The organism is Pseudomonas sputi, from assembly GCF_021603585.1.
Classification (GTDB): Bacteria; Pseudomonadota; Gammaproteobacteria; order Pseudomonadales; family Pseudomonadaceae; genus Aquipseudomonas; species Aquipseudomonas sputi.
Map to the genome: position 1 here is coordinate 169,451 of NZ_BQHI01000008.1, position 55,343 is coordinate 224,793.

The following is a 55,343-nucleotide window of genomic DNA, read 5'->3' on the forward strand; positions in this document are numbered from 1 at the left end:
GGTGATTGCGTTCGATGACGAGGCCCACGCGGTGCAACTGGCCAACGACAGCGTCTACGGTCTGGCGGCGTCGCTGTGGACCGATGATCTGCACCGCGCGCATCGGGTGGCGCGGCAATTGCGAGCCGGTACCGTGTCGGTCAACAGCGTCGATGCGCTGGACGTGACCGTGCCGTTTGGCGGCGGCAGGCAATCCGGTTTCGGCCGCGATCTGTCGCTGCACTCGTTCGACAAATACACCCAGTTGAAAACCACCTGGTTTCAACTGCGCTCATGACAGCCGCTCACAACAAGAAAGGAGATCCGGCGATGACCACCTCACGTGAAACCCGCGACTACCAGGCCGCCGATGCAGCGCACCACATTCATGCGTTCGTCGACCAGAAGGCCCTCAATGACGAAGGCCCACGGGTGATGGTGCGCGGTGAACGCCTGCACCTGTGGGACAACGACGGTCGGCGCTACCTCGACGGCATGTCCGGGCTGTGGTGCACCAATCTCGGTTACGGGCGCAAGGATCTGAACGCCGCCGCGAGCCGGCAACTGGAGCAGTTGCCGTACTACAACATGTTTTTCCACACCACCCACCCGCAGGTGATCGAGCTCTCCGAGCTGTTGTTCAGCCTGCTGCCGGGGCACTACAGCCACGCGATCTACACCAACTCCGGCTCCGAGGCCAACGAGGTGCTGATCCGTACCGTGCGCCGTTACTGGCAGGTGCTGGGCAAGCCCGAGAAGAAAATCATGATCGGCCGCTGGAACGGCTATCACGGTTCGACCCTGGCGGCGACGGCCCTCGGCGGCATGAAGTTCATGCACGAAATGGGCGGCATGATTCCCGACATCGCACACATCGACGAGCCATACTTCTTCGCCCACGAAGGCAACCTGACGCCGGCGGAATTCGGCCTGCGGGCGGCGCAGCAACTGGAAGCGAAGATCCTCGAACTGGGCGCGGACAAGGTCGCCGGGTTCATCGCTGAACCGTTCCAGGGCGCGGGCGGAATGATCTTCCCGCCGGAAAGCTACTGGCCGGAAATTCAGCGCATCTGCCGCAAGTACGATGTTCTGTTGTGTGCCGATGAAGTGATCGGCGGCTTCGGTCGCACCGGCGAATGGTTCGCCCACGAATACTTCGGTTTCGAGCCGGACACCCTGTCCATCGCCAAGGGTTTGACCTCCGGTTACATCCCGATGGGCGGGCTGATCCTGTCGAAGAAAATGGCCGACGTGCTGGTGGAGCAGGGCGGTGTGTTCGCCCATGGCCTGACCTATTCGGGGCACCCGGTGGCAGCGGCGGTGGCGATTGCCAACCTCAAGGCCCTGCGCGATGAAGGCGTGGTGACGCGGGTCAAGGATGACATCGGCCCGTACCTGCAACAGTGCCTGCGCGAGGTGTTCGGCAATCACCCGTTGGTGGGCGATATCCAGGGCACCGGCATGGTCGCGGCGTTGCAACTGGCCGAAGACAAAGTCACGCGCAAGCGCTTTGCCAATGAGAACGACATTGCCTGGCGCTGCCGCACGATCGGTTTTGAAGAGGGGGTGATCATTCGCTCGACACTGGGGCGGATGATCATGGCGCCGGCGTTGATTGCCCGTCGTGAAGAGATTGACGAGCTGGTGGGCAAGACCCTGAAAGCGCTGGATCGTACGGCGCAGGAATACAGCCGGCTCTAATTCCCCCGATCGCTCGTTCCGTGTCCTGATCGTTCCCACGCTCTGCGTGGGAATGCCTCAAGGGACGCTCCGCGTTCCAGCTCTCGAATGGGACGCAGAGCGTCCCGGGCTGCATTCCCACGCAGAGCGTGGGAACGATCTCCGCCAGACTTTTTCCAATCTGCACCCACCTCGGGCACCCCCGCCCGACGCGCCCTTTCGCGGTGCGCACTACCCAGTTTTTTCATCGTTCGCGTCTAACTATTTCCTCGTTTTCCTGAGGCCAGGCCTGGGTCAACATCGATTTCGCCAGCCAAGGCATTGCCCGCCAGAGTCCAGCAGAGACCGCAGCGTGCATCCGCGCCGACGAAGCTGGCCGTACTGCCCATGACAACTAAATCAACAGCGTTGGGAGTGCTCCATGAACAAGTCCTTGTTTACCCGTCTTGCAGGTCCTCTGGCGATTTCCGCCCTTTGCATCACCGCCGCCCAGGCCGGCACCTTGTCGATTGGCCACACCACGTGGGTCGGTTACGGCACGCTGTATCTGGCCCGGGATCTGGGCTACTTCAAGGAAAACGGCCTGACCGTCGAATTGCCGGTGGTCGAAGAGGCGTCGATGTACATGGCCGCCCAGGCGTCCGGGCAATTGTCCGGCTCGGCCTCGACCATCGACGAAGTGCTCAAGTACCGCCCGCAGTTCTGCTTCAAGGCGGTGGCCGTGCTGGATGACAGCCATGGCGGCGACGGCGTGCTGGTGGGTAAAAACGTGAAGAGCCTGCAAGAACTCAAGGGCCAGGCCGTGGCCGTCAACGAAGGGTCGACCTCGCAATTCTGGCTGTCGTACCTGCTGAAAAAGAACGGCATGAGCATGAGCGACATCACCGTGCAGAACATGACCGCCGACGATGCCGCCACCGCGTTCATTGCCGGTCGCGTGCCGGCCGCCGTGACCTGGGAGCCGCATCTGTCGATGGTGCGCGACAAGCAACAAGGCAAGGTGCTGATCGACAGCAGCAGTACGCCCGGCGTGATCGTCGATGTGGTGGCGCTCAACTGCACGGTGATCGAGAAGCAGCCGGAAGACGTCAAGGCGCTGGTCGCCGGTCTCTACAAAGCCGTGCAGTACACCAAGGACCATCCACAGCAAGCCTACGAAATCATGGCCAAGGGCGTCGGCGGTTACCTGTCCGATCCGAAGGAACTGGCCGCCGCCGCGCAAGGTGTGCGCTTCTACGATCAAGCCATGAGCGAAAAACTCCTTGGCTCGCCGGGCAAGCCAGGTGACAGCGCACCGCTGATCAAACTGGCCAACGAAACCGCCAGTGAATTGCAGGGCAAACCCTACAACGTCAGCAACGACGATCTGGTGGATAACCGCTTCGTCAGCCCGCTCTAGGAGACTGCTCATGTTCAAGCGCAATTCATGGCTGAGCCGCTGCATCACGCCGAAGACCGGGTTGCCGGTGCCGGTGGTGTGGAGCGCCAGCGCTCTGGCCTGGGTGTTGCTGGTCGGCCTGTGGGCCGGGCTGTCCTATGGCGGCGTCGTGCCGGGGATGTTTCTGCCAACGCCCGGCGCGGTAGTTGAGGCCGCCGTGCGCCTGAGCCGCGACGGCACACTCGGCCAGCATGTCTGGGCCAGCGTCGAAGTGGTGATGGTCGGTTTCATTGTGTCGTCACTGGTGGCGGTGCCGCTGGGCTTGCTGATGGGCAGCTTTCGCATCGTCCAGGCGTTCCTCGAGCCGCTGGTCAATTTCATCCGCTACCTGCCGGTGACCTCGTTCGTGCCGCTGTTCATCCTCTGGATTGGTATCGGTCTGGAGCAACGTGTCTCGGTGATCATTTTCGGGGTGTTTTTCCAGCAACTGGTGATGATCGCGGACGTGTCCAAAGGCATTTCCAAGGACTTGATCAATGCCTCCTACACCCTCGGCTCCAACCGGCGTGACGCGGTGCTGCATGTGATCGCCCCGGCGTCGTTGCCCGGCGTGCTCGACACCTTGCGGGTGACCATGGGCTGGGCCTGGACCTATCTGGTGGTGGCCGAACTGGTCGCCGCCTCGAGTGGCCTCGGCTACTTGAGCCTCAAGGCCATGCGCGGCTTTCAGGTCGACGTGATTTTTCTCGCCATCGCGATCATCGGCCTGCTCGGCCTGGTCACCGATCAACTGTTCCGCTTCTTGCGTTCGAGGATTGCCGCATGGGCTCAGTAACCGCAGCCAACCGTCGTTTCATCGAGCCGGTCGCCGCACCGGCACACGCTGCGCCAAGGTTGCAGGTGGACAAGGTCAGCCTGCGCTACAGCAAACCCGGCGGCGCTACATTCACCGCGCTGGAAGAAGTGTCGTTCGAGGTGCCGGATCAGCAGTTCGCGGTGCTGGTCGGGCCGTCGGGCTGCGGCAAGTCGAGCCTGTTGTACCTGACCGCCGGCCTGGCCGAGCCGACCTCCGGCGAGATCTACGTCGGCGGCCAGCAAGTGCAGGGCCCCGGCGCGGATCGCGGGATGGTGTTCCAGAGCTACACGCTGTTTCCGTGGCTGACCGTGCGGCAGAACGTTGAATTTGGCCTCAAGCGCCGGGGCATGCCGGCGGCGCGGCGCAAGGAGATCGTCGATCACTATGTGCACGAAGTCGGGTTGTCCGGGTTCGCCGACAACTACGCCAAGCAGTTGTCCGGCGGCATGATGCAGCGGGTGGCGATTGCCCGGGCCTTGGCGAACGACCCGCAGATCCTGCTGATGGACGAACCCTTCGGCGCCCTCGACAGCCAGACCCGCCTGCAAATGCAGCAGCTGTTACTGCGGGTGTGGGGCCACAGCAAAAAAACCGTGCTGTTCGTCACCCACGATATTGACGAGGCGATCCTGCTCGGCGACCGGGTGTATGTGATGGGCGCCAGGCCTGGGCGGATCAAGCAGATTCTCGATGTGCCGATCGAGCGCCCACGCACCCTGGACATGGTGATGGAGCGCTCGTTCATAGAGATGAAGCGGCAGATCTTCGGGCTGTTGCACGATGATCTCGAAGAGGCTCACTGAGGTCAGTTAGGTGGCAGGAGGAACTTGGCAATCACCGGCAAATGATCGGAAATGCGCAACGTATCGTCCTGCCGCACCGTGGCCTCGACCCGTTTGATCTTCGGGCTGTAGAACAGGTAATCGACCGTGCGGTCCGGGCCGTTGAGGCCGGGGTCGTTGGGGTAATGGGTCAGCCATTTGGCGCGGTCGATGCCGCTGGCTTCGTTGTTGGTCGGGATCATCGGGTATCTGTCCCACAGCACATGCAGCGCACTGTCGGCGGAGTACGGCGTGCGTTGCTCAGTAGGCAGGCGTCGGTACTGGCCGAGCGGCAACAGGTTGAAGTCGCCGCCGATCAGCCACGGCGTGCCGTGGCTTTCGTGTTTGTCGAGAACCTTGGCCACCGCTGTCACCTGGGCCTGCAAGGTCTCGTCCGGTTGTACGGCGCGATCCAGATGGGTGTTGAACACCACCAGTTGCCCGCCATCGCTGAGCGGCAGGGTGGTGGCGAGCAAGGCGTTTTTCGGCTGGAACTGACGGCTGATGATATTCGCCGGCTGCACCGGCAATTGCAGGCGTTCGGCGTGTTCGATGCGGTAGCGGCTGAGGGTGGCGAGTTGCCGGCCGACGCTGCCGAAGATGTGCGGATCCGGGACGAAGTCGGCCTTCCAGTCGAAGGCGTGGGCGCTGCACGGGTAGAGGTCGGTCAGGCGTTCCTGCAACAGCTTGAGCTGATTCTGATAGTCGCTGGCCTTGGCGCCGTCATCCAGCTCCTGCAACAGCACCACGTCGGGCTGCTCGTCGCGGATCACCCGCGCCACTTCATCAAGGCTGAACGCCATGTCTTCCGCGGTCGGGGCTTCGTCGTCGCCTTGCGCCAGATCATTCCAGAACACGTAGCGCTTGCCGGCCAGGTATTGCACGTTCCAGGTCATGACTTTCAGGGCCTGGCCGGGGACCAGCGTCGGCGGTTGCCCGGTGCAACTGACCGGCAGGGTTTCCCGGGCGTCGGGGCGCCAGGTCAGGCTGTAGATCAGCGTGCCGATCAGGGCGAGGGCGAGCAGTACGGGCAACAGGATGTAGCGCAGTAGACGGGTCATGGCTCGGCTTATAGCGATACGAAGTGGGCCCCGAGCATACCCGAGACCCATTGATCAGCCCAAGCCCGGGGCAGTCAGACTATTCCGTCACGTTTGTCGGGCAATTCGCTGATTAGCATGAACAGGCGGAACAGCACCACGCTGGTGAACAGTTGCAGGAAGCTGTGGCCACTGTCGATCAAGACCGCGATCAACGGATTCTGCGGCTCGGGATAGACCTGCAGGGTCATGCCCTTGAGCAGCCACAACGGCGCCATCACACACAGGATGCACACCAGAATCCGCAGGAAATGCCCACGGCTCAGGCGCAGGCTTTCTTTCATGGCCTGCAACGGACCATAGCCGCGCAGCACCAGCAGGTATTCGCCGAAGGCCAGGGTGACCATCAGCCACAGCCCTGGCAGGAAATACAGCGACAGCCCGAGCAGGATCAGCAACGTGTTCAGGGCAGTCAGCACCGCGAAGCGTGGCCACAGGCGAGCGGCCATCGCCAGCAGATCGAGGGGGCGCGGTTCGTCGCCACGGGTGCGGGCATCGAGAAACAGAATCAGCGCGGCGGTGTACAGCGGATACACGAGCAGGCCGACGATCACGCTGATGGCCGAGTAACCGTCCGGGTCGCTGGCATGGTCGACCACCTGTTGCAGCACGGCTTCGAAAATCACCAGCGGCAGGCACAACTGGACGATCCGGCCCAGATTGCGTTTGAAGAAATACAGGGAGTCGCGCAGCACATCGAAGGCATTCATCAGTCGGTATCGCAGGTCAAAAACAGTGGCCCACTTTAACCGATGATCCGTTTCGCTGCGCAAACGTAAACGTTCGGTAAAGGTCATTGAAACATTCTGTTGCTGCCTCCATTACAGAGGTGCGCCTCATCCAACGTGGAGGAGGGCAACGTTATCTTCGGCAATCTATGAGGTCGCCATGAACAGCGAAGAACAAACCCTGATCGATGGACTGTTTTCCCGGCTGCAACAGGCCGAATCGGAAGCAGCCCCGCGCGACGCCCAGGCCGAGGCGCGGATCAAGGAACACCTGACGCGCCAGCCGGCCGCAGGTTATTTCATGACCCAGGCGATTCTGGTGCAGGAGGGTGCCCTCAAGAGCCTCGACGAACAGAACAAGCAATTGACTCAGCAGGTCAAGCAATTGCAGGCCGAACTGCAATCGGCCAAGGCGCAGAGCGCGCCGCCGGCCTCCAGCGGTGGTGGCTTCCTGTCGAGCATTTTCGGTGGCAGCAGCCCGCGCCCGGCGCAGACCCAGAGTGCCCCGGCGTCCACCGGCGGCTGGCGTGAGCCGGCACCGCAGCAGAATTTTGGTGCACCCGCGCCGCAACAGAACTTCGGCGCGCCACCACCGGGTTATGGCCAGCAGCAAGCGGCCCCGGCAGCCGGCAGCAGCTTCCTCGGCGGCGCTTTGAAAACAGCGGCCGGCGTGGCCGGTGGCGTGATGCTGGCGCAAGGCATCAGCAGCCTGTTCCATCACAACCAGCAGCCGCAGGAAATCGTCGAAGTCATCAAGGAAGAGCCGGCCCAGGTCAATGACCAGAGCAACAACGGTTGGGGCGATGACCAGCGCATGGCCAACAACGACTCCTACGGTAATGATCAGGGCGGCTTTGCCGACACCGACTACAACGATGACAACTCATCGTTCTTCGATGACGACGATTCCTTCGTCTGATTCACCATTCGTCCGGGGCGCCTGATCGCCCCGGGCCGATTATTCGCGGAACCTTCCTTCGGACTGGCATACTGAGCGCCTTTTTCGGGCCTGGTGCCCGATCCGGCTCATGCGCGTCAGCGCTCACAGGAACTCCGGTGAAAAAAATCGCAGTGTTCGCCGATGTGCAGAACCTCTACTACACCGTGCGTCAGGCCTATGGTTGCCACTTCAACTACGCGGCGCTGTGGGCGGATGTCAGCCAGCACGGGCAGATCGTCGAGGCCTACGCCTATGCGATCGACCGGGGCGACAGCAAACAGCAGCAGTTCCAGCAGATCCTGCGCAACCTCGGTTTCACCGTGAAACTCAAACCCTACATCCAGCGCAGCGACGGCTCGGCCAAGGGCGACTGGGACGTGGGCATCACCCTCGACATCATGGACGCCGCCGACCACGTCGACGAAATCGTCCTGGCCTCCGGTGATGGCGATTTCGACATGCTGCTCGAACGCATCATCAGCAAACACGGCGTACAAGCGGTGGCCTACGGCGTTCCCGGCCTGACCGCCAACTCGCTGATCCGTGCCGCCAGCCGTTATGTGCCGATCGAAGGCGCACTGCTGTTGAAAAATTGAGCCCAGCTCAAGAATTGATTTGGACGGAGTACCACCCGGTTTGGAACGCATTGCAGTCATCGACTTTGAAACCACCGGCATCTCGCCGAGCAGCAGCTGCCGGGCCACGGAAATCGCCGTGGTCATGCTGGAAAACGGCCGCATCGTCGAGCGTTACCAGAGCCTGATGAACGCCGGCGTCCGCGTCCCGGCCTTCATCGAACAACTCACCGGCATCAGCAACGCCATGCTGCGCACCGCGCCTTCGGCTGAACAGGTGATGAACGAAGTCAACGAATTCGTCGGCTGCACGCCGCTGCTGGCGCACAACGCCGCGTTCGACCAGAAGTTCTGGGACTTCGAACTGGGGCGGATCAAACGCACCCGTTTGCAGAACTTCGCCTGCTCGCTGCTGCTGGCCCGCCGCTTGATGCCGGCAGCGCCGAACCACAAGCTCGGCACGCTCACTACGTTTGCCCAATTGCCGCATACCGGCCAGGCCCACCGGGCGATGGCGGATGCGGAGATGGCGGCGAACCTGATGGCGCATTTGGCAGATGAGTTGCGGCACAAGCACGGCGTGCGCGAGCTGTCGCACGACTTGCTGTGCAAATTGCAGAAAGTCCCGGCTGCCAAGGTTGGCGAACACCTGCAGCGCTATCGCTGACTGATCGTTCCCACGCTCCGCAGCCTGAGACCGCTCCTGCTTTGACGACTATCAAGTAAGAGCTGTCGCGAAAGGTTGCGAGGTTTCTGCGTCAGGCCAGACTGGCAAATTGTTGACTATCGACTTTGCTCACCGGCATGAACCCCGTTGTTTTCTTGAAGTTCATGGTGTGTACAAAGTTCTTCATCGAGTCTGAAGGGTCGATGCTCTGCATGTTGAGTTTGAACAGCGTGTCGCGAGAAATAGCGACACTGAGGATAGGTTGATCCTCCAGATGGCCAGTTGCGGAGTTGAGAAGTGAGTCAACGGCAGTCACGATGACCATGCGCTCTGGAAGGATACTGAGCAACTCCTGACCTACTCGCAGAACGCAGCTACACACATAGTCCTGCAGCAGTTCGTTGAACTTACTGATCGGCATCTTTTTAACGGATAGTTTCCCACTCTGTAGCAGTGACTTGATCTCTTGGGGAATCACTTTCTCACCGTGAACCGAAAGCATGCATTCAAAGATGCCGGTTTCTCCAACCGAGAAAGTGATGGAGGTGCCGAGGTGTGAGATATCCGTGAAAGGGTTCACTTGCATGACGGCATCAATCTTGGATTGGCCGTTACCGGCGAGCACTCCCGTCGCAAGATCGTAATCGTCCTGCCATTCGCGATGCTGCGCTTCCCACTCTTTCAATTCTTCAGCCAGTTTCTGCTTGTCTTTGGCTACTGCTACGGGAATAGCTTCCTCAAGCTTTCTGCGCTTTCTGGCTTCCAGTTTCAATATGCGAACAATGAAGCCCGGTTTGTAACTGGAGTGTTTTTCTCTGGCCTGGATTTCGTGAGTGTTGAGTTCTACGGGTTTGATCGGTGCCGGTTGGTTTACGAACTCATTCCAGTTGATCTGTTCACCACAGTCTTTGTGCACTGAAAGCAACAATTCAATGTGGTTTTCGTAGACTTCAACTTCATACGCAGCCTGCTCGCGAGCTTCCATTTTTGCGAACTCTTTCTGACGTACTTCCAGTTCGCGTTGGCGTCGCTTCGAATTTCGTTCAGCTCTTCGCGCTGACGCCTGCATCGAGCGTAGGGTTCCCTTCCAAGTCATCGCTGAGTTCCTCTCTTTTATATTGAATTCTTGTTTTTGCGAGCGCCAATGATCGACCGTTTACAAGACATTATCGGTCGCATCTGGTGGTGTCCATAGGCCACAGAAATCTTGTGTGTGTAGGCTGTTTAGCGGTGTGTAGCGTTTGTCGAAGTCTCCTACCGAAGGTTAGGGATAATCTGTCTTGAGCTCCAACAAGCCCACCGATAACCTCTATTCGTCGCTGCCAATTCAGCGACCGGGACTGCAAGCCCGCTGATAGTTTGTTAGGAGACCACTGGCAAACCTATAATCGCGTCGCTTCAATTAGCGACCATCGATTTATGGTAGCTGTGTGCGGGAGACCTTCGGGTCTGCCGAGGTCTCCTACTCGGTCTTGCAGACCCGTGCACAGCTGCCACCCATCATCTGCAAGTGATGCTGGCAGCTCCGATATTCAAAAGGAGATTTGTCATGGTCAAGGTTGTCCCCACGCACGCTGAAGGTTTCGGTTCAGCATCCACCTGTGAAACGCCAATTCACCCCCAGTCGTTCATCCGTCATCACATTCAATTGAGGGCCACTCTGCAGCATTCGGAAGCCTGGTTCTGCGCCCGAGACATTGGTCGTCTCATGGGGCTGGAAATCAACGCGCGACAAGTGCTCAAGCTGGATGAGGACCAGCGGCAGATGATGTATCTGTCCGGAAATGACGGTGCTCAAGAGACGTTGATGCTGAGTGAGTCCGGGGTTTACGCAATGCTGGTTTATCACTACTGCCCGGAAAACCGTCACCTGCGCCGTTGGCTGACGCATCAGGTAGTGCCAATGCTTCATCAGGAATCGAAGTCAGCTTCTGGCCCTCATGTACGTTTGATGAGTTTTGCGGGCGAAACGTTGAAGCTCCTGCACTGGCGAAACGAGCCGTGGGTGCGCATGCGGGATATGCCGTATCTGGTGACACAGGATGGGCGCGGCTACTGTTGAGGGCTTTCCACTGATTCAGCGATCAGAGATTGATTGCTGATCTGGTCAGTTGTCTGCGGGAGCCAGCCAACTCGCTCCCGCAGCAGATTTGGACTTATCTGTATTTACTTGCCGTTGCCCTCGATATGCCCCAACGGCACCCGCTTCTCTATCGCACTCGACAACACGATCGACGTCTTGCTGAAGCCGAATTTCGCCACCCGGTTGATCAGTTCTTCCAGCTCGGTCATCGAGCCCACGGCGGCCTGCATGATCACGCAGGGGTCGCCGGTGACGCGGTGGCATTCGGTCAATTGGGGAATTCTGATCAGTTCGTCGTACACCTTCGGGTTGCCGTGCTGGTTCAGGCGCAGTTCGATGACGCACTGGATCGGGAGGCCGAGCTTGGCCATGTCGACTTTGGCCGAGTAGCCGGTGATGACGCCGCTGGCCTCGAGTTTGGCCACGCGCTCGGCGACGGCGGGGGCTGAGAGGTTCACTTTGCGGGCGAGGTCGGCGTAGGACGCGCGACCGTTTTCGAGCAGGGCGCTGAGCAGCATGCGGTCGTATTTGTCCAAGGTCTAACTCCTGAAAATGCCAGACTTTCGAAATCGTGGTTTTGGCCGTCGATCTCCGTGTTTTCAAAAGTGTACCGGCGCTATAAACAAGTTTTGTAACTTATTTTTAGCGGTTGGCCTTTCTAGAATAACCCATCCCCTGAGTCTGACTTTCGAGCTGCCCATGTCCGCCTTGCGCCGTTTTTCCTTGCCCTTGATCGCCGCGTTTTTTGCGTTGTACGTGATTTGGGGATCGACCTATCTGGTGATCCGCATCGGCGTCGAATACTGGCCGCCGCTGATGCTCGGCGGCGTGCGCTTTGTGATTGCCGGCACGCTGATGTACGCCTTCCTGCGCTGGCGCGGGGCACCGGCGCCGACTTGGGCGCAGTGGAAAGCGGCGGGGATCATCGGGATTCTGCTGCTCAGTTTCGGCAACGGCGCGGTGACGCTGGCCGAGCACAGCGGCGTGGCGTCGGGGGTTGCCGCGCTGGCGGTGGCGACGGTGCCGCTGTTCACTTTGCTTTGCGGTTATTTCTGGGGCGCCCGCAACACCCGCCTGGAGTGGGCCGGGGTGGTGATGGGGATTATCGGCATCGCGATGCTCAACATGGGCTCCAACCTGCAATCGAGTCCGCTGGGCGCGGCGTTGCTGATTTTCGCGGCGGCGAGCTGGGCGTTCGGTTCGGTGTGGAGCAAGCACTTGCCGCTGCCCCAGGGTGCAATGGCCAGTGCCGTGGAAATGCTGGTGGGCGGCGTGGTGCTGTTGATCGGCAGCGCGGCCAGCGGTGAGCACCTGCAGGCCATGCCGCCGCTGGAAGGCTGGCTGGCGCTGGCGTACCTGATCTTCTTCGGCTCGATCATCGCCTTCAACGCTTACATGTATCTGTTGAAAAACGTTCGCCCGGCGGCGGCCACCAGCTATGCCTACGTCAACCCGGCGGTGGCGGTGTTGCTGGGGATCGTGTTTGTCGGCGAGACCATCGGCATCGAAGAGGCACTGGCGATGCTGGTGATCATCGGCGCGGTGGTGCTGATCAGTCTGCCACAGTGGCGGCGTCCGGCGCGGTCGCCGGTGGTCAGCGAGCCGGCTGCCGCAGCGAAGGTCATAGCGACGGAGCAGCGTGGGAATTAGGGTAAACTGCGCGCCATCGCACACTTGTTTTGCACAACCGCTCTGATTTTTCCTACGGTACTCCCATGACTTTCGCCACCCTTGGCCTGATCGAACCCTTGCTGCGCTCCCTCGAGAAGCTCGGCTACCAGACCCCGACGCCGGTGCAGGCGCAAGCCATTCCGGCCGTGCTGGCCGGTCGCGACCTGATGGCCGCGGCCCAGACCGGCACCGGCAAGACCGCCGGTTTTGCCTTGCCGCTGTTGCAACTGCTGGCGATGGAAGGGCCGAAAGTCACCGCCAACTCGGTGCGCGCGCTGATTCTGGTGCCGACCCGCGAGCTGGCCGAGCAAGTCCACGAAGCCGTGCGCCAGTACGCTGAAAACCTGCCATTGCGTACTTACGCGGTGTACGGCGGCGTCAGCATCAACCCGCAGATGATGAAGCTGCGCGGCGGCGTCGATCTGTTGGTGGCGACCCCGGGCCGTTTGCTCGACCTGTTCCGCCAGAACGCGCTGAAGTTCAACCAGTTGCAAACCCTGGTGCTGGACGAAGCCGACCGCATGCTTGACCTGGGCTTTTCCGAAGAGCTGGCGAGCATCTATCGGGCGCTGCCGAAGAAACGCCAGACACTGCTGTTCTCCGCGACCTTCTCCGATGACATCCGCCTGCTGGCCGGGCAGATGCTCAACGATCCGCAGAGCATCGAAGTCAGCCCGCGCAACGTGGCCGCCAACACCGTCAAGCAGTGGGTGGTGACGGTGGACAAGAAGCGCAAGCCGGAACTGTTCGTGCACCTGATGCGCAAGAACAAGTGGAAGCAGGTGCTGGTGTTCGCCAAGACCCGTAATGGTGTGGACGCGCTGGTCGAGAAGCTCCAGGGCCTGGGCGTGAACGCGGACGGCATCCACGGCGACAAGCCGCAGGCGACCCGGCAGCGGGCGCTGGACCGTTTCAAGCTTAGCGAAGTGCAGATTCTGGTGGCCACCGACGTCGCGGCCCGAGGTCTGGATATCGAAGACCTGCCGCTGGTGGTCAACTTTGATCTGCCGATCGTTGCCGAGGATTACATTCACCGTATCGGCCGCACTGGCCGTGCGGGTTCGACCGGTGAGGCGATTTCGCTGGTGTGCGCCGATGAAGTGAACATGTTGTCGGCGATTGAAATGCTGACTCGCAGCACATTGAAGCGTGAGATTGAGCCGGATTTCGTGCCGGAGCACCGCGTGCCGGACACCGATGCCAGCGGCCAGGTGATCAAGAAGCCGAAGAAACCGAAGAAGCCGAAAGCTTCCGGTGGCGGCGGTGGCAAGCGCAATCTGGGCAAGTGGGTGGACAGCGGCGAGACCCAGGCGCCGGAGCCTTCGATCAAGCCTGTACGCAAGGTGCCAGTGTTCAATACCGGGCCGCGTAAGCGTAAGCCTTAAGCGTCAGACAGGGTCGTTCCCGCGCAAGGCGGGAACGATCAGTTACGCTGTTTCAACCAATCCAGCATTCCAGCTCCGGCCGCCCGGCCACTGGCAAAACACGCCGTCAGCAGATACCCGCCAGTCGGCGCTTCCCAATCCAGCATTTCCCCCGCACAGAACACCCCCGGCAATGCCTTGAGCATCAAGCGCTCATCCATCGCCTCGAACGTCACGCCACCGGCACTGCTGATCGCTTCATCCAGCGGTCGGGTTTTCACCAGCGTCAGCGGCAAGGCCTTGATCGCCCGGGCCAGCAGCGCCGGATCGGCGAAGGTTGCGGCATCAGTGAGCTCTCGCAGCAACGCCGCTTTCACCCCGTCAATCCCGACCTGACTGTGCAGATGCTTGGCCATCGAGCGCGACCCCCGCGGTTTGCTCAATGCTGACTGCAATTTATCCACAGGTCGGCCGGGCAGCAGGTCGATGTGAATCGTCGCTGCACCGTGGACATTGATCGCCTCACGGATCGGTGCCGACAACGCGTAGATCAAGCTGCCCTCGATACCGGTCGCGGTGATCACGCATTCACCCAAGCGCGGAATGTCGTCATTCAAACCGATGGCGACATTTTTCAACGGCGCGCCGGCGAACTTGCTGACCATCACTTCGCTCCAGGCCTGCACCTCGAAGCCGCAATTACTCGGCTGCAACGGCGCCAGTCCTACCCCGCGTTGCTCCAGTGGCAGCATCCACGCGCCGTCGGAACCGAGTCGCGACCAGCTGCCGCCGCCGAGGGCGAGCAGGGTGGCGTCGGGGTTGAGGGTTTTCTCGCCTTCCGGGCTGTCGATGCGCAACGCGCCGCTTTCATCCCAGCCGAGCCAGCGGTGGCGGGTGTGGATAACCACGCCGCTGTCGCGCAGGCGCTTGAGCCAGGCGCGCAGCAGCGGTGCGGCTTTCATGTCGGTGGGGAACACCCGGCCGGAGCTGCCGACGAAGGTTTCGATGCCGAGTTCGTGAATCCAGCGGCACAGGGCCTCGGCGTCGAACGCGCGCAGCAGCGGGGCGATGTTCGGGGCGCGTTCGGCGTAGCGCGAGAGGAAGGCCGGGTAGGCTTCGGAATGGGTGATGTTCATGCCGCCGACCCCGGCCAGCAGGAACTTGCGGCCCACCGAGGGCATGCCGTCGTACAGGTCGACGCGGACTCCGCCCTGGCTCAGCGCTTCGGCGGCCATCAGGCCGGCGGGGCCACCGCCGATGATGGCGACGTGAGCGGGAAGGGCGGCGGAAGTCTGGGTCATGGCAGCGGCAATAGCGTGGCGGAATAAGCCGCGCATTCTAGCAGCAGCGGCCATCGTCAGGCCTGATCAAAAAACAACCAGCGCGCTGCAGGCCATGTTCAGTGTGGGCTGCAGTCCCTTTCGCTCAGGTTATCCACAGGCCGTTCCACAGCCATTGTGGGTAACGCAGCACAACTCAATGACAACCGGATGACTGCCAGACGCGCTGCGCACTGTGGTGCAGGATGCCGTGGCGGCGGGCGAGGGCCTGGCGATCCTTGCTGTAACCGCCGCCGATCACGCCGACTATCGGGATGTCGCGGCCCAGGCAGTGGCGCATCACGCTTTCGTCGCGGGCGGCAACGCCTTCGTCGGTCAGTTGCAGATAACCAAGGGCGTCGTCCTTGTGTACGTCGACACCGGCGTCGTACAGCACCAGATCCGGCTGATACAGCGGCAGCAGATAGTTGAGCGCGTCGTCGACGACCTTCAGATAATCGGTGTCGCCCATGCCGTTGGGCAGCGGAATGTCCCAGTCGCTTTCAGCCTTGCGCGCAGGAAAGTTCTTTTCGCAGTGCAGGGAAACGGTGATCGCTTCCGGGGTGTTGTGCAGAATCCGCGCAGTGCCGTCGCCCTGGTGCACGTCGCAATCGAAGATCAGCACCCGGTTCACCCGTCCGCTTTGCAGCAGGTAGTGGCTGATGATCGCCAGGTCATTGAAGATGCAGAACCCGGCGGGGTAATCGTAGTGGGCGTGATGAGTGCCGCCGGCCAGGTGACAGGCCAGGCCATGTTCCAGCGCTTTTTCCGCCGCCAGAATCGAACCGCCGACCGCCCGCACCGTGCGTCGCGCCAGGGCTTCGTTCCACGGCAGGCCGAGGCGCCGCTGGTCTTCGCGGGACAACTCACCGCTCATGTAGCGTTCGATATAACTGCGGTCATGGGCCAGGGCGAGGATGTCGGCAGGGCACAGCTCAGGGCGCAGCAGGTCTTCGTCGCGGGTCAGGCCGCTGTCCACCAGGTGATCGCGCAGCAGGCGGAACTTGTCCATGGGGAAGCGGTGATCCGCCGGAAATTCCGGGCTGTAGTCTTCGTGGTAGATCAGCGGCAACGGCATGGTGGACTATTCATAAGGGCTGCAGGAAAGAGTGCAAAGCCTAACAGCGATGTAGACTGACGGCATCAAGCGGAGGGGCGGGATGGAACCGATACTGGAGCTGCAAAGCGCAAGGCTGCTGATGCGCCAATGGCAGGACGAGGATTTGCCGGCGTTCGCGGCGATGTGCGCCGATCCGCAGGTGATGCGCTACTTTCCCGCGTCCTTGAGCCGGCTGGAAAGCGCCGCGCTGATCGGCCGGGTGCGCGGGCATTTTGCCGAGCACGGTTATGGCCTGTGGGCGCTGGAGCGCAAGGACACTGGCGAGTTCATCGGTTTTACCGGGCTCGGCGTGGTCGGTTTCGATGCGCCGTTCACCCCGGCGGTGGAAATCGGCTGGCGGCTGGCCAAGGAACACTGGGGCCTCGGTTATGCCAGCGAAGCGGCGTGGACCGCGCTGCGCTGCGGTTTTGACCGTTTGGCCCTGAAGGAGATCGTGTCCTTCACCGCGCAGAGCAATCTGCCGTCGGAAAAAGTCATGCAGGCGATCGGCATGCATCACGATCCGTCCGACGATTTCGATCACCCGAAACTGGCGGTCGACCATCCGTTGCGTCGACATGTGTTGTACCGCATCACCCGGGAGCAATGGCTGCAGACCTTGCATGGCTAAGCCGACACGGACGTTTACAATGGCGCGATCAGTGGCTCGCGCCAGAATCTGAATTGGCCGCCGCAGCCAAGACTGCGCGGCATAGCGTTGTGTGAGGAGAGTCTGAATGAGCCAAGTGTTGGAAGATCTGGTGGATCTGCTGACCCTCGAACCGATCGAGGAAAACCTGTTCCGTGGTCGCAGTCAGGATCTGGGCTTTCGCCAGTTGTTCGGCGGCCAGGTGCTCGGCCAGTCGCTGTCGGCGGCCAGTCAGACCGTTGAAGAGGCGCGCCATGTGCATTCGATGCACGGTTATTTTCTGCGTCCGGGCGATGCCAAGTTGCCGGTGGTCTACTCGGTTGATCGCGTGCGGGATGGCGGCAGTTTCAGCACCCGCCGCGTGACGGCGATCCAGAAGGGCCACCCGATTTTCACCTGCAGCGCTTCGTTCCAGTACGACGAAGCAGGCTTCGAGCACCAGAGCCAGATGCCCCAGGTGGTCGGCCCGGAAAACCTGCCGTCGGAGCTGGAACTGACCCAGCAACGCGCGCACCTGATCCCGGAGCACATGCGCGAAAAGCTGCTGTGCCCGAAGCCGATCGAAGTGCGCCCGGTCACTGAAAAAGACCCGTACAACCCGCAACCGGCGGACCCGATCAAGTACGTGTGGTTCCGCGCCGACGGCGCGTTGGCCGACATCCCGGCGCTGCACAAATACCTGCTGGCCTACGCTTCGGACTTCGGCCTGCTGACCACCTCGATGCTGCCGCATGGCAAATCGGTCTGGCAGAAAGACATGCAGGTCGCGAGCCTCGACCACGCGCTGTGGTTCCATAACGATCTGCGTGCCGATGACTGGTTGCTCTACGCCATGGACAGTCCGTGGGCCGGCAATTCCCGCGGCTTCTCCCGTGGCAGCGTGTTCAACCGCGCCGGGCAACTGGTGGCGTCGGTGACTCAGGAAGGCCTGATCCGCCATCGCAAGGACTGGGCATGAGTCTGGCGGACGTGCGGCACTGGGTGTTCGACATGGACGGCACCCTGACCGTCGCCGTGCACGACTTCGCCGCGATCCGCGTGGCGCTGGCGATCCCGCCGGAAGACGACATCCTCACCCACCTTGCGGGATTGCCCGCCGATGAAGCGGCGGTGAAACATGCGTGGCTGCTGGAGCATGAGCGGGATCTGGCGCTCGGCTCGACCCCGGCAGTCGGCGCCGTGGAGCTGGTGCGCGACCTGCACGCGCGGGGTTATCGCCTTGGCATCCTGACCCGCAATGCGCGGGAGCTGGCCCATGTCACACTGGAAGCCATCGGCCTTGCTGACTGCTTTGCGGTGGAGGATGTGCTGGGCCGCGATGAAGCACCGCCGAAGCCGCATCCGGGTGGTTTGCTGAAACTGGCCGAGGCCTGGCAAGTGCCGGCGAGCGAGATGGTGATGGTCGGTGATTACCGGTTTGATCTAGATTGCGGCCGGGCGGCGGGCACCCACACGGTGTTGGTGAACCTGCCAGATAATCCGTGGCCTGGGCTGACCGACTGGCATGCGAAGGATTGTGTGGAGTTGCGGCGAATGCTGTTCGCCTGAAAAAAACGGGGGCTTGGGCCCCCGTTTTTTATTGCTCGAATATCGCTTTCTGGCCTTCCGGCGAGGTCAGCATGCCGTCGCCGTCATGCCCGACGCCGGGCACTTCGATCAGGCGCTGATTCACCCCTTCAGGGTGGCGGCGCAGCAAGTAACCGAAAAACAGCTTGCCGCGCTCCAGTCGATAAGCTCCCTGGGCTTTGGCGGCGCAACTCTTGTCCAGTGCCGGGTGCTGCGGGTCGGTGTCCTGCTGGCCCAACAGATAGATCACCTCGCGTTTGACGTAACGGCCTTCAAGCTGCGCGGGCGTTTGCCCACCCGAGTAGATCGGCGGATCCATCAGACCGTACTTCCAGCGGTTGAAACCGGGGCACTTCGCATGATCGAACGCCACCGGGCGTTGCTCATTGAAATAGGCGTACGACGATGGGTTGGCCACCACGTAACGCAAGCGAATGCCTTCGCTCTTCAGCGCCGGCTGATCCTGGGCCAGCAACGCATAACGCTGCACCACCTGGGCGCCGCCGGAGTGGCCGAAGATCACGATCTGCCTTACGTCCGGAAACTGTTTGCGATCGCTCAACCGCCCGACGATTTCGTCCAGTGCGGCGTAGGAACTCAGCGGGTTCGGCCCTGTGGATAACCCGCCGCCCATCCAGTCGTTGCCTTGCCAGCGCAGCACGCTGGCGGGTAACGAGTAGAGCGCCACATCGCTTTCGTTGAGAAACTGCGGCGCGATCACCAGGGTGTTGGCGGTTTGCCCGGCCAGTTCCGCCGCGACTTCACCGCTTTTGCGATAGGTCTCGGCGTTGCGCAGACGGCCATGAATGACGATCAGCACGCGCTCGATTTTCGCCGGCGCCGGGCCGATGCCCACCGCCATTTCGCCGGCCTGTAATTGCAGACGCCCGGGACTGATTGCGTCGACGCCAGCCGCTTGGGCGGTACCGCCGATGAACAGTAAAGCCAACAGCCATTTATGCATTTACAGGTTTTTCGCCGCAAAGGTATCGCACTGGCCGACCTGGCCCTGGGCGAATCCGGTTTTGAACCAGCGCACCCTTTGCGCCGACGTACCGTGAGTAAACGAGTCCGGCACCACGCGGCCCTGACCCTGTTGTTGCAAGCGATCATCACCGATGGCGTTCGCCGCGTTCAAGGCTTCTTCGATGTCGCCCGGTTCCAGCCAGTTCAGGCGCTTCTGGGCGTTGTAGGCCCAGACGCCGGCCAGGCAGTCGGCTTGCAGTTCCTGACGCACCAGCAGACCGCCGTCGCCTTCCATCTGCCGGCCTTGCTGACGGGCTGTCTGAATTTTCGCCGAGACGCCGAGAAGCGTCTGCACATGGTGTCCGACTTCGTGAGCGATCACGTAGGCTTGGGCGAAGTCGCCGGCGGCCTTGAAACGCTGAGCCATTTCCTGGAAGAACGCCATGTCCAGATAGACTTTCTGGTCTGCCGGGCAATAGAACGGGCCGGAAGCCGAGGTCGCCAGACCGCAGGCGGAATTGACCCGATTGCTGAACAGCACCAGGGTCGGGTCCTTATATTGGCGGCCCGCCTGTTGAAAGATCGCGCCCCAGGTGTCTTCGGTGTCGCCGAGGATCGAGCGCACGAATTCGGCCTGTTCATCGTTGGCCGGCGGCGCCTGACGGGTTTGCGAAGTGGGGGCCGACGGTTCGGTCATCTGCCCGGTGAGCTGGCCGAGGATCTGCAGCGGGTCCTGCCCGGTGATCCAGCCGATGCCAACGATCAGCAGGATCGCCCCCAGGCTCAGCCCCTTGCCACCGCCGAAGCGCATGCCGCCGCCACCCATATCATCGCCACGGGCATCGACGACGTTGTCACTGCGTCGGCCTTTTTTCCATAGCATGTGGGAATCCTCTGTTTGATCGTGGTGATGAGTGTTGCTGGTGTGTGAGTGTGGCGCCAGTCCGGTCGTCCGTCCATTCGCACACACGCACCAAGGCCCGGCCTCGGGGTGACGAGGTCGGGCCTGTTATTGACGAGCACGGGCGCCGGGAATTCAATCCGCCGACGGATTTCTTTCACCGGTTCAGGTATCAGCGGTCGGAGGCATCCCACACCGGCGCGAAGTCCGGGCTCACCTGACGTTCGCGCTTGGACAACGCGGCGACCAGCGCCCGCTCGTCGTCATTCAGTTCGACGTTCAGTGATGCCAGGCGGCGGTGACGGCGGCCGACAAGCCGGCGGCGCCGGAGTCGACCACCAGAACGTCGCAGTCGATATCGGGAAGGGCAGGCATCAGCAAAGGCTCTAGCAATCATTTATTTTTAGAATCGGGTTCCAGAAAATAACCAGCGCGAGCAAAGCAGATCAACCGACTGAAGCGCAAAGTGGGCGGTTATCGGACGTCAGGTTCCAGATTTCGCATTCCTCGGGATGTCTTCTAGAATCGGCGAAATTTCACCGAGAGCGCACCATGGCCGGCAGTCAAATCGAACGGGTTTTCAGCGTGCTGGAAAGCCTCACCAGTGATCCGCGCGGGCTGCCGCTGCAGACCCTGGCCGAGCAACTGGACATTCCGAAGAGCGCGACGCATCGCCTGCTCGCCGAGCTGATCCGCCTGGGTTATGTGCGGCAGAACCCGGAGACGTCGCGTTATCAACTGTCGACCAAACTGGTTGCGATGGGCTTTCAATACCTGTCGAGCAGCGGTGCCGACATCGTGCAGCCGGTGCTCGATCGCCTGGCCCAGGAAACCGGTGAACTGGTGCGTCTGGGGGTGATCGACGGCGAGCGCCAGACCTGGATCGCCAAGGCCCAGGGCGCGCGCACCGGCCTGCGTTACGATCCGGACATGGGCCGCGACGCGCCGCTGTTCTACACCGCGTCGGGCCATGCGTGGCTGGCGTGCATGAGCGACGCCGAGGCGTTGTCGCTGGTCGAACGCCAGGGCGCGGAGGTGCCGGCGGATATCGGGCCCAACGCGCCGCGCTCCAATATTGAACTGCTCGAACGCCTGCGGGTGGCGCGGGAGCAGGGCTATGCCTGTGTGGAAGAAAGCTCGGCGGTGGGCACTTCGGCGATTGCCGCCGTGGTCAAACACCCCGCCGATGGCCGGGTGATTGGTGTGCTGAGCATCGCCGGGCCAAGCGCACGGATGCCGGCGGCGCGCTTGCATGAACTGGCGCCGTTGCTGCTGACGTTTACCGAGGAGTTGTCGGCGGCGAGTCTGGCGTCGGAGTTGTTCGTTTAAGCAAAGCTGTGCGCTGTTCGCCCACTTTTCAATCGGGCGGGTGTGAGAATCTGGAACCGAGTTCTAAATTATCGTCAGAGGACTTTTCCACACCAATCACTAGAGGATCGCACCTTGAACCCGCTCCTTCGAATCGGCATTGGTTGCGTCACTTCTTCCGAACGGGTCGTGGCGCGGCCATGAGCGAACGAATCCTGTCCCTGGCCAGCCTGACGGTACTGGAGCTGTCGCCGCCCGAGGAATATCACGTTCCACTGGTAGCCGGTGACGGGTTGCGGCGTCAGACACTGGCGCGTTTACGTGACACCGGTATCGGTGTACTCGACGTGGAAATCCTGCGCTTGAAACCGCAGACGGTGGTCGCGGATTTCGAGCCACTGCTCAGCGTCGGCGCGCAGTTCGGTGCCAGCGAATTGCTGGTCGCCGGTAACGATCCCGACGAACAGCGGCTCACCGATAATTTTGCGGCACTGTGCGATCTGGCCGGGCCGAGTCCGACGGACATGGCCGAGATCTTGCGTCAGGCCCGCAACGAACGACGGTTTCCCGGCGAGGGCGATTGTGACCTGATCGGCTTGTTGCGCAGTCTTGCGGCTGACCTTCCCCTGAGTCTGGAAATTCCCACGGTCAAATGGCTGGAGCAGGGCGTGAGCGGATTGCAGCGGACGCATATGGCGATCGACCGGACACGGGAATTGTTGGCCCGGCTTTAAGTCTGCTTCAAGGGGCGATGGCGCACGCGTGCTCGTCACCGTTTATTTTTCATTCAGAGAGAGCCCATGACCGTCAGCACTCCGCTTTCCGGCGTCAACCAACCCTTCAAGGGGATCTTGTTGATTGTCGTGGCAACCTTCCTGTTCTCCAGTCACGACGCGCTGTCGAAATACCTTTCGGGTTTTTATCCGATCGTCATGGTGGTGTGGGCACGGTATCTGGTGCACACGCTGCTGATGGCCGGGATTTTCCTGCCGCAGTCCGGGCTGCGCGTGCTGCGCACCAAACGCCCGTTATGGCAATTGGCGCGGGCGTTGTGCCTGTTGGGCACCAGTCTGTTTTTCACCACGGCGTTGCTGTACATCCCGCTGGCCGAAGCCACGGCGGTCAACTTTCTTGCGCCGGTGCTGGTTACAGCGCTGTCGGTGCCGCTGCTCAAGGAACGGGTGACGCGCGGCCAGTGGATCGCGGTGGTGTGCGGGTTTATCGGGGTGCTGATCATCGTTCATCCGGGCGGAGACCTGTTCACCCCGGCGATTCTCTTGCCGTTCTGCTCTGCGCTGTTTTTCTGCTTCTATCAATTGCTCACCCGCAAGCTGGCGGAAGTCGACAGCCCGACCACCAGCAACTTTTTCGCCGGGTTGTGCAACACGCTGGTGATGAGTGCGCTGGTGCCGTTCTTCTGGCAGGTGCCGAGCCTGGGGCATGCGTTGTTGATGCTGGCGCTGGGCAGTTGCGGAATGACCGCGCACTTGTTTCTGACCCAGGCGTTCCGCCATGCCGCGCCGGCGTTGCTGGCGCCGTTCGGTTATTGCCAGATCGTGTTTGCAGGGTTGTTGGGCTGGCTGCTGTTTGCTCACACACCGACCCTGATGACGGTGATCGGGATCGCGGTGATCTGTTGCAGCGGATTGGCGGCAGCGTGGCAGCAGAGCCGGCGCTGAAAGCAAAACCGGCCTGAAATCAGGCCGGTCGGTACAGGAAAGCTACTCGGTATTGAAAGGCTACTCGGTAACGGTAGGAATCTTGCGCGGTGCCATGAAGTACATCCAGGTCAGGGCAATGAAGTACATCGCCGGAATCAGGGTGAACAGCACGGTGTAGTTGTTGTGGGTGACGGTCAGGATGTGGCCGACGATCTGGGTCATGAACATCCCGCCGATCGCCGCGCACATGCCGCCGAAACCGAACACCGTGCTCATCATGTGCTTGGGTGTGTAGTCCATCACCAGGCTCCAGATGTTGGCGGTCCAGGCCTGATGCGCGCCGATGGCCAGGGAGATGGCGGCGACGGCGACCCACAGGTTGGCGGAACCGGCGGCCATGACCACGCCGATGATGCAGCAGGCAAACAGGAACATCGACAGCAGCCGCGCCTTGATCGAGTTCATGCCGCGTCCGATCAGGAACGAAGACAGAATCCCGCCGCCCACGCTGCCGAAGTCGGCAGTGACGTAGATGATGATCAGTGGAATGCCCATCTGGGTGACGTTGATGCCCAGGTTGTATTGCTGATTGAGAAACGGCGGCAGCCAGTACAGGTAGAACCAGAACACCGGCGCGGTCAGCGAATAGGCGAGGGCGAAGGCCCAGGTACCGCGCATCCGCAGGATTTTCGAGAACGGCACGCGGGCCTGTTCCGGTTCGACTTCTTTCTGGATGTATTCCAGCTCCGACTGTTTCACGCTCGGGTGATCTTCCGGATTGAAATACTTCAGGCCCCAGAACAACAGCCAGATCCCGCCCAGTGCCGCCATGCACAGGAACGCGGCCTGCCAGCCCCACACGTGAAGGACCAGCGGCAGCAGCATCGGGGTGAACATCGCACCGACGTTGGTGCCGGCGTTGAAGATACCCGTGGCGACGGCGCGTTCACCGGCCGGGAACCACAGGCGCGTGGTCTTCACGCAGGCCGGGTAGTTGGCCGCTTCGGTCAGGCCGAGGATGAACCGGCAGACCATAAAGCCCACCGCCGAGGTCGCCAGTCCGTGGGCGCCGGTGGCCAGGCTCCAGAGCAGCACCGCGCAGAAGAACACGCGCTTGACGCCGACCCGGTCGATCAGCCGTCCTTGCAGCACGAAGCCGATCGCGTAGCCGACCTGAAACCAGAAGTTGATATTGGCGTAGTCCATCGCCGTCCAGCTCATTTCCTTGGCGAGGATCGGCTGCATGACGCCGAGGGCGGCGCGGTCGATGTAATTGAGGGTGGTGGCGAAAAACACCAGCGCCAGCATACCCCAACGGGTCTTGCCGACGGCCATGGCGCCGCGGATCTTGTCGCCGATGCCACCCGTGGCAGTGCTCATGGCCGGAGCCATGCGGGAAGTCTGTGAAGGAATCATGTGTTCCACCCGTTTTTGGATTTGTTATTTGGTGTGCTGTTGTTGTGCACGCTGCGACCGGTGGTTCAGTTCCGGACTCAAGGTGAGACGGATGTTGGGCAGTGGACGAAAAATCGTCAATTCGCCAAACCGGCATTGTGTTCGATAATCGCACGCAAAACTAACCGGGTAGTACAGTTTAAATTGCTCAATGAAAAACCGGGACCAATAATTCGCTCACCCTATAAAAAGCGGCGCAATTTTCGTAGCCGACGTCTCCACCGGGAGTTGAAACATGCAGCGATCCATTGCCACCGTCTCCTTGAGCGGAACCCTGCCGGAAAAACTCGAAGCCATTGCTGCCGCCGGGTTCGACGGGGTGGAGATTTTCGAGAACGATCTTCTGTATTACGACGGCAGCCCCCGGGAAATCCGGCAGATGTGCGCCGACCTCGGGATTGCCATCACCCTGTTCCAGCCGTTCCGCGATTTCGAAGGCTGCCGCCGCGATCGCCTGGAGCGCAATCTGGAGCGGGCCGAGCGCAAGTTCGACCTGATGCAGGAACTGGGCACCGACCTGGTGCTGGTCTGCAGCAATGCCTCACCCGACAGTCTCGGCGACCAGCAGATCCTCGTTGACGACCTGCGTCTGCTGGCCGAACGCGCTGGCGCTCGCGGCTTGCGCATCGGTTATGAGGCGCTGGCCTGGGGCCGTCATGTGAACACTTATCAACAGGTCTGGGACATCGTGCGTCAGGCCGATCACCCGGCCCTCGGCGTGTTGCTCGACAGCTTCCACACCTTGTCGCTCAAGGGCGATCCACGGGCGATTGCCGAGATTCCCGGCGACAAGATTTTCTTCGTGCAGATGGCTGATGCACCGATCCTGGCGATGGACGTGCTGGAGTGGAGCCGGCATTTCCGCTGCTTCCCGGGGCAGGGCGAATTCGATCTGCCGGGTTTTCTCGCGCCGATCATCCAGAGCGGCTACACCGGGCCGCTGTCGCTGGAAATCTTCAACGACGGCTTCCGCGCCGCGCCGCCCAGGGCCAATGCCGCCGACGGTCTGCGTTCGCTCCTTTATCTGGAGGAGAAAACCCGCCAGCGTCTGGAGCAGGAAAACCGTCCTGTGGATAACCGCAAAATCCTCTTCGAAACACCGAAGGCCAGCGAATACAACGGCATCGAGTTTCTTGAGTTCGCCGTGGATGAAAGCCTGGGCGCCAAGCTGTCGAACTGGCTGGAACGGTTGGGTTTCGTCAAGGCCGGCCAGCATCGTTCCAAGAGCGTCAGCCTGTTGCGCCAGGGTGATATCAACCTGATCCTCAACTCTGAACCCTATTCGTTCGGCCACAGCTTTTTCGAGGCTCACGGCCCGTCGCTGTGCGCCACCGCCGTGCGGGTCAAGGACAGCACCAGCGCGCTGGCTCGCGCTGTCGCCTATAAAGGTCAGCCCTATCGCGGGCTGGTCGGCCCCAACGAGCTGGAGCTGGCGGCGGTGCGTGCGCCGGACGGCAGTCTGATTTATCTGGTGGATCAGGAGGCGGATGTCTACGGCACCGATTTCAATCTGCTGCCGGACGCGGTAGCCCGCGGCGGCCTCAAACGCATCGATCACATGGCCATGGCGCTGCCGGCGGACAGCCTCGACAGTTGGGTGCTGTTCTACAAGAGCCTGCTGGATTTCGAGGCCGACGATGAGGTGGTGTTGCCCGATCCCTACGGTCTGGTGAAGAGCCGCGCGCTGCGCAGTCGTGACAGTTCGATCCGTCTGCCGCTGAACATTTCCGAGAACCGCAACACCGCGATCTCACACGCACTGTCGAGTTATCGCGGCTCCGGGGTGCATCACATCGCCTTCGATTGCGACGATATCTTTGCTGAAGTCAGCCGGGCGAAAGAGGCAGGCGTGCCGCTGCTGGATATTCCGCTCAACTATTACGACGATCTGGCGGCGCGCTTCGATTTCGATGACGAATTTCTCAGCGAGTTGGCGTACTACAACGTGTTGTATGACCGTGATGCGCAGGGCGGCGAGTTGTTCCACGTCTACACCGAGCCGTTCGAAGGGCGCTTCTTCTTCGAGATCATCCAGCGCAAGAACGGTTACGCCGGCTATGGCGCGGCCAACGTCGCGGTACGGCTGGCGGCGATGGCCAAATCACGCAGTGGCGCCGTTCGCCAGGCGAAGTTGTAGGAAATTCGTAAACGCGGGATCAAACACCGGTCGCGCGGCTTCCTTCACTGGGGCGCGCGGCCCATAATCGCCAGCCTGTGCAGTGATGGCCGTGAGCCCGCAATGACAATGACTTCAGAACTTTCCGCAGCCCCCGTTCTACCCGCGGCAGAGCCGCGCAAGAGTCGCAAGAACAATCCGGAAAAGACCCGCGAGAACATTCTGCAGGAGGCGATCGTCGAGTTCGTCCAGCAGGGCCTGTCCGGCGCTCGCGTCGATGCGATCGCCGAGCGTATCCACACCTCCAAGCGCATGATCTATTACTACTTCGGCAGCAAGGAGCAGTTGTACGTCGAGGTGCTGGAGAAGCTCTACGGCGATATCCGCAACACCGAGAACCGCCTGCACCTGGCCGAGTTGCCGCCGGTAGAGGCGATCCGCCGTCTGGTGGAGTTCACCTTTGACCACCATGACCGCAACGTCGATTTCGTGCGCATCGTCTGCATCGAAAACATCCACAATGCCGAGTACGTGAAGCGTTCCGATGCGATCAAGGCGATGAACAACACGATCCTTGATTCGCTGGGCGAGATCCTGGCGCGCGGTGCCGCTGAAGGCCTGTTCCGGGCCGGGCTCGATGCGCTGGATGTGCATCTGTTGATCAGTTCGTTCTGCTTCTATCGCGTGTCGAACCGCCACACCTTTGGTGAGATCTTTCAGATCGACCTGCCGGACGAAAGCATCAAGCAGCGTCATCGCGAGATGATTTGCGAGTCGGTGCTGCGTTACTTGCAGGCCTGACCGAAGTCGAGGGGGCCTGGCCCCCTCAGGGTTTTATCCATTCATGCTTTGAAAATGCGCGAGCATCCGCTGCGCATCCGGCACCTTGCCGCTGAACAGCTCAAACGCCTTTACTGCCTGAAACACCGCCATGTTGCCGCCATCCAGGGTTCGGCAACCCAGGGCGCGGGCGTTGCGCAGCAGTTCGGTTTCCAGCGGGAAATACACGATCTCCGCCACCCACAACTCGGGCCGCAGCAATGCCGCCGGCACGGGCATGCCGGGCAATTTGGCCATGCCCATCGGTGTGGTATTTACCAGGCCATCGGCCTGACTCAGCATGCTCGCCAGATCATGCCCGGCAACCGCCCGGCCCGCGCCGAAATGCTGGTTGAGGTTATTGGCCAGGCTTTCGGCACGCTCCACGTCCACATCAAAAATGCTCAGTTGCTGCACGCCTTCACTCAACAAGGCGTGGGCCACTGCCGCACCGGCGCCGCCAGCGCCCATCTGGACGACGCGCTCGCGGGCGACGTCTGGCAGGCCGCGACGAAAACCTTCGGCAAAACCCAGGCAATCGGTGTTGTGGCCGACGCGTTTGCCGTCTTTCAGCACTACCGTGTTCACGGCGCCGATGCCTCGGGCTTCCGGAGACAATTCATCGAGCAGCGGGATGATTGCCTGCTTGCACGGGAAGGTGATGTTCAGGCCGGTGTAGTTCATTCGTTCGGCGGCCAGCAGCAGGTCGGGCAGAGCGTTGCTGTCCAGGTGCAGTTGATCGAGATCGATCAGTCGGTAGAGATAACGCAGGCCCTGTTCGTCGCCTTCATGTTCATGCAGCGCCGGGGTGCGGGAGGCCTGGATGCCGGCGCCGATCAGCCCGGCGAGTATCACGTTGTTGCGGTTCATGCGGTCACCCCCTTCAGCCGCTGGCTGAAATGTTCCAGGGCCAGGCGATAACCGTGACTGCCGAAGCCGCACATCACGGCGGTGGCGATGGCCGAGACGAACGAGTGATGACGAAACGCCTCGCGGGCGTGGACGTTGGACAGGTGCACTTCGATCACCGGCAATTCGCTGGCGACCAGGGCGTCGCGGATGGCGACCGACGTGTGAGTCCAGGCGGCCGGGTTGATCACGATGCCCGCGCAGCGCTGGCGGGCGCCGTGAATCCAGTCGAGCAGTTCGCCTTCGTGGTTGGTCTGGCGAAACTCCACGGCCAGGCCGAACTCTTCAGCGGCGCGCCCGCACAGGGCTGAGATGTCGGACAGGGTTTCGTGACCGTAAGTTGCCGGTTCACGGGTGCCGAGCAGGTTCAGGTTCGGGCCGTTGAGCACCAGAACGATAGGGGGCATGGGGGCAAACTCCACTTATTGTTTTTGGCTTGGGCCGAGGGTTTCGACCTGTGGAGTTAAATTGTACTAGATGGTTACTTTAATCAATTGCTCTGCATCGACAGTCCGGTTTTGTGTGCGGTGATCGCACAATGGTGAAATCACTGCGGCAGCTGCTCGACCAGAAAATCGATGAAAGCCCTGACGCGCAGCGGCATGTGGCGATTTTGCGGGTACAGCAAGGTGAACGGCCGCGAGCGTCCGCCGTAGGGTTTGAGCACTTCCACCAGCGAGCCGTCGGCCAGTTCCTTTTCGACAATGAAGCGATAGGTCTGGAACAACCCGGCGCCGTGTCTGGCCAGGGTCACGCCACCGAGCACGTCATCGGAGCAGCAGAAATTGCCCTCGGCGAGGATTTCCCGTGGCGCGTCTTCCTCATAGAACAGCCAAGTGATCCGCCGCCCGCTGCTGGGCAACTCGTACTGAATGCATTCGTGCTGTTCGAGGTCTTCGAGGGTCTGCGGGGTGCCGGCGCGTTTGAGGTAGTCGGGGCTGGCGACCATCACCAGCGCTGCGTCTTCCAGATGCCGGGCGATCAGGCCGGAATCGGGAATCGCCCGCACGCGGATCGCCATGTCGTAGCCTTCGCCGACGAAGTCGATGTTGCGGTTGCTGATGTGCATGTCGACCTTCACTTGCGGGAATCGCGCGCGAAATGCCGGCAATAGCGGCAGGATCCGGTGATGGGCGTAGGTCGTAGGAATACTGATACGCAGTGTGCCGGACGGTTCCTGCTGCTGCCCCATGACTTCCCGTTGCGCCTCGACCAGTTGCGCCAGTGCCTGACGGCATTCTTCGTAATAGCGCCGGCCGCTGTCGGTCAATTTCACGCTGCGCGTGGTGCGGGCGAACAGTCGCACGCCAAGGCGTTCCTCCATACGTGATACCGAGCGGCTTACCGCTGCCGGCGTCACCGAAGCCGCTTGCGCCGCACCGGTGAAACTGCCGCACTCGGCGGCCAGGCAAAACAACTCGATGCTGCCCAGCTGAAGATCGTCGAAGTGTCGCTGCATGATTGGTTACACCGGGGAATGAGTCTTCGTATGTAGCAAATGCGCGGCTGCTGCGAAAGAACTGCTTACCATTTTGCGCGGGGCTTTGCCGAATCCCGCACTAGGCTCGAAAACGTAATGGCCATTGAGGGCAACGATGCCGATGGTCGGAATTGTCAGGGAATGGCAGTTTTCGAAACTCTTTAACCTAACGGATGGGTTAGCATGAAAGTGTGCAGTTACAAGGGATTGTCGGTGGTGATCATGCTGCGAGACGAACATTGTCCGCCCCATGCGCACGTGGATTCAGGTGCTTGGAGTGCCCGCTTCAAATTCAGCTTCTGGCACAACGGCGTGGAGTTGTGGGATGTGGTACCCCTGTCGCGCCGGCCACCGATTGCCGTGCTTGAGGGGCTGCGCCAGTCGCTTCGTCAAACCGATCATCTGCGGCGGGCTCGCCGAATCTGGTGGACTCGCTTGCAGACGGCGTGTCTCGATAATCAATGGTGGGACGGGGATTCGAACGAAGTGGCCGTCATGCACGAAGTCACCGGTGCGACCTTCAGAATCGGATCGGCGTATTACGAACCGGAAGAAAACAAAACCCTGCTGGCCCTGGTCGGTGCTCAGGAAGGTGTGGAGATCGAACTATGAAAACAGTAAAGGCCGGTTTGCAGGCTGATCGACCGGTGACGGAAGAGCGTCTCGATGAAGCTGTCGATCGCGGGGGGCTGCGGCGACGCAGCAGCCTGCAAGCCGTGTCGGTGGCCTTTGAGAAACCGTGCCTGGCGATTCGCTTCGAGGACGACAGTGGCGTGCTTTTGCCAGTGAACCTTTACCGCGAGTTCGATGATTTCGAGCCGCAAGACTTCAGCGGATTGAATGTGGGCTTCGCCGGCACCGCGTTGTGCCACGACGGCAAGGACCTGCAGGTTTCCATCGCCGGCATGATCTCGGCCAGTCAGCCATTGATGGCCATGGCCGCTTCGGTGATCGCCTCGCGCAATGGTCGTCAGAGCAGCACCGCGAAGGCCGAAGCTGCACGAGCCAACGGCCGGAAGGGCGGGCGTCCACGTAAAGTCGATCCCGTGCCATGAGCAGGTACAAAAAAGCCGTCCCTCAGGACGGCTTTCTCGTGTCTGGCACCTGCGATCAGCGGCGGGTCAGCAACACGCCGGATTCCATGTGGTGGGTCCACGGGAACTGGTCGAACAGCGCACAGCGGGTGATGCGGTGCGTGTCGTGCAGTTGGGCGATGTTGGCCGCCAGTGTCTCGGGGTTGCAGGAGATGTACAGGATGTTGTCGAAGCGACGGGTCAGTTCGCAGGTGTCGGGGTCCATGCCGGCCCGTGGCGGGTCGACGAACACGCTGCCGAACTCGTAGCTTTTCAGGTCGATACCGTGCAGGCGACGGAACGGGCGAACTTCGTTCAGGGCTTCGGTCAGCTCTTCGGCGGACAGGCGCACGAGGGTGACGTTATCCACAGCGTTTTCGGCCAGGTTGCTCAAGGCGGCGTTGACTGAGGTCTTGCTGATTTCCGTGGCCAGCACTTTGCGTACTCGAGTCGCCAGCGGCAGGGTGAAGTTGCCGTTGCCGCAGTACAGCTCCAGCAGATCGTCACTGCGATCGCCCAGTGCTTCGTAGGCCCAGTTGAGCATTTTCTGGTTGACGGTGCCGTTGGGCTGGGTGAACGCGCCTTCCGGCTGGCGATAGCTGAACGTGCGGCCGCCGACGTCGAGCTTCTCGACCACGTAATCAAGGCCGAGCACTTCGCGCTTGCCCTTGGAGCGACCGATGATACTGACGCCCAGATCCGTTGCCAGTCTGGTCGCCGCCGCATGCCAGTGCTCGTCCAGCGGACGGTGATAGCACAGGGTGATTATCGCGTCGCCGGCCAGGGTGGTCAGAAACTCCACCTGGAACAGCTTGTGGCTCAGCGCCGCGCTGGCCTGCCACGCCGCCTTCAATTGCGGCATGAGCTGGTTGATGCGCAGGCTGGCGATCGGAAATTCTTCGATCAGGATCGGCGTGCGTTTGTCGTCCTGGGAAAACATCGCGTAATGCCGCTCACCGGCCTCGCGCCACAGCCGGAATTCGGCGCGCAGGCGGAAGTTCTGCAACGGCGAGTCGAACACCATTGGCTCCGGTGCATCGAACGGGGCCAGCAGGTCACGCAAGCGCGTGACCTTGTCTTCGAGTTGTGCGGCGTAGGCCTGGGAATCAAAAGTCATGCGTTGAACCAACCCAGCTTGATCACGAACAGAATCGACAGGATCACCAGCGCCGGGTTCAGCTCACGGGCGCGGCCGGACAGCAGTTTGATCGCAGTCCAGGCGATGAAGCCGAAGGCGATGCCGTTGGCGATGGAATAGGTGAAAGGCATCGCCAGGGCGGTGACCACGACCGGCGCGGCGACGGTGATGTCTTCCCAGTCTATTTCCGCCAGGCCCGAAGTCATCAGCACGGCGACGAACAGCAGCGCAGGTGCGGTGGCGAAGGCCGGTACGCTGGAGGCCAGCGGCGAGAAGAACAGCGCCAGCAGGAACAGGATCGCGACGACGATGGCGGTCAGGCCGGTGCGGCCGCCGGCACTCACGCCTGCAGCGGATTCGATGTAGCTGGTGGTGGTCGAGGTGCCCAGCAGCGAGCCGGCCATGGCCGCCGTACTGTCGGCAATCAGCGCACGGCCCATTTTCGGCATGTGGCCGTCCTTGCCCATCAGGCCCGCGCGCTTGGCGACGCCGATCAGGGTGCCGGAGTTGTCGAACAGGTCGACGAACAGGAAGGCGAAGATCACGCTGACCAGGCCGATGTCCAGGGCGCCCTTGATGTCCAGTTGCAGGAAGGTCGGGGCCAGCGAAGGTGGCATCGAGGTCACGCCGCCGAACGGGGTGAAGCCCATGACGATCGAGACGATGGTCACCGCGAGAATGCCGATCAGCACCGCGCCGCGCACTTTCAGGGCTTCAAGGGCAACGATCAGGGCGAAACCGAGGGTGGCGAGGATCGGAGCCGGTTGTTTCAGGTCACCGAGGCCGACCATGGTCGCCGGGTTGCTGACCACAATGCCGGCGTTGTGCAGGGCGATCAGTGCCAGGAACAGGCCGATACCGGCGGCAATCGCCGAGCGCAAAGGCAGCGGGATGCTGTTGATGATCCATTCACGGATGCGGAAGATCGACAGCAGGAAGAAGCACACCGCCGAGATGAACACCGCGCCCAGCGCCACTTGCCAGGTGTGGCCCATGTGCAGCACGACGGTGTAGGTGAAGAAGGCGTTCAGACCCATGCCTGGGGCAAGGGCGATCGGGTAGTTGGCGATCAGGCCCATGACCGTGGAACCGATGGCGGCTGCCAGGCACGTGGCGACGAACACCGCGCCTTTGTCCATGCCGGTCTCGCCGAGGATGCTCGGGTTGACGAACAGAATGTAGGCCATGGCCAGGAAGGTCGTGACGCCCGCGAGAATCTCGGTCCGCACGTTGGTGTTGTGTGCCTTGAGTTGAAACAGCCTTTCCAGCATGTCTGCTCCCCGTGGCGCGCGTGGCGCCGTGAATGTATCGACCTCAACAGCAAAGCACAGACCGTCGCAAGCGCCTGGAAAATTGTGGTGGGCCGGAAAAAGCCGCGCATCATACCAGCAGCGTGAGGAAGATGGCGGATGTTGGTGTCGATCGTCGGCGAAGTTTTGCACCACGGCCAAGTACGCCATACTGCGCGCTGTTTTTTCGGGGATGAATCGCATGAACAAGGGTTGGATGAAGACCGCCGGACTGATGGCCTTGTGGCTGGTGGGGGCTCCGGCGGCACTCGCGGCGTCGGCACCGCCATTGAGCGAGGTGAAAGTCATCAAGGTTCAGTCGTCGTCCTGCGGGCTCGAAGACATTACCGATGGCCAGGTGCAGACCCGCTGTGATCACAGTGCGCCGGGCATCAAGGTGTACGTGCTGGAAATCGGCTACGGCCAGAGCCAGCCTCAGGCGTCGCTCGACGGCTTTGAAGTGAACGGTACCCGGAGCCCGGTCTGTGCCTTCGATAACGGCAACCTGACCGAATGCACGCCTGGCAACAAAACCGTCGGCTCGCTGTACACCTTCGATCTGGCGGCCCGTCAGGAAGGTACCTTTACCTTCAGCAATACGTCGATCAACGCCCCGCGCAACACGATGTCCACCCAGCTTTACATCAAGTAACGGCGGTCGCCGAACGGGGCCGGGCAAAGCTGACTACGCTTTAAGGATCACCCAGCGGATGGCGCCCATGACCTTTAGAGCCCTGATTACCCTCGCCGAGGGCATCGATGATCTGCAATGCGTGACCCTGATCGACGTGCTGCGCCGGGCCGGCGTCGAAGTGGTGGCGGCCAGCATCGAAGGCCGACGCATGCTGACCTGCGCCCGAGGTACGCGGCTGACCGCCGACGGTATGCTCATTGATGTGCTGGCCCAGACCTTCGACCTGATCGTTCTGCCCGGTGGCGCTGTCGGCGCGCAACACTTGGCCGCGCACCAGCCCTTGCAGCAATTGCTCAAGAACCAGGCCAGCGCCGGACGCCTGTTCGCCGCCATCGCCGAAACCCCGGCCATCGCCCTGCAAAGCTTCGGCGTCCTGCGCCAGCGCCGCATGACTTGTTTGCCCGCCACCAGCCATAACCTCTTCGGTTGCACGTTTGTCGATCAACCGGTGGTAGTCGACGGCAACTGCATCACCGCCCAGGGCTCCGGCGCCGCGCTGGCATTTGCCCTGACACTGGTCGAGCAACTGGCGGGCAAAGCTGTCAGAGCGAAGGTGGCGGGGGAGTTGCTGGCCTGAGAGCGTTTCAGGCCTTCACCTCTTCTACCGGCACATGCATCCGGTCGCGGTTGGCCAGGGTCGGGAACAGTTTGATCCAGGTTCCGGTCACCACCAGCGTGCCTATGCCGCCCATCACCACCGCCGGCACGGTGCCAAACCAGTGAGCGGTGAGACCGGATTCGAACTCGCCCAGCTGGTTCGAGGCGCCGATGAACAAGCCGTTCACCGCGCTGACCCGGCCGCGCATTTCGTCGGGGGTTTCCAGTTGCACGAAGGAGGCGCGGATCACCATGCTGATCATGTCCGCCGCGCCCAGCACCACCAGCACCGCCAACGAAAACCAGAACGAGGTCGACAGGCCGAAGGCAATGGTGGCCACACCGAACACACCGACGGCAGTGAACATCACCCGACCGACATTTCGCTCAACGGCAAACCGCGCCAGGAACAGCGACATCATCAACGCGCCGACCGCCGGTGCCGAGCGCAGCAACCCGAGGCCCCACGGCCCGGTCAGCAGGATGTCCTTTGCGAACACCGGCAACAGCGCCGTGGCGCCACCCAGCAGCACGGCGAACAGATCCAGTGAAATCGCCCCGAGAATGTCCGGACGGCTGCGAATGAAGCGGATCCCCGCCAGCAACGAGTCCAGCGTCGCCTTGCCTTTGTTCAGCGGGGTTTGTCGGGCAGGCAGGTTGAGCATCAACGTACAGGCGATGACATACAGAATGACCGTCGGGCCATAGACCCACACGCTGCCGAAGGCATAGAGCAGACCGCCGAGCGCCGGGGCGACGATGGTGGCCGATTGCTGCGCCGATTGCGCAGCGGCAACCGCCCGTGGAAACAGCGCGCTGGGTACGATGCTCGGCAGCAGCGCCTGGGTGGTCGGCATTTCGAAGGAGCGCGCGGCACCCAGCAGGAACGCCAGGATAAAGATCATTTCCCGGGTGACATGGTCAGTGGCGCTGCCGATGGCCAGTGCCAGGGCGATCAGGGCTTGCAACGACTGGCAGACCGCCGCGACTCTGCGCCGGTCGTAGCGATCGGCAACGTGGCCGGTGTGCAGCATGAACAGTACGCGTGGAGCGAATTCCACCAGCCCGACCAGACCCAGGTCGAGCACATTGCCGGTCAGTTGATAGAGGTTCCAGCCGATCGCCACGGTGAGCATCTGAAAACCGCTGGCGGTGAAGATCCGGGCAAACCAGAACGCAACAAAGGGACGGTGGTGACGTAACAGCAAGGGCTCTTGGCTGGGCATCTGCGGGTCGGTCTTGATCGAGGGGAACCGCGAGATTATCACCAGTCTGTAACAGGAAGTTGCTATGACAGAAAATTTAGTTAGCCAGACATCGATTTTTCCGAGTCCCGACACCGAACGCGGCCAAGGATGTATTTCACGGCGTTGCCAGGACTGTGAGGCAACTTGTCACGCGGCAAAAGACCACGCAGTTCTCCGTCGGAAATGGGACTACTCTTTCAACGTTGATTGATCCAGATCAAGACCCATCGCGGAACTGATCCGGGACCCGTCGGCAGACTCCCTGCGTCGCGATGCCTGTAAAAAGAAGAACGAATCCGAGTTCGCCGCACTCCATACCCGTGGGGGCAGTGGTTCAAGGCCGCCAGTCCTGGAACCGTTATCTGATAGAGGAAAGCTTATGTTCGGTTTAGAGGCCCTGGATCTCGCCCGAATTCAGTTCGCGTTCACCATCTCGTTCCATATCCTGTTCCCGGCGATCACCATCGGTCTTGCGAGTTATCTCGCGGTGCTGGAAGGCCTGTGGCTGAAAACCGGCAATGACACCTACCGTGACCTCTACCATTTCTGGTCGAAGATCTTTGCCGTCAACTTCGGCATGGGCGTGGTCTCGGGGCTGGTCATGGCCTACCAGTTCGGCACCAACTGGAGCCGCTTCTCGGACTTCGCCGGTTCCGTCACCGGGCCGTTGCTGACCTATGAAGTGCTCACGGCGTTCTTCCTCGAAGCCGGTTTCCTCGGGGTGATGCTGTTCGGCTGGAACAAGGTCGGACGCGGACTGCACTTTTTTTCCACGGTAATGGTGGCCATCGGCACACTGATTTCGACGTTCTGGATTCTCGCCTCCAACAGCTGGATGCAGACCCCGCAGGGCTTCGAGATCGTCAACGGTCAGGTCATTCCAACCGACTGGCTGGCAATCATCTTCAACCCGTCGTTCCCCTATCGCCTGATGCACATGGCGACGGCGGCGTTCGTCGCGACGGCTTTCTTCGTCGGCTCGTCGGCAGCCTGGCACTTGCTGCGCGGCAAGGACAACCCGGCGATCCGCACCATGCTGTCGATGGCGATGTGGATGGCGCTGATCGTCGCGCCGATCCAGGCGGTCATCGGCGACTTCCATGGCCTCAATACCCTTAAACACCAACCGGCGAAGATCGCCGCGATCGAAGGTCACTGGGAAAACGTCGGCAACGAAGCGACGCCGCTGATCCTGTTCGGCTGGCCGGACATGAAGGAAGAGAAAACCAAATTCGCCGTGGAGATTCCTTACCTCGGCAGCCTGATCCTGACCCACTCGCTGGACAAACAGGTGCCGGCACTCAAGGAGTTTCCGCCAGAAGACCGGCCGAATTCGACCATCGTGTTCTGGTCGTTCCGGATCATGGTCGGCCTCGGTTTCCTGATGATCTTCACCGGCCTCTGGAGCCTTTGGCTGCGCAAGCGCGACACGCTCTACACGTCGCGGCCGTTCCTGTACCTGGCGTTGTGGATGGGGCCGTCCGGTCTGATTGCGATCCTGGCGGGCTGGTTCACCACTGAAATCGGTCGCCAGCCGTGGGTGGTCTACGGACTGATGCGCACGGCCGATGCGTCGTCCAATCACAGCTTCATGCAGATGAGCATCACGCTGATCATGTTCGTGGTGGTGTATTTCGCGCTGTTCGGTGCGGGGCTGGGCTACATGATGCGCCTGGTGCGCAAAGGGCCGAAGACCGACGAAGGCAAGGAAACCAATGAAGGTGGTCCTGGCCAGAAACGCACGCCGGCCCGTCCGTTGTCCGCTGCCGACGACGATGGCGCCGAACACGACCGCAGCCTGACCAAGGAGATTTGAGTCATGGGTATTGATCTTCCGCTGATCTGGGCCGTGATCATCATCTTCGGCATCATGATGTACGTGGTCATGGACGGTTTCGACCTGGGGATCGGAATTCTCTTTCCGTTCATCCCCGGCAAGACCGACCGCGACGTGATGATGAACACCGTCGCCCCGGTGTGGGACGGCAATGAAACCTGGCTGGTCCTGGGGGGCGCGGCGTTGTTCGGCGCTTTCCCGCTGGCCTATTCGGTGGTGTTGTCGGCGCTGTACCTGCCGCTGATCTTCATGCTGATCGGGCTGATTTTCCGCGGCGTGGCGTTCGAGTTCCGCTTCAAGGCCAAGGATGACAAGCGCCATCTGTGGGACAAGGCATTCATCGGTGGTTCGGTGGCGGCGACGTTCTTCCAGGGCGTGGCGCTTGGTGCGTTCATCGATGGTCTGCCGGTGGTCAACCGGCAATACGCCGGCGGTTCACTGGATTGGCTGACGCCGTTCACGCTGTTCTGCGGCGCTGCGCTGGTGGTGGCGTATGCCTTGCTTGGCTGCACCTGGCTGATCATGAAGACCGAAGGCAAGCTCCAGGAACAGATGCACAACCTGGCGCGCCCGCTGGCCTTCGTGCTGCTGGCGGTGATCGGCATCGTCAGCCTGTGGACGCCGCTGTCCCACCCGGAAATCGCCGAGCGCTGGTTCAGCATGCCGAACCTGTTCTGGTTCCTGCCGGTGCCGATTCTGGTGCTGGTGACGCTCTACGCATTGATCCGCGCAGTGGCGCGCAATGCCAACTACATGCCGTTCCTGCTGACCCTGGTGCTGATCTTCCTTGGCTACAGCGGTCTGGGCATCAGCCTGTGGCCGAACATCGTGCCGCCGTCGATCTCGATCTGGGACGCTGCCGCACCGCCGCAAAGCCAGGGCTTCATGCTGGTGGGCACGCTGTTCATCATCCCGTTCATCCTGGGTTACACCTTCTGGAGCTATTACGTGTTCCGCGGCAAGGTCACCCACGAGGACGGTTATCACTAGTGGTGATCTCGATGGCGCCGACGGCGGCGCCATCTCCCCTTACCGGAGGAGGCAAGCATGACCGGCAAACACTCCCTGCGCGACATTGAAGAAGCCGAAAAAAAGCCGCTTTGGCAGCGGCTCGGCTGGTTGGCCATGATCTGGGTCGGCAGCGTCGGTGCGCTGTTCATTGTCGCCAGCCTGATGCGCATGTTCATGAACGCCGCAGGTCTGACCACGCACTGAGACTTCCCATCCCGCTGCCTTGCGGCACGGATTTTTGACCCTCCGACCGGAGGGTTTTTTTTGCCCGGATTATTTACGCGCCTTGAGGATCACGAATTTCGGTGTAGCCGCTACTTGCTCGACACCCCGGAACAGCCGCGCCAGTTTGCTGTGATAACCCAGGTGACGGTTACCGACGATGTACAGCGCACCGCCAACCACCAGCGCTTCTCGGGCCTGCTGGAACATGCGCCAGGCAAGGAAATCGCCGACCACCTGTTGCTGATGGAACGGTGGATTGCACAGCACCACGTCCAGCGACTGGGCTTCCTGGCCGGCCAGACCGTCGCCGGCGCGTACGATCACGTCACGTTCACCGAACGCCGCGCGCCAGTTCTCGGTTGCCGACTGCACGGCCATGAACGATTCGTCCACCAGTGTGTAATGCGCATCGGGGTTTTGCAGGGCGCTGGCGATGGCCAATACGCCGTTGCCGCAGCCAAGATCCGCGACTCGCGCCGCGCCAAGGTTTTTCGGCAGGTGCGGAAGGAAGGCACGGGTACCGATGTCCAGTCCTTCACGGCAGAACACGTTGGCGTGGTTGAGCAGTTCGATGGCCGGCTCGTCGAGGCGATAGCGGGTCGGGTAGGGCGAGAAGGCCGGTGCCTTGGCCTCGGGCGTGGCAATCAGCAAGCGTGCCTTCTTCACTGCAAGCGAAGCCTGAACCGGGCCGATGTAGCGTTCCAGCAGATCACCGGCGGCGCGGGGCAAATGCTTGACCATCGCCGCGGCCACCACCTGAGCGCCCGGTGTCAATTGACCCTGCAAGCGAATCAGTTGTTCTTCCAGCAACGCCAGAGTTTTCGGTACGCGAATCAGCACCCGGTCGAAGGGCCCGACCAATGGTTCGCTGGCGGGAATGCCGCGCAGTGCATCGAATGCCTGACCATTGCGCAGCAGGTTTTTTTCCAGCCCCTGAAACGCCAGAAACGAGTCGCCGCTGGTGCTGACCTGCACTTTGCCTGACAGGCTGATGGCCAGCGCGCCGAAGCTGTCGTTGAGTACCAGAACCCGTGTCTCGATCGGCAGGTTCTGTTCGGCCAGATGATTGAGCAGGTATTCGTCGGCTGCGTCGAAGGCTTGCAGTGGTTCGTTCTGCTGTTCGGGCTGGCGGATCAGATCGAGCTGGGCGAAGGGCGTATCGAGCAAGGGCATGGGGCGGGGACTCTGGGTAATCGACAAGTGGCCCGCGGCCAGGGATAGTGCGGCGGAACCATCCGAGTGGACAGCGGCACGAAGAATCGCGTCATCACTCAGGAAGGTTGCAAATGGTACGTTTTTTTTGTTGGCAATACTTGTCTGATTTCAGTGCGGGTGATCGGGAATGAACCCGGCCTTGGCGGCGGCGATGACGGCTGACATCTTGTTGCAGGCGTTGAACTTAATGATCAGATTTCTGGTGTGATAGACCACGGTCCGTTCAGTTACGTTCAGGATCTGGCCGATTTCCCAGGCCGTCTTGCCGATGGCACACAGCCTTACGATTTCGAGCTCCCGGGTAGACAATCGTACTGGGGCCGATTTGGGCGGTGCTGGCGGGAGGGTGCGAACGAGCATTTCGCTCAAGTGCTGCGTGATGAAGTGCAGCACACCGAATTGTTCGTAGAGCTCCAATGAGCAGATTTCGCAGTAGGTTCGTGCCAGACTGATTGTGCAGCACAGGTCGTTCTCTTCGTCGAGATACGACTGTGACCAGCCATGTTCCATCCCGTGACTCTGAAGTGCACTCCACATTTTCGGTGTCTTGGAAAATGCTTTCCTGTTCCAGACAAACGGCAGCATTGAGTGATGGCAAAATGCTGTAATTGGGTCATCTTCACTGTAAAGGTTTTCGTATTCGTCGTTCCAGGCCTCTGTGAAATTATTGATATAGAACGGTTTGAAAGAACGGGAGTCAGGCCGCGAGACTGCAATACCACAAAACTGAAAACCGATGTTCTTGGCAAAACTTCTCAGAATCGGGAATGCGTTTTCAATATTCTTCGCATGCGTAAGCTGTTCAATTTGGTACTCCTTCCACCTTTCCATTTTGAGAGTTCTCCATCTTTTCATGATTCGCGGGGGTGCAGAATTGGATCCAGGATTCCAGCACGGGTGGAAGTGTAGGACGCCTCCTACAAGGTTGTTGGATTTTTTTGTTCTTGAACGATGGTTGTAATGGGAATATCAGATGGCAGTTATATGTGGAGGATCATTTAAAGAGTTGCATCGCGCGGGTTATGGATTGAATACCTTCTATTGCTCTATTCAGAATGATGGCACCTTGAAATACCATTACAAATTGTCGGTGTTCCAATCAACATTAATGCGTAACACTTGAGTCATTGTTGAGGGAGTGACCCAATGACCGCCAGCAGCGAAAAATTCAGTCGTCAGACATTGCTTGATGTACGGCCGGTGACCCCCAGTCTGTTCACCCTGCGTACCACTCGGGATGTCGGTTTCCGCTTCCGCGCAGGGCAATTCGCGCGGATTGGTGTGACCCGTGAAGACGGCAGCACGGTGTGGCGCGCCTACTCGATGGTGTCTTCGCCGTTCGACGAATTTCTCGAGTTCTTTTCCATTGTGGTGCCGGGGGGCGAGTTCACCCGCGAACTGAGTCGTCTTAAGGTGGGGGACAGCTTGCTGATCGAGCGCCAGGCCTTTGGTTATCTGACGCTGGACCGTTTCATTGATGGTCGTGATCTCTGGCTGTTATCCACAGGCACGGGGGTGGCGCCGTTTCTGTCGATCCTGCAGGACTTCGAGGTCTGGGAGAAATTCGAGCGAATCATCCTGGTCTACAGCGTTCGAGAGTCTCGGGAACTGGCTTATCAAAAGCTGATCGCCGAACTCACACAGCGCGACTACCTCGCGCAATACGCTCACAAGTTCCGGTTTATCCCGGTGGTCACGCGTGAGCCGTATGCCGGCGCCCTGAACGGACGCATCACCACGCTGATAGAGAACGGCGAGCTGGAAAAGGTGGCCGGAGTCGAGCTGACGCCGGCGCATTCCCGGGTCATGCTCTGCGGCAATCCGCAGATGATCGATGACACCCGGGCCTTGCTCAAGCAACGCGATATGGCTTTGAGTCTGACCCGGCGCCCGGGGCAGGTGGCGGTGGAAAACTACTGGTAAGCAAACGGCGCCCTCAGGCGCCGTTTAAGTCTTCAAGGCCGGTTGTTCTGGGCCTTGAGCAGATCGCGAATCTCGCCCAGCAGTTCTTCTTCCTTGGTCGGTACCGGTGGCAAGGTCGGGGCCACGGCTTCTTCGCGCTTCAAGCGGTTGATGGCTTTGACGCCCATGAAAATCGCGAAGGCAACGATCATGAAGTCCAGAACACTCTGGATGAACTTGCCATACGCCAGCATCACGGCGGGGGCATCCCCCTGTGCAGCCTTGAGTGTGATGGCCAGGTCACTGAAATCCACCCCGCCGATCAGCAGGCCGATTGGCGGCATGATCACGTCGCCGACAAACGACGAAACGATCTTGCCGAAGGCCGCGCCGATGATGATACCGACGGCCATGTCGACCACATTGCCTTTGACCGCGAAGGCCTTGAACTCGCTAAGCACGCCCATAGTTATTTCCTTGTTACAGATGAGTTTGGTGTACGCAGTGTAAATCAGCAAAACGCGTCCTGCGCGCAACACCTTCTTACAAAGCTCGTTTTTATCGACACACCCATTCGCAATTAGTTTGCAAAGTGCCACTAATCGCGCGCGTAATACGCTGCAACCCACTGATCCTGAAGAAAAATTTATCAATCATCGCGTTACGATCTTTCTATTTATGTTTGTCTGACTGAGCTTTTAGCCTCTGTCTGGCGCACCTGGATGCGCCTCAAAAAAACAGAGGAGCCTGAAATGATTTCCACACTTGGTTCAGGGATTATTCCCCGTCGCACCGTTGGTGTATTGGCCGCCAGCTTGTTGGCCCTTTCCGTGAACGCCGCACCCCTGACCCGGGATAACGGCGCCGCGGTCGGCGACAACCAGAACTCGCAAACTGCCGGCGCCAACGGCCCGGTGCTGTTGCAGGACGTTCAACTGATCCAGAAGCTGCAACGCTTCGATCGCGAGCGCATCCCCGAACGCGTCGTGCATGCTCGTGGCACCGGTGCCCATGGCACATTCACCGCGACTGAAGATCTGAGCGATTTGAGCAAGGCCAAGGTGTTCTCTGTCGGCCAGGTCACGCCGGTGTTCGTGCGTTTCTCGGCGGTGGTTCACGGCAATCACTCCCCGGAAACCCTGCGTGACCCACGGGGGTTCGCGACCAAGTTCTACACCGCCGATGGCAATTGGGATCTGGTAGGCAATAATTTCCCGACGTTTTTCATCCGCGATGCGATCAAGTTTCCGGATATGGTGCACGCCTTCAAGCCCGATCCGCGTACCAACCTTGACGATGACTCACGCCGCTTCGACTTCTTCTCTCATGTACCGGAAGCCACCCGTACATTGACCGAGCTGTATTCCAATTCAGGAACACCGGCCAGTTACCGGGAGATGGACGGTAATAGTGTGCACGCCTACAAGTTGGTCAATGCCAAAGGCGATGTGCACTATGTGAAGTTTCACTGGAAAAGTTTGCAGGGCATCAAAAATCTCGATCCGCAACAAGTTGTACAAGTTCAGGGCCGAGACTACAGTCACATGACTCACGACTTGGTAACAAACATTTATAAGGGCAACTTTCCGAAGTGGGACTTGTACATTCAAGTCTTGAATCCGCAAGATTTGTCCAAGTTTGATTTCGATCCTCTTGATGCAACCAAGATCTGGCCAGGTATTCCAGAACGCAAAGTTGGACAAATGGTCTTGAACCGCAATCCTTCCAATGTCTTCCAGGAAACCGAACAAGTGGCCATGGCGCCTTCTAATGTTGTGCCGGGCATCGAACCCTCTGAAGACCGTCTGCTGCAAGGCCGGATATTTGCCTATGCCGATACGCAAATGTATCGCCTCGGCGCCAACGCCCTGCAATTGCCAATCAATGCTCCCCAAACCGCCGTCAACAATGGCAATCAGGATGGCGCGATGAATGCCGGTGCGAGCACTTCCGGCGTCAACTACCAGCCAAGCCGACTGCAACCGCGTGAAGAGACGCCAGGCGCGCGCTACAGCCAGACCGCGCTGCAGGGCAGCACGCAACAGGCGAAGATCCAGCGCGAGCAAAACTTCAAGCAGGCCGGTGACCTTTATCGCTCGTTCAGCAAGAAGGAGCGTCAGGATCTGATCGAGAGCTTCGGCGGTTCGCTGGCGGGCGCTGATGACGAGAGCAAGCACATCATGCTGTCCTTCCTCTATAAGGCGGATCCGGAATACGGGGCCGGCGTGACCAAAGTGGCCAAGGGTGACCTGGGTCGGGTCAAGGCCCTGGCGGCCAAACTGATCGACTGACAGCGACCCTTTCAAGCCTCGGCAGTTGTCGGGTTTGACCGGCAGCAGCGCCGCGCGTCTGGCCAGCGGAGAAATCCGTTCCGGCGCGCCGCGCTGATCGACGATGGCTGCGTTATCATCGCGGTTTTTGCCGGGGGTTCAGATGGCCAAGGCCAAGCGCATGTACGGCTGCACCGAGTGCGGCGCAACCTTTCCCAAGTGGGCCGGGCAGTGCGGCGAATGCGGCGCCTGGAACACCCTGACCGAAACCATGGTCGAGAGCGGTGGTGCCGCCGCCCCGAGCGGGCGCACCGGCTGGGCCGGGCAACAGGCCCAGATCAAGACCCTGGCCGAAGTCAGCATCGAAGAGATTCCGCGTTTTTCCACAGCCTCCGGGGAGCTTGACCGAGTGCTCGGCGGTGGTCTGGTGGACGGTTCGGTGGTGCTGATCGGCGGCGACCCGGGCATTGGCAAGTCGACGATTCTGTTACAGACCCTGTGCAACCTCGCCAAGAGCATGCCGGCGCTGTATGTAACCGGTGAGGAATCCCAGCAACAAGTCGCGATGCGCGCACGCCGTCTGGGCCTGCCGCAGGATCAACTGCGGGTCATGACCGAAACCTGCATCGAAACCATCATTGCCACCGCCCGTCAGGAAAAACCCAAGGTGATGGTGATCGACTCGATCCAGACAATTTTCACCGAACAATTGCAATCGGCACCGGGCGGCGTGTCCCAGGTGCGCGAGAGTGCGGCATTGCTGGTGCGCTATGCCAAGCAAAGCGGCACGGCGATTTTCCTGGTCGGCCACGTGACCAAGGAAGGCGCGCTCGCAGGGCCGCGCGTTCTGGAGCACATGGTCGATACCGTGCTGTATTTCGAGGGCGAGTCCGACGGTCGGTTGCGTTTGCTGCGAGCGGTGAAAAACCGTTTCGGCGCGGTCAACGAGCTGGGCGTGTTCGGCATGACCGACAAGGGCCTGAAAGAAGTCTCCAACCCATCGGCGATTTTTCTCACCCGCGCTCAGGAAGAAGTTCCGGGCAGTGTGGTGATGGCAACGTGGGAAGGCACCCGGCCGATGCTGGTGGAAGTCCAGGCGCTGGTGGATGACAGTCACCTGGCCAACCCGCGCCGCGTCACGCTGGGCCTGGATCAGAATCGTCTGGCGATGTTGCTGGCGGTGTTGCACCGGCATGGCGGCATTCCGACCCACGATCAGGACGTGTTCCTCAACGTGGTCGGCGGGGTCAAGGTGCTGGAAACTGCGTCCGACCTGGCCTTGATGGCCGCCGTCATGTCGAGCCTGCGCAATCGCCCGTTACCCCATGACCTGCTGGTGTTCGGTGAAGTCGGCCTGTCTGGCGAAGTGCGCCCGGTGCCGAGCGGTCAGGAGCGGTTGAAGGAAGCCGCCAAGCACGGCTTCAAGCGCGCGATCGTGCCCAAGGGCAATGCGCCAAAGGAAGCGCCGGCGGGGCTGCAGATCATCGCGGTGACGCGTCTGGAGCAGGCACTGGACTCGCTGTTCGAGTGATCAGGCGTCGATCAGCGCCGCGAGCTCGCGTTCCAGCTCGGTTTCGTCGGCCAGATTGAGTTCGATCAAGCGACGCAGGCGCTGAATCGACTCCAGGCTGATATGCCGACACACGAAGCCGAGCTGGCTGTGATCTTCATGAGCCAGTTGCACATCCATCTCGATGTGCACGTCCTCGCTCAGATGAATGTCGACGAAAAAGTCCTGCTCGGGATTGCCCAGCCAGGGTTCGGGCTTTTCGATCAGCAGTCCCTTGAGCGACAGATCGATCAACTTCACCGGCCAGATGTACTCGCCCTGGCTCAATTCGGTTCGGGCATCGAACGCGATACGTTTGAAGCGGCGACGCTCGGACGGGTGCTCGCTCATGGCGCAATCCTCAGGAAGGTCAGCTGACTATAGACCCGACCGGCGGGGTGTTGCCAATGAATGGACTGTCTAGACCAATGTCGGGGTATGGCCTTTGCCGCCAACAACGCTAAACTCGGGGTGGCTGTCTTTCTTGTCCACCCTGGCTGGAATAATAAAATGAAAAATAATAATAGCCTGCTACGCCACTTACCCTGGCTGCTGCTGGCAATCGTAGGAGCGTGCGCCCTGGGCGTAGTGGCATTGCGCCGAGGCGAGGCGATCAACGCCTTGTGGATTGTGGTCGCCGCCGTGGCCATCTATCTGGTCGCGTACCGTTACTACAGTCTGTTCATCGCTAACAATGTGATGCAACTCGATCCGCGTCGGGCCACCCCCGCCGTGCTCAACAACGACGGTCTGGACTACGTTCCAACCAACAAACACATTCTCTTCGGTCACCACTTCGCGGCCATCGCCGGCGCAGGGCCGCTGGTCGGTCCGGTTCTGGCGGCGCAGATGGGCTATCTGCCCGGTACGCTGTGGCTGATCGCCGGCGTGGTGCTGGCAGGCGCGGTGCAGGACTTCATGGTCCTGTTCATGTCGACCCGTCGCAACGGCCGCTCCCTGGGCGACATGGTGCGTGAAGAAATGGGCCGCATCCCCGGCACCATCGCCCTGTTCGGCTGCTTCCTGATCATGATCATCATCCTCGCGGTGCTGGCGCTGATCGTGGTCAAGGCCCTGGCTGAAAGCCCGTGGGGCATCTTCACCGTGATGGCGACCATCCCGATCGCGATGTTCATGGGCATCTACATGCGCTACATCCGTCCGGGCCGCATCGGCGAGATCTCGGTCATCGGCGTGTTGCTGCTGCTCGGTTCGATCTGGCTGGGCGGGCAGATCGCCGCCGATCCGGTCTGGGCCAAAGCCTTCAGCTTCACCGGCGTGCAGATCACCTGGATGCTGATCGGTTATGGCTTTGTCGCTGCCGTGCTCCCGGTGTGGCTGATCCTTGCCCCGCGTGACTACCTCTCTACCTTCCTCAAGATCGGTACCATCGTCGCTCTGGCGATCGGCATCCTGGTGACCATGCCCGAGCTGAAAATGCCGGCGCTGACCCAGTTCGTCGACGGCACCGGCCCGGTGTGGAAGGGCGGTCTGTTCCCGTTCCTGTTCATCACCATCGCTTGCGGTGCGGTATCCGGTTTCCACGCGCTGATCTCCTCCGGGACCACGCCGAAGCTGCTGGATAACGAAACCAACGCCCGTTACATCGGTTACGGCGGCATGCTCATGGAATCGTTCGTGGCCATCATGGCCATGGTCGCGGCCTCGGTGATCGAGCCAGGCGTGTACTTCGCCATGAACAGCCCGGCCGCCGTGGTCGGCGGTGACGTGGTGGCTGTGGCAACCGCGGTCAGTAACTGGGGCTTTGCAATTACCCCGGAAGCCCTGCAAGCCGTGGCGCATGACATCGGCGAAACCACCATTCTGGCCCGTGCCGGTGGTGCGCCGACCCTGGCGGTCGGTATCGCGCAGATCCTGCACAGTGTCCTGCCGGGTGAAAACACCATGGCGTTCTGGTACCACTTCGCGATCCTGTTCGAAGCGCTGTTCATCCTGACTGCTGTGGACGCCGGCACCCGTGCCGGGCGCTTCATGCTGCAGGACCTGCTCGGCTCCTTCGTACCGGCACTCAAGCGTACCGAATCCTGGACCGCCAACCTGATCGCCACTGCCGGTTGTGTGGCGATGTGGGGCTGGTTGCTGTATCAGGGCGTGATCGATCCGCTGGGGGGTATCAACACCTTGTGGCCGCTGTTCGGTATCTCCAACCAGATGCTGGCCGGTATCGCGCTGATGCTCGGCACCGTGGTCCTGATCAAGATGAAGCGCCAGCGCTACATCTGGGTCACCCTGTTGCCGGCCACCTGGCTGCTGATCTGCACCACGACTGCGGGCTTCATCAAGCTGTTCGACGCCAACCCGGCGATCGGCTTCCTGTCGCTGGCCAAGAAGTACAGTGATGCACTGGCCAACGGTCAGGTGCTGGCGCCGGCCAAGAGCGTCGAGCAGATGCAGCACGTGATCTTCAACGCCTACACCAACGCAACACTGACCGCGCTGTTCCTGTTCGTGGTATTCAGCATCCTGTTCTATGCGCTCAAGGTCGGCATCGCCGCCTGGGGCAAAAAAGAGCGTACGGACAAAGAATCGCCATTCCAGGCCCTGCCGGACGCGTAACCAGAGGATTGCAGCATGTTCAATGACCTGAGTCGCCTCGGTAAATACCTCGGTCAGGCCGCGCGCCTGATGGTCGGCATGCCCGACTACGACACCTACGTCGAGCATATGCAGACCAAACACCCGGACAAACCGGTGATGAGCTACGAGATGTTCTTTCGTGAACGTCAGGAAGCCCGTTACGGTGGCAAGGGTGGGCCGAAGTGCTGCTGAGCCGCTGATCGCGGTTCATCAGAGATGAGGTGGGAGCAGGTCTTTCGGCCTGCTCCCATTTTTATTTGTGCAATTGAAGGAGATCGAGTTTGTCTTCTCCCATCCCGGTCACGGTGCTCAGCGGTTTCCTCGGCGCCGGCAAGACCACCTTGCTGCGCCATCTGTTGAAAGCCGAGCACGGTCTGAAAATCGCCGTGATCGAAAACGAATTCAGTGACGCCGGTATCGACACCCAATTGCTGGGCGACGAACCGGTGCAAGTCATGACCCTGGCCAACGGCTGCGTCTGCTGCACCATCCACACCGACCTGACCAAGGCCCTGTACCTGCTGCTCGAACGGCTGGACAGCGGCGAAATCGCTTTCGATCGCTTGGTCATCGAATGCACGGGTCTGGCCGATCCGGCCCCGGTGGCACAGACTTTTTTCATCGACGAAGAACTGCGCGAGCGTTACCTGCTCGACGGCATCATCACCCTGGTGGACGCCGCTCATGCCGAGCTGCACCTGACCCAGACCATTGCCCAGGCGCAGATCGGTTTTGCCGACCGCCTGCTGGTGAGCAAGACCGATCTGGTGGACGAGGCTGCGTTCACCGCGCTCAGCGAACGTCTGACCCGCATCAATCGCCGTGCACCGATCCGCGTGGTCGAGCACGGCAATATCGATCTGGCCGAATTGCTCGATGTGCGCGGCTTCAACCTGAATGCCGATCTCGGCGGCGGGGTGAGCCTGCGACCGGTGAGCAAGGCGCCGTCCATTGACCGGATTTCCAGCCTCGTACTGCGTACCGATCAGCCGCTGGATATCGATCAGCTCAGCGAGTTCATGAATCAATTGCTCGAAGAGCACGGCAAGCAATTGCTGCGCTACAAAGGCGTGCTGAACATTGCCGGTGAAGACCGGCGGCTGGTGTTTCAGGGCGTGCTGAAACTCTACGGCTTCGACTGGGACACCGAGTGGGCCGAGGGCGAGGCGCGGGAAAGCGTGATCGTGTTTATCGCCGACGATTTGCCGGAAGAAAAAATCCGGGCGGGGTTTGCCAGGGTGGCGGCGAACTGAGTCCGCCGCGCCTTCAGTGGGTGGCGCCGCTGAGAATCGTCTGCTCCAGATGATCCAGATGACGGTTCATCAGCGACACCGCCTCGTCGGCGTCATCACGCTCGATCGCCCCGACGATCCGGGCGTGATCCTGCCAGCCGCAACAGCTGTGTGTGGTTTCAGTGCATCGCGCAATCGCCAGTGACGTCAGCGGCACCAGCGTGCCGAGAAAGTGCGCCAACGGTGCATTCCGCGCCATTTTCGCCAACTGCAAATGGAACTCTCCGGACAGGCGAATCGCTGCGCCGCGTCGATCTTTATCCACCGCCTGACGCTCACGTTCGATCAACGCTCGCAGGCGCTTCAAATCTTCAGCCTGCGCGTGCTGACAAGCCAGCCGCACCAGTGTGTTCTCGGCCAGCCGCCGGGCGTGCAGGGTCTGACGTGTCTGCTCGGCGTCCGGCGCGGCCACGCGTGGTCGGTGGTTGGCCCGCAGCACGATGATCTGCTCATGGGACAGTTGGGTCAGCACCCGACGTACATCGGCGCGGCTGACGCCGAACATCTGCTTGAGACTGTCTTCGGTAAAACGACTGGCGGCATCCAGGCGCTGTTCGAGGATTGCGTCGAGCAGGCGTGGATACAGATCGTCCACCGGCGCCTGCAGGCGGGAGAAGGGCAGGGCCGCCGAGGTCGGGCGAGGGTGCGACGGCGTGGCAAGACTGTTCATGGCCGGTCTCCAGTGTGAGGCGTTTCAGTGGCTCAGGTTGTCATCCGGAATATTCAGTTCGATGCCCATGCGCTGGCCTTCACGCAGGATGTGCCGGCGCATTTCGGCGCTGGCCTGGGCGCTGTTCTTGCTGCGGATCGCGCGCACCACGGCTTCGTTTTCCTCAAGGCGTTCGGCCAGGTGCTCCGGCGAATTGCGCAGCACTTCGGCGCTTTGCTTCAGAGCATTGCTGGTCTGTTGCACCACGCTCTGGAAAATCGGATTCGAGGTCAGGGCGAACAGTTCTTCGTGGAAGGCGATGTAGGCATTGACGCCAGCCTCGCTGTCGCCGGCGTCGAGGGCTTCGCGCATGTCCATCAGCGTCAGGCGCAACTGCCCGACTTCCTTGCTGCTGATCGATTGCGCCACCAGGCCGACGATGAACGGCTCGAGGGTGTAGCGCAGTTGCAGCACGTCTTCGAGGCTGGCGCCGGCTACCGCGCTGTCATGGCTTTGACTGTCACTGGCCTGGGCGTCGAGGACCACCACGCCTTTGCCCGGCATCGAGCGCACCAGGCCGAGGGTTTCCAGCACGATCACCGCTTCACGCAGGCTCGGGCGGCTGATGCCCAGTTGTTCGGCCAGTTCACGCTGACCCGGCAGCATCTCGCCGGAGCGCCACTGACCACGGGCCAGCGCGGCCCGGAGTTTTTCTACCACTGAGTTGACGACGGTTGATGACGTAATCACGTGTTCGCTCCATGAGCCGTGCCTGCATTGGCGCAGGCACGGCGCTCATTCAGAATTCTTTGGCCGCCGCTTGAGCGACCGTTTTTCTCGGCTGAAAGTTATAGCCCTGCTCGCCGTTGAGCACTTTGTTCGCCCGCTGCACGTCGATGTCCTTTTCCCAGCGGGCGATCGCCACGGTGGCGACGCAGTTGCCGATCAGGTTGGTCAGCGCCCGGCCGATGCCCATGAACCAGTCCACCGCCAGTACCAGCACCAGACCGACCACCGGAATTGCCGGGATGGCCGTCAGCGTGGCCGCCAGAATCACCAGCGCCGACCCCGGAATGCCGTGGGCGCCTTTCGAGGTAATCAGCGACACCAGCAAAATCGTCAGCAGATCGGTCATGGCCAGTGGTGTGCCAGTGGCGTTGGCGATAAACACGATGGCCAGGGTCAGGTAGATCGAAAAACCGTCGAGGTTGAACGAGTAACCGGTGGGAATCACCAGCCCGACAGTCGAGCTGCCGATGCCCAGATGTTCGAGCTTGCGCATGATCTGCGGCAGCACGGCATCGGAGGACGCAGTGCCCATGACGATCAGCAGTTCTTCACGCAGGTACTTGAGCAGCGGCCACATGCGCAGGCCGGAGAGACGCATCACCAGACCGAGAATCAGCGCGACGAAGGCGATGCAGGTCAGGTAGAACAACCCGACCAGGCTGCCCAGGTGTTGCAGGGAATCGAGGCCATATTTGCTGGTGGTGAAGGCGATGGCGCCGAACACGCCAATCGGTGCCAGACGCACGATCATGCCCATGATGCGGAAGATCACATGGCTCAGTTCGTTGATCAGCCGCGAGATCCCGGAAGCGGCTTCGCCCACCAGATTCAACGCGCTGCCGAACAGCACCGAGAACAACAGCACTTGCAGGATGTTGTTGTCGGCAAAGGCGCCGAGCACCGAAGTCGGGATCAGGTCCATCAGGAACTGGGTAGTGGTGTGCATGTGCTGACCGCGTTCGGCGATGTCGCCCATGTCGGCGGCGGACAGTTGCTCCAGATGAATATTGGCGCCGCTACCGATACCGGTGGTGAAGGCGAACACCAGACCGATTACCAGGGCGATGGTGGTCAGCACTTCGAAGTAGATCACCGACTTGAGACCGATTCGACCGACCTTCTTCAGGTCGCCCGCGCCACTGATGCCGCTGACCACCACGCAAAACACGATCAGGCCGATGAGCATCTTGATCAGTTTGATGAAACCGTCGCCGAGCGGCTTGAGCTGGGCCGAGTATTCAGGAAGGGTCAGCCCGCAGACGATGCCGAGCACCAGTCCGAGAACCACTTGGAGGAAGATTGAACGCGAGCACCATCTGAGCATGGGAGGAATCCTGGTCGGTGTCCTGGCTGCCGTGCGCGGAGCGCATCAGATTCAGGACTTAATTATTGTGGTCTTACCGGTATGTCCAGTGCGGGTGCAGTCTAGGCGCTGTTTTTTCTTAATCGCAAGTGAAAAGTGACGAATTGGCATGACCGGTCTGACCAGTTGGGCGCCATGCCCCGGTCTTGAGCCATTTGGTGTTCAAAACTTTTTGACGGACGAAAAAAAACCGGCCAATCACTTGGCCGGTTTTTCATGCTGCGGTTTTAACGTCGCAATTAAGCGCCGTATACCGGCAGTTTCTTGCAGATGGCTTTGACTTTCTCACGAACGGCGTCGATCACCGCTTCGTTGTTCAGGTCTGCCAGGATGTCGCAGATCCAGCCAGCCAGCTCTTTGCACTCAGCCTCTTTGAAGCCGCGAGTGGTCACAGCCGGAGTACCGAAGCGCAGGCCGGAAGTGACGAACGGGGAGCGTGGGTCGTTTGGCACGGAGTTCTTGTTCACGGTGATGAACGCTTTGCCCAGCGCGGCGTCGGCGTCTTTACCGGAGATTTCCTGCTTGATCAGCGACAGCAGGAACAGGTGGTTTTGAGTGCCGCCGGAAACCACGTCGAAACCGCGTTCGATGAACACGCCGGCCATGGCCTGGGCGTTTTTCACCACTTGTTGCTGGTAAGCCTTGAACTCAGGCTGCAGGGCTTCCTTGAAGCAGATCGCTTTGGCGGCGATCACGTGCTCCAGCGGGCCACCCTGGGCGCCCGGGAATACGGCGGAGTTCAGCTTCTTCTCGATGTCGGCGTTGGCCTTGGCCAGGATCAGGCCGCCACGTGGACCACGCAGGGTCTTGTGGGTGGTGGTGGTCACGACGTCAGCGAATGGAACCGGGTTCGGGTAGACGCCAGCGGCGACCAGACCGGCCACGTGAGCCATGTCGACGAACAGGTAGGCACCCACCTTGTCGGCGATGGCGCGGAAACGCGGGAAGTCGAGGATCTGCGAGTAGGCAGAGAAACCGGCCACGATCATTTTCGGCTTGTGCTCGACCGCCAGGCGCTCGACTTCGTCGTAGTCGATCAGGCCGTTGGCGTCGATGCCGTACTGGATGGCGTTGTACAGCTTGCCGGAGGAGGAAACGCTGGCGCCGTGGGTCAGGTGACCGCCGTGGGCCAGGCTCATGCCCAGAATGGTGTCACCGGCCGACAGCAGGGCCAGGTAGACGGCGGCGTTGGCTTGCGAACCTGCGTGCGGCTGAACGTTGGCGTAGTCGGCGCCGAACAGCTCCTTGGCGCGGTCGATGGCCAGCTGTTCAACAACGTCGACGTACTCGCAACCACCGTAGTAGCGCTTGCCCGGGTAGCCTTCGGCGTACTTGTTGGTCAGAACCGAGCCTTGAGCTTCCATCACCGCTGGGCTGGTGTAGTTTTCCGAAGCGATCAGCTCGATGTGTTCTTCCTGGCGCTGGGCTTCTTGCTCCATGGCGGCAAAAAGATCGGCGTCGTACTTGGCAATAGTCAAATCACGGCTGAACATGGCGGTCCTCAAGGATCGGGGGCAGAAAAGGGGGGCATTCTAACCCAACGGGTTTTGGATGGCATATGAAACGACATCATGTCGCAGACAAGTGGCGTTCATGACCAGATATGTGGCGTCCGTGCCGGCCTTTTCGCTGACCAGCCGGTTCGCACAATAACCGAGGCCGGCCCTCGATTTTGTGATCGACATCAATCCCTGTGGGAGCGAGCTTGCTCGCGAAGATCGCGCCGCCGGTCTTCAGTCGAACATGAACAGCGCATCATTGCTGAACTGCGCCTCGAACCGTCCCGCCGGCATCGGCCGTCCGAACAGATAGCCCTGAACCTCGTCGCAGCCATGCTCGCGCAGGAAGTCCAGTTGCTCATGGGTTTCCACGCCCTCGGCGATGACCGCCAGATTCAGGCTGTGGGCCATGGCGATGATTGCCCGGGCGATCTGGGCGTCCTGCTCACCGGACGGCAGGCCGTCGACGAAGGTGCGGTCGATTTTCAGCACGTCGATCGGGAATTGCTTGAGGTAGTTCAGTGACGAGTAACCGGTGCCGAAGTCGTCGACCGCAATGCTCAGGCCAAGGTTCTTCAGACCGGCAAGGATTTGCATCGCCTCGCTGACTTCGCGCATCAGAATGCTTTCCGTCAGCTCCAGCTCCAGGCACGCCGGCGGCAGGCCGGTCTCGCGCAGGATCGTGGCGATCCGCGTGCCGAGCTGGCCGTCGGAGAACTGCCGCGCCGAGATGTTCACCGAGACTTTCGGTACGCGCACGCGGTTCTGGTGCCAGGTCTTGAGCTGACGACAGGCCTCGCTGATCACCCAGTCGCCGACGTCCACCACCAGCCCGAGCTCCTCGAGCACCGGGATGAAATCCCCCGGTGGGACCAATCCGCGACGGGGATGACGCCAGCGCAGCAGGGCTTCGGTGCCGGTCAGGCGTTTGCCGTCGCCACTGAACTGCGGTTGGTAATACAGCACGAATTCGTTCTGCTCCAGGGCGTGGCGCAGGTCGCTTTCCAGTTCCAGAC

Annotated in this window: 56 protein-coding genes and 1 pseudogene (2 of these 57 running past the window's edge); 32 read left to right on the top strand and 25 right to left on the bottom strand. The window is 60.9% G+C overall.

The window, feature by feature from the left end; all coding sequences use genetic code 11:
- From L6D81_RS14310 to L6D81_RS14330, 5 genes are all read left to right on the top strand, one after another.
- On the top strand, window positions 1–277 hold the end of the coding sequence (locus L6D81_RS14310; RefSeq protein ID WP_236180316.1) for an aldehyde dehydrogenase. The gene continues 1,217 nt to the left of window position 1, outside the view; the window shows 277 of its 1,494 coding nt (coding positions 1,218–1,494); its start codon lies off the left edge, out of view; the stop codon is at window positions 275–277.
- Window positions 278–309: 32 nt separating this feature from the next.
- The gene (locus L6D81_RS14315) at window positions 310–1,680 is read left to right on the top strand and encodes an aspartate aminotransferase family protein (protein ID WP_236180318.1); all 1,371 of its coding nucleotides are present in this window, start codon (window positions 310–312) and stop codon (window positions 1,678–1,680) included.
- A 400-nt stretch (window positions 1,681–2,080) separates the two neighbouring features.
- Complete coding sequence (locus tag L6D81_RS14320; RefSeq protein ID WP_236180320.1) at window positions 2,081–3,058, top strand: ABC transporter substrate-binding protein; 978 nt, start codon at window positions 2,081–2,083, stop codon at window positions 3,056–3,058.
- Window positions 3,059–3,068: 10 nt separating this feature from the next.
- A complete protein-coding gene (locus L6D81_RS14325) occupies window positions 3,069–3,872 on the top strand; it encodes an ABC transporter permease (protein WP_236180322.1) in 804 nt (267 codons plus the stop codon).
- A complete protein-coding gene (locus L6D81_RS14330; protein WP_236180324.1) occupies window positions 3,860–4,696 on the top strand; it encodes an ABC transporter ATP-binding protein in 837 nt (278 codons plus the stop codon). Before L6D81_RS14325 ends, L6D81_RS14330 begins: the two co-directional genes overlap by 13 nt.
- 2 nt (window positions 4,697–4,698) lie before the next feature.
- Here L6D81_RS14330 and L6D81_RS14335 read toward each other — a convergent pair whose 3' ends face one another.
- Both L6D81_RS14335 and L6D81_RS14340 read right to left on the bottom strand, forming a co-directional pair.
- Complete coding sequence (locus L6D81_RS14335) at window positions 4,699–5,775, bottom strand: endonuclease/exonuclease/phosphatase family protein (RefSeq protein ID WP_236180332.1); 1,077 nt, start codon at window positions 5,773–5,775, stop codon at window positions 4,699–4,701.
- A gap of 74 nt (window positions 5,776–5,849) precedes the next feature.
- Window positions 5,850–6,524 carry a YciC family protein gene (locus tag L6D81_RS14340; RefSeq protein WP_236180334.1) on the bottom strand — a complete coding sequence of 225 codons (675 nt, stop codon included), beginning with the start codon at window positions 6,522–6,524 and terminating at the stop codon, window positions 5,850–5,852.
- Between the two features lie 178 nt (window positions 6,525–6,702).
- On the opposite strand from L6D81_RS14340, the gene L6D81_RS14345 reads away from it, so the two are divergent.
- The 3 genes from L6D81_RS14345 (at window position 6,703) to L6D81_RS14355 (ending at window position 8,724) form a co-directional block, all read left to right on the top strand.
- A complete protein-coding gene (locus L6D81_RS14345) occupies window positions 6,703–7,461 on the top strand; it encodes a DUF2076 domain-containing protein (protein ID WP_236180337.1) in 759 nt (252 codons plus the stop codon).
- Between the two features lie 137 nt (window positions 7,462–7,598).
- Window positions 7,599–8,078 (top strand): NYN domain-containing protein, encoded by a 480-nt coding sequence (locus L6D81_RS14350; RefSeq protein ID WP_085612576.1) that lies wholly within the window; start codon window positions 7,599–7,601, stop codon window positions 8,076–8,078.
- 40 nt (window positions 8,079–8,118) lie between these two features.
- Window positions 8,119–8,724 carry a 3'-5' exonuclease gene (locus tag L6D81_RS14355; RefSeq protein WP_085655028.1) on the top strand — a complete coding sequence of 202 codons (606 nt, stop codon included), beginning with the start codon at window positions 8,119–8,121 and terminating at the stop codon, window positions 8,722–8,724.
- A 91-nt stretch (window positions 8,725–8,815) separates the two neighbouring features.
- Here the strand turns inward: L6D81_RS14355 and L6D81_RS14360 are convergent, their stop codons facing one another.
- Complete coding sequence (locus tag L6D81_RS14360) at window positions 8,816–9,820, bottom strand: hypothetical protein (RefSeq protein WP_236180339.1); 1,005 nt, start codon at window positions 9,818–9,820, stop codon at window positions 8,816–8,818.
- A 453-nt stretch (window positions 9,821–10,273) separates the two neighbouring features.
- Here L6D81_RS14360 and L6D81_RS14365 point away from each other — a divergent pair, with 453 nt between their 5' ends.
- Entirely contained in the window at window positions 10,274–10,786 is a 513-nt protein-coding gene (locus tag L6D81_RS14365) for a BRO-N domain-containing protein (protein ID WP_236180341.1), read from the top strand.
- Window positions 10,787–10,890: 104 nt separating this feature from the next.
- Here L6D81_RS14365 and L6D81_RS14370 read toward each other — a convergent pair whose 3' ends face one another.
- Window positions 10,891–11,343: an Lrp/AsnC family transcriptional regulator gene (locus L6D81_RS14370; protein WP_039771800.1), complete on the bottom strand. Its 453-nt coding sequence runs from the start codon at window positions 11,341–11,343 to the stop codon at window positions 10,891–10,893.
- Window positions 11,344–11,506: 163 nt separating this feature from the next.
- Between L6D81_RS14370 and yedA the strand changes: the two genes are divergently transcribed.
- Together yedA and L6D81_RS14380 are read left to right on the top strand one after the other, a co-directional pair.
- Window positions 11,507–12,457 carry a drug/metabolite exporter YedA gene (gene yedA, locus L6D81_RS14375; protein ID WP_085612579.1) on the top strand — a complete coding sequence of 317 codons (951 nt, stop codon included), beginning with the start codon at window positions 11,507–11,509 and terminating at the stop codon, window positions 12,455–12,457.
- Window positions 12,458–12,522: 65 nt separating this feature from the next.
- Window positions 12,523–13,863, top strand: a complete 1,341-nt coding sequence (locus L6D81_RS14380; RefSeq protein WP_236180343.1) for an RNA helicase RhlE1 — start codon at window positions 12,523–12,525, stop codon at window positions 13,861–13,863.
- Between the two features lie 38 nt (window positions 13,864–13,901).
- Here L6D81_RS14380 and L6D81_RS14385 read toward each other — a convergent pair whose 3' ends face one another.
- The gene (locus L6D81_RS14385) at window positions 13,902–15,143 is read right to left on the bottom strand and encodes a TIGR03862 family flavoprotein (protein ID WP_236180344.1); all 1,242 of its coding nucleotides are present in this window, start codon (window positions 15,141–15,143) and stop codon (window positions 13,902–13,904) included.
- Window positions 15,144–15,318: 175 nt separating this feature from the next.
- Entirely contained in the window at window positions 15,319–16,239 is a 921-nt protein-coding gene (locus tag L6D81_RS14390; protein ID WP_236180346.1) for a histone deacetylase family protein, read from the bottom strand.
- An 82-nt stretch (window positions 16,240–16,321) separates the two neighbouring features.
- Between L6D81_RS14390 and L6D81_RS14395 the strand changes: the two genes are divergently transcribed.
- The 3 genes from L6D81_RS14395 to L6D81_RS14405 all read left to right on the top strand — a co-directional run bounded on the left by L6D81_RS14395 (window position 16,322) and on the right by L6D81_RS14405 (window position 18,457).
- The gene (locus L6D81_RS14395) at window positions 16,322–16,891 is read left to right on the top strand and encodes a GNAT family N-acetyltransferase (RefSeq protein WP_236180347.1); all 570 of its coding nucleotides are present in this window, start codon (window positions 16,322–16,324) and stop codon (window positions 16,889–16,891) included.
- 106 nt (window positions 16,892–16,997) lie between these two features.
- The gene (gene tesB, locus L6D81_RS14400) at window positions 16,998–17,867 is read left to right on the top strand and encodes an acyl-CoA thioesterase II (RefSeq protein ID WP_236180350.1); all 870 of its coding nucleotides are present in this window, start codon (window positions 16,998–17,000) and stop codon (window positions 17,865–17,867) included.
- Window positions 17,864–18,457, top strand: coding sequence for an HAD family hydrolase (locus L6D81_RS14405; RefSeq protein WP_236180352.1), 594 nt, complete (start codon window positions 17,864–17,866; stop codon window positions 18,455–18,457). The genes tesB and L6D81_RS14405 overlap by 4 nt, the downstream gene beginning before the upstream one ends.
- Before the next feature lie 28 nt (window positions 18,458–18,485).
- Here the strand turns inward: L6D81_RS14405 and L6D81_RS14410 are convergent, their stop codons facing one another.
- The 3 genes and pseudogenes from L6D81_RS14410 to L6D81_RS14420 form a co-directional block, all read right to left on the bottom strand.
- Window positions 18,486–19,439, bottom strand: coding sequence for an alpha/beta fold hydrolase (locus L6D81_RS14410; RefSeq protein WP_236180353.1), 954 nt, complete (start codon window positions 19,437–19,439; stop codon window positions 18,486–18,488).
- Window positions 19,440–20,324, bottom strand: a complete 885-nt coding sequence (gene ypfJ, locus L6D81_RS14415) for a KPN_02809 family neutral zinc metallopeptidase (RefSeq protein WP_236180356.1) — start codon at window positions 20,322–20,324, stop codon at window positions 19,440–19,442.
- Between the two features lie 190 nt (window positions 20,325–20,514).
- Window positions 20,515–20,634 (bottom strand): annotated as a pseudogene (locus tag L6D81_RS14420) (aldo/keto reductase); the annotation flags it as partial.
- 260 nt (window positions 20,635–20,894) lie between these two features.
- Between L6D81_RS14420 and L6D81_RS14425 the strand changes: the two are divergent.
- The 3 genes from L6D81_RS14425 (at window position 20,895) to L6D81_RS14435 (ending at window position 23,329) form a co-directional block, all read left to right on the top strand.
- Window positions 20,895–21,671, top strand: coding sequence for an IclR family transcriptional regulator (locus L6D81_RS14425; protein WP_236180358.1), 777 nt, complete (start codon window positions 20,895–20,897; stop codon window positions 21,669–21,671).
- Between the two features lie 179 nt (window positions 21,672–21,850).
- Window positions 21,851–22,384, top strand: a complete 534-nt coding sequence (locus L6D81_RS14430) for a hypothetical protein (protein ID WP_236180359.1) — start codon at window positions 21,851–21,853, stop codon at window positions 22,382–22,384.
- 66 nt (window positions 22,385–22,450) lie between these two features.
- Window positions 22,451–23,329, top strand: coding sequence for a DMT family transporter (locus tag L6D81_RS14435; protein ID WP_039771776.1), 879 nt, complete (start codon window positions 22,451–22,453; stop codon window positions 23,327–23,329).
- Window positions 23,330–23,389: 60 nt separating this feature from the next.
- Here the strand turns inward: L6D81_RS14435 and L6D81_RS14440 are convergent, their stop codons facing one another.
- On the bottom strand, window positions 23,390–24,727 hold the full coding sequence (locus L6D81_RS14440; RefSeq protein WP_236180361.1) for an MFS transporter: 1,338 nt from the start codon (window positions 24,725–24,727) through the stop codon (window positions 23,390–23,392).
- Between the two features lie 274 nt (window positions 24,728–25,001).
- Here L6D81_RS14440 and quiC point away from each other — a divergent pair, with 274 nt between their 5' ends.
- Both quiC and L6D81_RS14450 read left to right on the top strand, forming a co-directional pair.
- Complete coding sequence (gene quiC, locus L6D81_RS14445) at window positions 25,002–26,903, top strand: 3-dehydroshikimate dehydratase QuiC (RefSeq protein WP_236180363.1); 1,902 nt, start codon at window positions 25,002–25,004, stop codon at window positions 26,901–26,903.
- 102 nt (window positions 26,904–27,005) lie between these two features.
- A complete protein-coding gene (locus tag L6D81_RS14450; protein ID WP_236180365.1) occupies window positions 27,006–27,683 on the top strand; it encodes a TetR/AcrR family transcriptional regulator in 678 nt (225 codons plus the stop codon).
- Between the two features lie 33 nt (window positions 27,684–27,716).
- On the opposite strand, the gene L6D81_RS14455 is transcribed toward L6D81_RS14450, so the two are convergent.
- From L6D81_RS14455 to L6D81_RS14465, 3 genes are all read right to left on the bottom strand, one after another.
- The gene (locus L6D81_RS14455) at window positions 27,717–28,571 is read right to left on the bottom strand and encodes a shikimate dehydrogenase (RefSeq protein WP_236180367.1); all 855 of its coding nucleotides are present in this window, start codon (window positions 28,569–28,571) and stop codon (window positions 27,717–27,719) included.
- Complete coding sequence (gene aroQ, locus L6D81_RS14460) at window positions 28,568–29,017, bottom strand: type II 3-dehydroquinate dehydratase (protein WP_236180369.1); 450 nt, start codon at window positions 29,015–29,017, stop codon at window positions 28,568–28,570. The genes L6D81_RS14455 and aroQ overlap by 4 nt, the downstream gene beginning before the upstream one ends.
- 140 nt (window positions 29,018–29,157) lie before the next feature.
- Window positions 29,158–30,069 (bottom strand): LysR family transcriptional regulator, encoded by a 912-nt coding sequence (locus L6D81_RS14465; protein WP_236180371.1) that lies wholly within the window; start codon window positions 30,067–30,069, stop codon window positions 29,158–29,160.
- Between the two features lie 204 nt (window positions 30,070–30,273).
- Between L6D81_RS14465 and L6D81_RS14470 the strand changes: the two genes are divergently transcribed.
- Window positions 30,274–30,702, top strand: coding sequence for a DUF4160 domain-containing protein (locus L6D81_RS14470; protein WP_236180373.1), 429 nt, complete (start codon window positions 30,274–30,276; stop codon window positions 30,700–30,702).
- Entirely contained in the window at window positions 30,699–31,145 is a 447-nt protein-coding gene (locus L6D81_RS14475; protein ID WP_236180375.1) for a hypothetical protein, read from the top strand. Before L6D81_RS14470 ends, L6D81_RS14475 begins: the two co-directional genes overlap by 4 nt.
- Window positions 31,146–31,200: 55 nt before the next feature.
- Here the strand turns inward: L6D81_RS14475 and trmA are convergent, their stop codons facing one another.
- Window positions 31,201–32,280 carry a tRNA (uridine(54)-C5)-methyltransferase TrmA gene (gene trmA, locus L6D81_RS14480; protein WP_236180377.1) on the bottom strand — a complete coding sequence of 360 codons (1,080 nt, stop codon included), beginning with the start codon at window positions 32,278–32,280 and terminating at the stop codon, window positions 31,201–31,203.
- Complete coding sequence (locus tag L6D81_RS14485; protein ID WP_011336038.1) at window positions 32,277–33,572, bottom strand: NCS2 family permease; 1,296 nt, start codon at window positions 33,570–33,572, stop codon at window positions 32,277–32,279. The genes trmA and L6D81_RS14485 overlap by 4 nt, the downstream gene beginning before the upstream one ends.
- Window positions 33,573–33,792: 220 nt before the next feature.
- Here L6D81_RS14485 and L6D81_RS14490 point away from each other — a divergent pair, with 220 nt between their 5' ends.
- On the top strand, window positions 33,793–34,242 hold the full coding sequence (locus L6D81_RS14490) for a DUF4879 domain-containing protein (RefSeq protein WP_236180379.1): 450 nt from the start codon (window positions 33,793–33,795) through the stop codon (window positions 34,240–34,242).
- A gap of 67 nt (window positions 34,243–34,309) precedes the next feature.
- Window positions 34,310–34,861 (top strand): DJ-1 family glyoxalase III, encoded by a 552-nt coding sequence (locus tag L6D81_RS14495; RefSeq protein ID WP_236180381.1) that lies wholly within the window; start codon window positions 34,310–34,312, stop codon window positions 34,859–34,861.
- Between the two features lie 7 nt (window positions 34,862–34,868).
- Here L6D81_RS14495 and L6D81_RS14500 read toward each other — a convergent pair whose 3' ends face one another.
- Window positions 34,869–36,107, bottom strand: a complete 1,239-nt coding sequence (locus L6D81_RS14500; protein ID WP_236180383.1) for an MFS transporter — start codon at window positions 36,105–36,107, stop codon at window positions 34,869–34,871.
- 400 nt (window positions 36,108–36,507) lie between these two features.
- Here L6D81_RS14500 and L6D81_RS14505 point away from each other — a divergent pair, with 400 nt between their 5' ends.
- Genes L6D81_RS14505 through L6D81_RS14515 form a run of 3 tightly spaced genes read left to right on the top strand, consistent with a single transcriptional unit; the run spans window position 36,508 to window position 39,180 of the window.
- Window positions 36,508–37,944: a cytochrome ubiquinol oxidase subunit I gene (locus L6D81_RS14505; protein WP_085612595.1), complete on the top strand. Its 1,437-nt coding sequence runs from the start codon at window positions 36,508–36,510 to the stop codon at window positions 37,942–37,944.
- 3 nt (window positions 37,945–37,947) lie between these two features.
- Window positions 37,948–38,955: a cytochrome d ubiquinol oxidase subunit II gene (cydB, locus tag L6D81_RS14510; protein ID WP_236180385.1), complete on the top strand. Its 1,008-nt coding sequence runs from the start codon at window positions 37,948–37,950 to the stop codon at window positions 38,953–38,955.
- 57 nt (window positions 38,956–39,012) lie between these two features.
- Entirely contained in the window at window positions 39,013–39,180 is a 168-nt protein-coding gene (locus tag L6D81_RS14515; protein ID WP_236180387.1) for a DUF2474 domain-containing protein, read from the top strand.
- 69 nt (window positions 39,181–39,249) lie between these two features.
- On the opposite strand, the gene L6D81_RS14520 is transcribed toward L6D81_RS14515, so the two are convergent.
- Window positions 39,250–40,374 carry a methyltransferase gene (locus tag L6D81_RS14520; protein ID WP_236180389.1) on the bottom strand — a complete coding sequence of 375 codons (1,125 nt, stop codon included), beginning with the start codon at window positions 40,372–40,374 and terminating at the stop codon, window positions 39,250–39,252.
- A gap of 150 nt (window positions 40,375–40,524) precedes the next feature.
- A complete protein-coding gene (locus L6D81_RS14525) occupies window positions 40,525–41,247 on the bottom strand; it encodes an autoinducer binding domain-containing protein (RefSeq protein ID WP_236180391.1) in 723 nt (240 codons plus the stop codon).
- 315 nt (window positions 41,248–41,562) lie between these two features.
- On the opposite strand from L6D81_RS14525, the gene L6D81_RS14530 reads away from it, so the two are divergent.
- The gene (locus tag L6D81_RS14530; RefSeq protein WP_236180393.1) at window positions 41,563–42,339 is read left to right on the top strand and encodes a ferredoxin--NADP reductase; all 777 of its coding nucleotides are present in this window, start codon (window positions 41,563–41,565) and stop codon (window positions 42,337–42,339) included.
- Window positions 42,340–42,371: 32 nt separating this feature from the next.
- Here L6D81_RS14530 and mscL read toward each other — a convergent pair whose 3' ends face one another.
- On the bottom strand, window positions 42,372–42,785 hold the full coding sequence (gene mscL / locus L6D81_RS14535) for a large-conductance mechanosensitive channel protein MscL (protein WP_236180395.1): 414 nt from the start codon (window positions 42,783–42,785) through the stop codon (window positions 42,372–42,374).
- Window positions 42,786–43,070: 285 nt separating this feature from the next.
- On the opposite strand from mscL, the gene katB reads away from it, so the two are divergent.
- Both katB and radA read left to right on the top strand, forming a co-directional pair.
- Window positions 43,071–44,609, top strand: a complete 1,539-nt coding sequence (gene katB, locus L6D81_RS14540) for a catalase KatB (protein ID WP_236180404.1) — start codon at window positions 43,071–43,073, stop codon at window positions 44,607–44,609.
- Between the two features lie 142 nt (window positions 44,610–44,751).
- A complete protein-coding gene (radA, locus tag L6D81_RS14545) occupies window positions 44,752–46,119 on the top strand; it encodes a DNA repair protein RadA (RefSeq protein WP_114885656.1) in 1,368 nt (455 codons plus the stop codon).
- Here radA and L6D81_RS14550 read toward each other — a convergent pair whose 3' ends face one another.
- A complete protein-coding gene (locus tag L6D81_RS14550) occupies window positions 46,120–46,488 on the bottom strand; it encodes a PilZ domain-containing protein (RefSeq protein WP_236180406.1) in 369 nt (122 codons plus the stop codon).
- Window positions 46,489–46,647: 159 nt separating this feature from the next.
- Here L6D81_RS14550 and L6D81_RS14555 point away from each other — a divergent pair, with 159 nt between their 5' ends.
- The 3 genes from L6D81_RS14555 to yjiA all read left to right on the top strand — a co-directional run bounded on the left by L6D81_RS14555 (window position 46,648) and on the right by yjiA (window position 49,988).
- Window positions 46,648–48,714, top strand: coding sequence for a carbon starvation CstA family protein (locus L6D81_RS14555; protein WP_236180408.1), 2,067 nt, complete (start codon window positions 46,648–46,650; stop codon window positions 48,712–48,714).
- Window positions 48,715–48,729: 15 nt separating this feature from the next.
- Complete coding sequence (locus L6D81_RS14560) at window positions 48,730–48,927, top strand: YbdD/YjiX family protein (protein WP_003228401.1); 198 nt, start codon at window positions 48,730–48,732, stop codon at window positions 48,925–48,927.
- Window positions 48,928–49,016: 89 nt separating this feature from the next.
- Window positions 49,017–49,988, top strand: coding sequence for a GTPase (yjiA, locus tag L6D81_RS14565; RefSeq protein ID WP_236180410.1), 972 nt, complete (start codon window positions 49,017–49,019; stop codon window positions 49,986–49,988).
- A 13-nt stretch (window positions 49,989–50,001) separates the two neighbouring features.
- Here yjiA and L6D81_RS14570 read toward each other — a convergent pair whose 3' ends face one another.
- From L6D81_RS14570 to L6D81_RS14590, 5 genes are all read right to left on the bottom strand, one after another.
- Window positions 50,002–50,697 (bottom strand): GntR family transcriptional regulator, encoded by a 696-nt coding sequence (locus L6D81_RS14570; RefSeq protein WP_236180412.1) that lies wholly within the window; start codon window positions 50,695–50,697, stop codon window positions 50,002–50,004.
- Between the two features lie 24 nt (window positions 50,698–50,721).
- Window positions 50,722–51,426, bottom strand: a complete 705-nt coding sequence (locus L6D81_RS14575; protein ID WP_236180414.1) for a FadR/GntR family transcriptional regulator — start codon at window positions 51,424–51,426, stop codon at window positions 50,722–50,724.
- Between the two features lie 49 nt (window positions 51,427–51,475).
- The gene (locus L6D81_RS14580) at window positions 51,476–52,789 is read right to left on the bottom strand and encodes a C4-dicarboxylate transporter DctA (RefSeq protein ID WP_236180416.1); all 1,314 of its coding nucleotides are present in this window, start codon (window positions 52,787–52,789) and stop codon (window positions 51,476–51,478) included.
- Window positions 52,790–53,067: 278 nt separating this feature from the next.
- Entirely contained in the window at window positions 53,068–54,321 is a 1,254-nt protein-coding gene (glyA, locus tag L6D81_RS14585; protein WP_217830075.1) for a serine hydroxymethyltransferase, read from the bottom strand.
- A 240-nt stretch (window positions 54,322–54,561) separates the two neighbouring features.
- Window positions 54,562–55,343 carry the final stretch of a bifunctional diguanylate cyclase/phosphodiesterase gene (locus L6D81_RS14590; RefSeq protein ID WP_236180418.1) on the bottom strand. The gene runs 3,067 nt beyond the window's last position, so the window shows 782 of its 3,849 coding nt (coding positions 3,068–3,849); its start codon lies beyond the right edge, outside the window; the stop codon is at window positions 54,562–54,564.

Excerpts from the sequence above, each read along its gene's own strand:
- L6D81_RS14465 (WP_236180371.1), bottom strand. The coding sequence starts at position 30,069 with ATGCAGCGACACTTCGACGATCTTCAGCTGGGCAGCATCGAGTTGTTT.
- L6D81_RS14550 (WP_236180406.1), bottom strand. The coding sequence starts at position 46,488 with ATGAGCGAGCACCCGTCCGAGCGTCGCCGCTTCAAACGTATCGCGTTC.
- L6D81_RS14395 (WP_236180347.1), top strand. The coding sequence starts at position 16,322 with ATGGAACCGATACTGGAGCTGCAAAGCGCAAGGCTGCTGATGCGCCAA.
- tesB (WP_236180350.1), top strand. The coding sequence starts at position 16,998 with ATGAGCCAAGTGTTGGAAGATCTGGTGGATCTGCTGACCCTCGAACCG.
- trmA (WP_236180377.1), bottom strand. The coding sequence starts at position 32,280 with ATGACTTTTGATTCCCAGGCCTACGCCGCACAACTCGAAGACAAGGTC.
- ypfJ (WP_236180356.1), bottom strand. The coding sequence starts at position 20,324 with ATGCTATGGAAAAAAGGCCGACGCAGTGACAACGTCGTCGATGCCCGT.
- L6D81_RS14320 (WP_236180320.1), top strand. The coding sequence starts at position 2,081 with ATGAACAAGTCCTTGTTTACCCGTCTTGCAGGTCCTCTGGCGATTTCC.
- L6D81_RS14450 (WP_236180365.1), top strand. The coding sequence starts at position 27,006 with ATGACAATGACTTCAGAACTTTCCGCAGCCCCCGTTCTACCCGCGGCA.
- L6D81_RS14425 (WP_236180358.1), top strand. The coding sequence starts at position 20,895 with ATGGCCGGCAGTCAAATCGAACGGGTTTTCAGCGTGCTGGAAAGCCTC.
- L6D81_RS14335 (WP_236180332.1), bottom strand. The coding sequence starts at position 5,775 with ATGACCCGTCTACTGCGCTACATCCTGTTGCCCGTACTGCTCGCCCTC.
- L6D81_RS14560 (WP_003228401.1), top strand. The coding sequence starts at position 48,730 with ATGTTCAATGACCTGAGTCGCCTCGGTAAATACCTCGGTCAGGCCGCG.
- quiC (WP_236180363.1), top strand. The coding sequence starts at position 25,002 with ATGCAGCGATCCATTGCCACCGTCTCCTTGAGCGGAACCCTGCCGGAA.
- L6D81_RS14360 (WP_236180339.1), bottom strand. The coding sequence starts at position 9,820 with ATGACTTGGAAGGGAACCCTACGCTCGATGCAGGCGTCAGCGCGAAGA.
- L6D81_RS14430 (WP_236180359.1), top strand. The coding sequence starts at position 21,851 with ATGAGCGAACGAATCCTGTCCCTGGCCAGCCTGACGGTACTGGAGCTG.
- L6D81_RS14440 (WP_236180361.1), bottom strand. The coding sequence starts at position 24,727 with ATGATTCCTTCACAGACTTCCCGCATGGCTCCGGCCATGAGCACTGCC.
- glyA (WP_217830075.1), bottom strand. The coding sequence starts at position 54,321 with ATGTTCAGCCGTGATTTGACTATTGCCAAGTACGACGCCGATCTTTTT.
- L6D81_RS14485 (WP_011336038.1), bottom strand. The coding sequence starts at position 33,572 with ATGCTGGAAAGGCTGTTTCAACTCAAGGCACACAACACCAACGTGCGG.
- L6D81_RS14555 (WP_236180408.1), top strand. The coding sequence starts at position 46,648 with ATGAAAAATAATAATAGCCTGCTACGCCACTTACCCTGGCTGCTGCTG.
- L6D81_RS14340 (WP_236180334.1), bottom strand. The coding sequence starts at position 6,524 with ATGAATGCCTTCGATGTGCTGCGCGACTCCCTGTATTTCTTCAAACGC.
- L6D81_RS14365 (WP_236180341.1), top strand. The coding sequence starts at position 10,274 with ATGGTCAAGGTTGTCCCCACGCACGCTGAAGGTTTCGGTTCAGCATCC.
- L6D81_RS14470 (WP_236180373.1), top strand. The coding sequence starts at position 30,274 with ATGAAAGTGTGCAGTTACAAGGGATTGTCGGTGGTGATCATGCTGCGA.
- aroQ (WP_236180369.1), bottom strand. The coding sequence starts at position 29,017 with ATGCCCCCTATCGTTCTGGTGCTCAACGGCCCGAACCTGAACCTGCTC.
- L6D81_RS14505 (WP_085612595.1), top strand. The coding sequence starts at position 36,508 with ATGTTCGGTTTAGAGGCCCTGGATCTCGCCCGAATTCAGTTCGCGTTC.
- cydB (WP_236180385.1), top strand. The coding sequence starts at position 37,948 with ATGGGTATTGATCTTCCGCTGATCTGGGCCGTGATCATCATCTTCGGC.
- L6D81_RS14435 (WP_039771776.1), top strand. The coding sequence starts at position 22,451 with ATGACCGTCAGCACTCCGCTTTCCGGCGTCAACCAACCCTTCAAGGGG.
- L6D81_RS14455 (WP_236180367.1), bottom strand. The coding sequence starts at position 28,571 with ATGAACCGCAACAACGTGATACTCGCCGGGCTGATCGGCGCCGGCATC.
- radA (WP_114885656.1), top strand. The coding sequence starts at position 44,752 with ATGGCCAAGGCCAAGCGCATGTACGGCTGCACCGAGTGCGGCGCAACC.
- katB (WP_236180404.1), top strand. The coding sequence starts at position 43,071 with ATGATTTCCACACTTGGTTCAGGGATTATTCCCCGTCGCACCGTTGGT.
- L6D81_RS14530 (WP_236180393.1), top strand. The coding sequence starts at position 41,563 with ATGACCGCCAGCAGCGAAAAATTCAGTCGTCAGACATTGCTTGATGTA.
- yedA (WP_085612579.1), top strand. The coding sequence starts at position 11,507 with ATGTCCGCCTTGCGCCGTTTTTCCTTGCCCTTGATCGCCGCGTTTTTT.
- L6D81_RS14325 (WP_236180322.1), top strand. The coding sequence starts at position 3,069 with ATGTTCAAGCGCAATTCATGGCTGAGCCGCTGCATCACGCCGAAGACC.
- L6D81_RS14410 (WP_236180353.1), bottom strand. The coding sequence starts at position 19,439 with ATGCATAAATGGCTGTTGGCTTTACTGTTCATCGGCGGTACCGCCCAA.
- L6D81_RS14495 (WP_236180381.1), top strand. The coding sequence starts at position 34,310 with ATGACCTTTAGAGCCCTGATTACCCTCGCCGAGGGCATCGATGATCTG.
- L6D81_RS14520 (WP_236180389.1), bottom strand. The coding sequence starts at position 40,374 with ATGCCCTTGCTCGATACGCCCTTCGCCCAGCTCGATCTGATCCGCCAG.
- L6D81_RS14515 (WP_236180387.1), top strand. The coding sequence starts at position 39,013 with ATGACCGGCAAACACTCCCTGCGCGACATTGAAGAAGCCGAAAAAAAG.
- L6D81_RS14330 (WP_236180324.1), top strand. The coding sequence starts at position 3,860 with ATGGGCTCAGTAACCGCAGCCAACCGTCGTTTCATCGAGCCGGTCGCC.
- L6D81_RS14380 (WP_236180343.1), top strand. The coding sequence starts at position 12,523 with ATGACTTTCGCCACCCTTGGCCTGATCGAACCCTTGCTGCGCTCCCTC.
- L6D81_RS14500 (WP_236180383.1), bottom strand. The coding sequence starts at position 36,107 with ATGCCCAGCCAAGAGCCCTTGCTGTTACGTCACCACCGTCCCTTTGTT.
- L6D81_RS14570 (WP_236180412.1), bottom strand. The coding sequence starts at position 50,697 with ATGAACAGTCTTGCCACGCCGTCGCACCCTCGCCCGACCTCGGCGGCC.
- L6D81_RS14385 (WP_236180344.1), bottom strand. The coding sequence starts at position 15,143 with ATGACCCAGACTTCCGCCGCCCTTCCCGCTCACGTCGCCATCATCGGC.
- L6D81_RS14475 (WP_236180375.1), top strand. The coding sequence starts at position 30,699 with ATGAAAACAGTAAAGGCCGGTTTGCAGGCTGATCGACCGGTGACGGAA.
- L6D81_RS14345 (WP_236180337.1), top strand. The coding sequence starts at position 6,703 with ATGAACAGCGAAGAACAAACCCTGATCGATGGACTGTTTTCCCGGCTG.
- L6D81_RS14525 (WP_236180391.1), bottom strand. The coding sequence starts at position 41,247 with ATGGAAAGGTGGAAGGAGTACCAAATTGAACAGCTTACGCATGCGAAG.
- L6D81_RS14490 (WP_236180379.1), top strand. The coding sequence starts at position 33,793 with ATGAACAAGGGTTGGATGAAGACCGCCGGACTGATGGCCTTGTGGCTG.
- L6D81_RS14315 (WP_236180318.1), top strand. The coding sequence starts at position 310 with ATGACCACCTCACGTGAAACCCGCGACTACCAGGCCGCCGATGCAGCG.
- L6D81_RS14390 (WP_236180346.1), bottom strand. The coding sequence starts at position 16,239 with ATGCCGTTGCCGCTGATCTACCACGAAGACTACAGCCCGGAATTTCCG.
- mscL (WP_236180395.1), bottom strand. The coding sequence starts at position 42,785 with ATGGGCGTGCTTAGCGAGTTCAAGGCCTTCGCGGTCAAAGGCAATGTG.
- L6D81_RS14405 (WP_236180352.1), top strand. The coding sequence starts at position 17,864 with ATGAGTCTGGCGGACGTGCGGCACTGGGTGTTCGACATGGACGGCACC.
- L6D81_RS14580 (WP_236180416.1), bottom strand. The coding sequence starts at position 52,789 with ATGCTCAGATGGTGCTCGCGTTCAATCTTCCTCCAAGTGGTTCTCGGA.